Raw genomic sequence first — 41,400 nt, forward strand, 5'->3', positions numbered from 1 at the left:
CGTCTTCGACGACGCGCTTGATCAGATCCTCATCATCGAGGTTCATGACTGGTTATCCTTAACCCGCTTGCTGGTGATCGTGCTTCCAGTTGATGTAGCGGGCGACCCCAATAAAGAGAGGGATCAATCCGAGGCTACCCACACCGACGCCAGCAGAGGCAGACAGGAAGATAAACACTGCCGCACCCACCGCTATCAGGGTAATTCCTCGGTCTTTGTTGTTGGCACTGGCACCTTCACGGTCCAGCGCATCCAGCAGCTCTGGCGGAATGTCGCGACCTTCAGAGACCATCCGGTTGATGTTTTCCATCACCAGCTGCTTCTTGCGGTAGCTGTTGCGGGTAACCAGCCAGACAATCAGGATCGGCGTGCCGAAAACAGCCAGGATCGCGACTACCGGGATCAGCCACTCCATATCCGGGCCACTGGAGCGGTGCCCATGGCGCGACTCCTCATGCGCCTCATAGACGCGCTCATGAATACGCTCGGCACGCTCTCGCGCCCGCTCCGCCCGCTCGCGGATACGCTCTGCCTGCTCCAGGTCGGCCTTGATACCGATTTCGACATTGCGTGGCACCGAATCCAGCGCCTGCTCCACGACCAGGCCCTTCTCATCCAGAATGCCCTTTTCTTCCAGCTGGCGATAAATACGCTGGGTGACCTCGCCGCCGAAGGCTTCCCCGAGGTCTATTTCGACGCTGCCACTCTCACCGTTTTCGTCCCGGGTGTGAATGCGCAGGCTACCGTCTTCCTGGCGCAGGATGCGTACCTGCTTGGTGACCTTCTTCTCAACCGGCTCCACCGGTTCCACCGCGGGCGCCTCGGGCACCGGCGGCGCGGGGGGCGCAGCGCCCTCTTCCTGGGCCAGCAGGCTGCCGGAAATACTCATTCCCAGCGTGGCTGTCAGCGCCAGCAGCCAGGCATTCATTCGGCTGCGTTTCTTCATTTCATTCGCTCTCATTGGTGTTATCTCGCTCTTACTGATCTGAGGCAAAACAAGTCTTCCCTTACTCGACCCTCACTGGCGACGGTCCGGAAGTGACACGCTATCATCAACAACCGTCAATGGCGTGGGATTGTACCTTTTTTGGGCAACGGGTATCAGGGGCTCAACATCGCGCCGCTGGTATCACCTTGCCCCTAAAGGACGTGGGCACCGCCGGGTTTGGATGCAAGCTGTCAAAAAAATTTAACCGAGCAACGGGAGCAACGAATGCACCAGAGTGAGAACACCCCCTCAGACGTCCTGCAGTTCTGGTTTGGCAGCACCGATCTGGGTGCCATGCCGAGCAAAGAGGTCCGCAGCCGCTGGTTCCAGCGCAGTGACGACTTCGACCGCGAGATCGAGCTGCGCTTCTCGTCTGCCATCGGTCGTGCAATCGAGGGTAAATTGAGTAACTGGGAATCGTCCCTGGACGGGCAGCTGGGACTGATACTGCTTTGTGATCAATTTCCGCGCAATATCTACCGGGGCTCTGCACAAGCATTCGCTGGGGACCCGCGCGCGCTCAAGATCAGCCAGTCTATGGCCGATGTGGATTGGCAGGGACAGCTGGGCCTGCACCAGCGCGCAATCTTTGGTATGCCACTGGAGCACTCGGAGCGATCAGACATACAGCGGCAGTCGGTCGCCTACTTCCTGCGGCTGCGACAGGACTTTGCCAGAGATAAACCCGGTGTATCACCGGAGGATACGCAGGCAGCGGAGAGTTACTACCGCTTCGCCCGCGCACACCAGGACGTGATTGAGCAGTTTGGCCGCTACCCCCATCGTAACTTGGCGCTCGGCAGGGAAAGTACTCCCGCGGAGCAGCAGTGGTTAGAACAAGGTGGCGGATTCTAGCGGTTTGCTGGACGCGTCACTGCGCGTACACTTACGCGCCATGTAGGGATTTGCGGTTGACACTGAATATACATACAGATACTGTACATCCATACAGAAACAACACAGAATCATAATTCACGATACCGATACTCACGATATCAAGACCTTAGGAGGCCCAGTATGGCGGTAGTAGCCGTTTGGAAATGTGATAGAGACGGAGCCATGTTCGACAATAAAAAAGATGCCGAAGAACACGACAAGATGCTGGAGCTTGCCGCCAACATCACCGCTTTGATCGAGCGCAATGTAGAAGGTGTATCAGAAGAAGCCAGTGAAGAAATCGGCCTGATGCTGGCGAAGCGCCGTGAAGTACTGGCCAAAGCCTGTAAGGGCAAGCCGGAAGAGCTGCTGGCCGCAGAAGAAGTGAGCGAGCAGCAAGAAGCGGAAACTGCCGAAGAAAACGTTACCCCGCTGGCGGTAAACCAGTAATCCCCCCGGACACCAATATTCTGGTTTCCATCCCTGTACTATGCCCGGCTTGCCGGGCTTTTTTTCGCCCGGCAAAGCGCTACAGGAAAGTGGATTTTCAGAATACCGAGACGATGTTGACCAACGCGAGAATGGTGATCACCACCCAGGTCAACAGAGTGCCCCAAAAACGCCCCTTGTGATAGCCACCCTTACCGCCAACCAGGCCAATCGCATGAAGGATTCGCGCGAATACCAGCACACCGCCTAAACAATGCAGCCAGATTGCGGAGAGGCCGTTGATTTCGGCTATCAGCAACAGGATTAGCGCCAGCGGAATATATTCGATCGCGTTCGCATGAGTACGTATCAGTACCCTACCCAGCTTGTCGCCACCGGTACCAATACCGACCTTGTTGCCGCGGCGAAACTTCACCACATTGAACGCAAGCGCAAGCACTAGTAACGCACAAAGACCGCTATACAGTGCCGTGATTTCTACACTCATCATTTTTTGTACCCATGTTCTGTACCCGCTTTGGGGCTTAAATATCGATCCCGCAAACGGGTTGAACGATTGACCAGAGACTGCGGCTTGCCATCAATCATCACCAGCTCTGCAAACGAGGTAACCTCCAGCGGATCCCCGCTCCATAACACCAATTCCGCGGTGTTACCGGGTGCCAGCACGCCGGCATCCATCCCAAAGGTTTGCGCAACATTGGCGGTGATCGCGCGCACACCCTCCTCAAACGGCAATCCGTAAGCCACCGCATTTCCGGCTGCCTGCCGCGACAGGTAGCTATTGTGGGATCCGGCATAGCCCGGGCCGCTGATCGCAACCGTTACGCCCGCGTCATGCAGCAATGCCGCGTTGTCCATGCGTGCCCCCAATTTCTCGAAGGCATCCGGGGTGTTCCCCATTACATCGACCACAACCGGCACGCGCGCTTTGGACAATTGTTCTGCAACCATCCAGCCTTCCGCGGCACCCACGAGAATCAACTTGAGCTGGTATTGGTTTGCGAGTGCGAGCAAATGCAGGATATCGCTTGCGCGGTCGGCATTGATCATCAGCGGCTGCTCACCGCGCAGCAGTGGCTGCAGGGACTCGAGATCGGCAACCGAGTAATCCAGCTCGCGCCACTCGCCGCGACGCACCTGATCCCGGTTCTCTGCATACTCCTGCGCCTGCGCCAGCGCATTCGCGATTTGCGCATACGCCATGGCACGGCTACCGCCGGCTAGCTCCGCACCATATTCACCAAAGTAAGCGCGCTGTACCAAATTGGGCTTGGTCACGCTGTCGAAATCGCCGGTCAGCTTGATCGCAAAGCCCTGCCCTGCGAACACCTTTTCACTGCTGTAAGGCAGAACAACCGCGCGGGTCAGGCCACCAGCCCGGTTGAACGGAATCAGAGTGGAATGCGGGTTAAACGCCACCACCGGGTCAAACCCGGCACCGATAGACTGCTCTTCGATCGCCCCATCGTTGGTGGAGGCCGCAGCGCCGATTTCCGTCAGCCCGAGCTCGCTGCTCGGCGCAATCAGTCCTGGCGTGATTACCTTACCGCGACCGTCGATTACCAGGTCCGCGGGAATATCCCCCAAATCCTCGGCAATCTGAGCAATCTGCCCGTCACGCACCAACAGGTCACCACTATCCAGGGTCCCCTGCTCGCTGAGCGTTACGATCTGGGCATCTTTTATCAGAATGGTTTCAGCACTTGCTGTACCAACCAGGCATACCAGACCGAACAAAGAAGCTTTTAGCTTGGTTTTCACATTGATTGAGATACCCATTACTGCTGCCCTCCTTCCGGTAGGCGCTCACCTTCCGCATCCAGAATTCCCAGTTCAAAGTCCGTGTGCGGCTGGCGCGCGGGATCCGTGCGGTCGTACATCAGTACACCATCGATAAACACCTTGTCTGCCTTGGAGTAGACGCTAAACGGATTAGCAGACCAAACCACAACATCTGCCATCTTGCCCTCTTCCAGGGTGCCGGTGACGTCCTCAATACCCAGTGCTTTTGCCGGGTTGCTCGTCATCCACGCGACCGCATGGCGAGGTTCGATATGAAAACCCGCACGCTGGCCGGCAACCATGGCTTTAGCCGTTTCTTCGTTGAGATGCTGGATGCCAACAGCAGAATCCGAATGAATCATGGCGCAGGCCTTTGCCTGGTCAACGATTGCGATATTGGCCTCGGTCATATCGAAGGCTTCGTGCTTGAAGCCCCACCAATCGGCCCACATTGCGGCACACACATTGTTTTCAGCCAGTAGATCGGCCACCTTGTAGGCTTCTACCGCGTGATGGAACGTAGAAATCTGAAAATCGTAGTCGCGTGCGATATCCATCATGATGGCCATTTCTTCGCCGCGATAGCAGTGGTTGTGCACGAGAATGTCGCCATTCAGAACACCAGCAAGGGTTTCGAGCTGAAGGTCACGCTCGGGTTCATCGCCGCCATTCTTATGGAAGTTCTCCCACTTCTCCTTATACGCTGCAGCGTCAGTCCACGCTTTGCGATATCCCGCAACATTACCCATACGCGTGGAAGGCAAGGTGCCCTTGCCACCGTATACACGTTTCGGGTTTTCGCCACAGGCCATTTTCAGACCGTAGGGAGCACCCGGGAACTTCATGTCCTGTACGCTGCGGCCGGGGACATTTTTCAGGGTTACTGCACGGCCGCCAAACAGGTTCGCCGACCCAGGTAAAATCTGCAGGGTAGTTACGCCGCCCGCGAGCGCCAGAGGAAATTGGGGATCCTGCGTCCAAACGGAGTGCTCGGTCCATACCTGAGCGGTATTCGGTGCGGTCATTTCGTTGCCGTCTTGGGAAGACTCGATAGACGGCACCGGGTAATTGCCCAGATGGGAATGCACGTCGATGATGCCCGGTGTCACCCATTTGCCCGCACCTTCAACAACCAGGCCCTTTTTCGGCACCTTCAGGTCTTTGCCAACCTCCGCGATCTTGCCATCCTCAAGCAACACGTCGGAGTTGAGCAGTTTTTCGCCGGTTCCAGTCAACACCGTGGCGCCGCGAATCAATACGGGCGTACTCTCTTGTGGGGTATACGTGCTGGGAAAGTCACCCTGACGGGCGAAATCCGGTCCATCCGTGGCCTTTTTGTCTTCACCGCCACAGGCAGCCAGTGTGGAAACAAGCAGCCCTCCACACACGGCCACGCACAATCGCTCCAAGCCTTTCATCGATTCTGAAAATAATCGCATTCCGCTTCCTATCCCCCCAATGTCTATTAGGAAACCTTTCTCAATACCCGCCTCAATACCCACGGATTCAACACCAATACTATGCTATCGGCAATACGGGATTACACAGCTACCCGAAATTGCCGGTTTACTAGACAATTTCAACAGGCCGTGTTGGAATTTACTTCACTGATATAAGGGGGTGCCCCTCATCGCAGGAAGGGCCAATGACAAATAAAAAAACAACAGAAAGCGGGCCGGACGGCCCCAGTAGTAACGGTGGAGAATTACCGCAGTCTTCCCAGGCGATGTATGAGGCCTTGCGCAAGAGTGAAGAGCGCTACCGGGAACTGGTCGAACACGCCAACTCCATTATCCTCCGCCTCGATCGCAACGGTCTGATTACCTTCTTTAACGAGTTTGCCCAAAAGTTTTTCGGCTACACGGAAGAGGAAATCCTCGGCCAGCATGCCGTCGGCACCATCGTCCCGGAAAATGAAAGTACGGGCCGCGACCTCCGCCCCCTCCTCGATCACATCTGTCACCATCCCGACGAACATCGCTATAACGTCAACGAAAACATCACCAAAAACGGAACACGTGTCTGGGTTGCATGGACCAACAAGCTTCTGACCGATGAAGCCGGTGAACCCGTTGGGGTACTGAGTATCGGGAGTGACATTACCAGGCAGAGAAGGCTCGAAGAAGAGCTGCGCCAGGCACAGAAGATGCAGGCCATCGGGGAGTTAGCCGGTGGAATTGCCCATGACTTCAATAATATGGTGCATGGAATCGCCGGCTTTGCGGAAGTCATCCATCAGACAAGCTACGATGCCAAGGTTTCTGAATACGCCAACCAGATCTTAAACACCGCCCACCACGCGGCAGAGCTCACCGAACAACTGCTGACCTTTGCCCGCAAAGGCTCCTACCGCATCAATGAGTGCAACACGCACGACATCGTGCACGATGTCTGTGCGATGCTGAAGCGCACAATCGACCGCAGGATCGTCATCCGCCAGGACCTGCGTGCAAAGTTACCCCATATCAAAGGGGACTCCGCGCAGCTCAAAAGTGCCCTGCTCAACCTGGGTATCAACGCCAAGGATGCGATGGCCTCTGGTGGTGAATTGGTATTCTCCACCAGCGACATAACGGTGGACAACACCCTATCTATCTCCGATTTCCAGCTAGAGCCAGGCCGGTACTTACGCATTAACGTGAGTGACACCGGAACTGGTATGACGGAAGAGACCCGCCAACGGATCTTCGAACCCTTCTTCACTACCAAGGCTAGCGGCCGTGGTGCCGGGCTTGGCCTCGCCGCGGTATACGGGGCAATTCACCTGCACAAAGGCGCGATTCGCTGCCGCTCGACGCTGGGCGCAGGGACCTGTTTTGACCTCTACCTACCGGTTATTCCACACAAGACTGGCCATAAAGGCAAAAAGAAACCGGTACCCTGTGACACCGCGATTCATATTGTTTTGGTGGATGATGAAGCGATCGTGCGCAATTACTCGAAGACCCTGTTTGAAATGCATGGCCACCAAGTAACGACGTTCGCCTCCGCGCCGGAAGCTATCGAGTACTACCAGTGCAATTTCGCAGCCGTCGACCTGGTGCTGCTGGATATGATTATGCCGGATATGGACGGGCAACAACTGTTCGCTGAACTCAAGCAGATCAATCCGGCGATCAAGGCAATCCTTTCCACCGGTTACAGCGTGGAAAGCAAGGTACAGGAACTGCTGGCAGACGGCATTCTAGACTGCATCAAGAAGCCGTTTACCTACGAGCAGCTGGAACAACGCATTGCTGCCCTCTTCGGTGATGATGAGAAGGCACCGGTGCACGCTAATAGTGGACAATTTTTATGATTTTCTCGCCGTTATCGCATTCACCGATAATCTCCGGTTTGGAGATGAGTGACCCGGCCTGCACGACCACATTGGAAGGATAGGAAACAAAGCAGGCTAAATTGAAATTGACAGCCCAGTTACAGCGGATAATGCCATCATCTTCCTCATAGAAGCGTTCCTGACAGAAACTCAAATACGGGCTCTGCCCTCCTCCCGGCTGCCCCTGGCCAACCGCTTCCTTGTCATCGTCTGCACTCGCCGGAAGTGAGGGCAGCCCTATAAACAACGCACACGATACTGCCAAACTACTCGCGGACAACTTATAGCGGTGACCCATAGGCAAACCTCTCGGCCGTGCACCAAAACGACAACAGAATCGATAGACTCACCCACGCTTTCGCGGGTAACTGCTCTTAAGCGTAGCAGCTCTGGCGGGGTTTTCATTGCGATGCCACGCGCATACACTCCGCATCGCCCAATTCGCGCACGACTGACTGAAGGGTCGGCGCAACGCCTGCTATGATGCGCATTCACCCGGATATCAATACACCATGAACACACCTACTCACCAGACAGAGCCAGCGTGCCCCTGTGGTTCCGGCAAGTCCTTCACCCAGTGTTGCGACCTGTACCTATCCGGGAAAACCTACCCAAACACCGCTGAGTCCCTGATGCGCAGCCGTTACTGCGCTTATGTGACCGGTAACCTGCCGTATCTGAAAAAAAGCTGGCACCCAGACACCTGCCCGGAACTCAGCGAGCAGGATTTACACACCAAGTGGCTCAGGTTGGACGTTATTAAGGCGAAAAAGGGACTGAAACGATCGATCGTCGAATTTAAGGCCTGGTATCAAGACGGCGACAAGGAATGTGCCCTGCACGAAATATCGCTGTTTAAGCTACACAAGAAGCGCTGGGTGTACGTGGAACCGCTGGAATCCTGGTGATGACCCCCGAACTGATATTTGAGGACGACCACCTGATCGCCGCCTACAAACCCGAGGGATGGCTGGTGCATCGTTCGTCTATCGACAAGCACGAAGATCGCATCCTGCTGCAATACCTTCGCGATCTGGTAGGACAACACCTCTACCCGGTGCACCGGCTGGACAAACCTACCTCCGGGGTCATCGTATTCGGCAAAAGCGGGGATAGCGCGGCAAGGCTGCAAGCGCAGCTAGACTGTGACTCATCTGTGAAGCAATACATTGCGGTGTGCCGGGGTTTTTGCCCCGAACAAGGGGTTATCGACCACCCGCTCCCTCCAGTTGCCGACTTTAAACATCAGCGCAAACGGCCGAAGAGCGAGTTGCCTCGACAGGAAGCCATCACCCACTTCCGGCGCCTGGACACGGTAGAGCTGCCGGTTGCGGTAGATCGCTACCCCAATAGTCGCTACTCTCTGGTGCAGATTGAATTGCAGACTGGGCGCCGCCATCAGATCCGTCGGCATTTCAAACACCTATCCCACCCATTGATTGGCTGCCCGAAATACGGCAAATCCACGCACAATCGGTTTTTTGCCGAGCAGCTGCATTGCGCACGGTTGTTGCTGCACGCTTATCGGCTATCGATACGACATCCGGTGACTGAGGAGAGACTAGAGTTGGTCGCCAAACCTCGGGGATGCTTTATGTCGCTCATCGATCAGTTTGGCTGGCAACTGCCAGCCAACTGATATACGCGCAATTTCTATTGCGCGCCCTGCAACCCCCTTACGTCTACCAGCTCGCCATCCAGAATGGCCGCCTTCACGCCATTGACGTCGGAAAGCAGAAAGGTCGCATTGCGCCGTCTAGCGGGCAGTTCACCCTGCAACCGCTGGGGGTTTAACACTACGGGCAGTTGGGTCTCTTTGACCAACAATGCCTCGTCCCCTTCGAAGTAGGCTACTCCGTCCTGGAGCAACGCCAGATAGCGCTCGTCCGTCAGCTCAAGAGGCGCATCCCCGTCCAGTAAAAATGCCTTGGGCATCTGGTACCGAGCACCGCCCGCATCGTAATCGAGGAATCCGGCCAAATTTGAGAGATCACCCACATCCGCAACCGAAGTTTGTCCGTAACGCTTACGGATTGCCAGATCCGTGCGATACGCCAGATCACCTTGCCCAGCACCTACATTGCGAATTTTAAGATCGACCAGTGCATCATCCTCATTCAGTGGAATAGCCTCATAGGTCGCGCGCGAGGTGGACAAATAAGATCCCGACGCAATGCTGTCGATCGCAGTCACCAGCATCTCAAAATTCATGTGCCGGGCAACCTGTCGATTGGGATCATTCGGATGCGCACCGGATTCAATCAAGATAGTGCTAATGCCCATTTCGGAAAAGGTGTCGCCAAAGGCTCGCCAGGCATAGGTGTCGTCATAGCGGCCGATATTGGCACCAATCACTGGCTGGATTTTTTCAACCATGACGCTGATCAGCTGCATGGCGTTTCCACGACTGGTATTGATGTCGCGCTCTACATTAAAGGCAGGCGCCAATACCGAAATCGTCGCCGCCTCACCGCTATCGCCCACCCCGTAGTAACTGCCTTGGTCGTGCAGGTTAAAGCCAAACTGTGGCTTAAACTCTTTTGCCAGCTGCATCAGAACCCGCCCCTCTGGCGACTGCAGCGCCTTGGCATCGCGGTTGATATCAAAGCTCTGCGCATTGTGCCGCGTATTTCGCTCGGCACCATCAGGGTTAAGCATAGGCACAATCAGCAGACTAAGTTCACCCATCCACTGATCCCGCCATGCAGCCTGCTCTGGCGCGGTGATGTAATTCAGCAGATCAAACAGCGCGGGCGTTGCTGTTGGTTCGTCACCATGCATCTGCGACCACAACATCACCCGCGTCTCGCCCTCGCCGAGGGCAATACTGTACAACGGACGTTTCTCGTAGGATTCGCCGATCTGCTTTACGGTCAGTAGCGGATGCTCACGAAGCCCTTCTATCAGCGGCAGTATGTCAGACTGGCGGATCACAGGCTGATCCAACCCAGGGGTTTTATACTCTTGGTAGATTTCCATTTCGACCACACGCTCACTCCCTGCAACATCCGTTACTTGCTCTTCCTTGCCACAACCGCCAAGAAGAACTCCCGCCAACGCCATTGACATAAGCGCGAATCGCCCGGTGCGCGTATATGCAGTTTTTACTGTCCTCAATGAAATACTCACTTTTTGCCCCTAGTGCCATCGATTAATCGTTTTGCAAACGCCATCAACGCCGTTAACGCCCATCAGTCGCCGCCGGCCACCAACCAGTATTCACCGGTCGGTCTCTGGTAAAGTCGGTATAATCACGTCGTAAATCAAATGTGTGCGTGTTGTATGGCCGCTGAATGATCAGCGCATCGTGCAGGCACCAACCGGCGCCCTCGGCACAGCCAGAATCCACGTCTAACGCAACATATTGAATCCTCTCAGGGTATCGCGCCTCCGTTGCCAACATATCAGCATGATTAGACGAGCGACTCCCGGTGACCCTGTCGTGGGCCGCCACCGCCCGGCCACGGGCGATAAGCTCCAATGCGGACTGACCCAGCGCCAAATCGTCTCCCTCCAACCCTTCGCCAGAGCCGCCATCGAGGTTTATGTAGGTAACGGCATTCGATAGCCGTGCACGCAGGCGCTTATCGTCCGCCACCAGGTTTAGCCACTGATGAGCCGGAAAACTGCCGCTAGAGTGCGCAACCAGTACAACACGCCGAATAGACTGATCTTTCCGCAGCCGATCGATACTGGCGACGATGGGCAACTCCCGTTGCTGATAGAAAACACTTCGTGGCCCAGCAAATATCCATGCCAGATCGACCGCGCTCGCCACCGGTTGTCGGAGCAACTCCGAGGCCCATTGCTCGGCCCACTCGCGCTTTACCGAGTAACCCGGAAACAGCACCAGCATCACACTTCCTTCCCCAGAGTTGCGCTGAGTTTCCGACCAGAGTGGATCCAGCGTTCGCCAAACCCAATGTTGGGTCGGCGAATTAACCTTGCGCTCGGTAATTGCCTCTACGCCCGGCGCGCACGCCCCCATCACGATCCAAAGCAGCACACCAGAAAAAGTTCGACACATGACGCCCTGCAATCCCTGTTTATTTTCTTTTATCACGCCTTCCGGAAAACCTATATGCTGCGGTAAGGTAATCACAATGTACACGGCATGGGAAATCGTCATCTATCACTACTACCGATAGATGGGGCCAGCGCACGAGAACGGACAGACAGCCTGACGGACTTCCGGGGCACCCGAATTGAGTGAAGAACCATGAGAAAAATACTGATTTTTGCTTTGCTATTCGTTACTGCCCCGGCATGGGCAGAGAAATATGGGCTGGTGCTCCATGGTGGCGCGGGCACGATCACCCGCGCCAAGCTCACGGACAAACAGGAATCCGAACTTCGCGCGAAGCTAGCGGAGGCCCGGGATGCCGGCTACAAGGTACTGGAGCAAGGTGGCTCCTCCCTGCAAGCGGTAACCACCGCCATCATTATTCTCGAAGATTCCCCGCTGTTTAACGCGGGCAAAGGCGCTGTGTACACTTTTGATGGGGCGCATGAGTTGGATGCCTCGATCATGGATGGCAGCAATCGCAAAGCGGGTGCCGTGGCCGGCGTAAAAACTGTCCGCAACCCGATCCTGGCGGCCCAAGCCGTCATGAATCAATCTGACCACGTCATGCTGGCAGGCACCGGCGCTGATGCCTTTGCCCGCCACGTCGGGTTGCCGCAGGTAGAAAACAGCTATTTCGATACCGAATTTCGCCTCAAGCAACTTGAGCAAGCGAAGCAGAAAATTGAAGACGAAGGCACATCCTTCAATATTACCGATAGCGACTACAAATACGGCACGGTCGGCGTTGCCGCGCTCGACAAGCAAGGTAACCTCGCGGCCGGCACCTCCACCGGCGGCATGACCGCCAAGCGCTGGGGCCGTGTGGGCGACTCTCCCATCATTGGTGCAGGGACCTGGGCAGACAACAACAGCTGTGCCGTTTCCGCTACCGGTCACGGGGAATACTTTATCCGCTATCACGTGGCCGCGGATATCTGTAGCAGAAAGCTATACCGCGACCTGCCACTGACAACCGCCGCGCGAGAAGTGATCCACGATGTTCTGCTGCCCGCCGGCGGTACCGGTGGCATTGTCGCCATGGATCGAGCCGGCAATATTGCAATGGAATTCAATACCGAGGGTATGTACCGGGCCTGGCGCCTGTCGGATAACTCTGCGGGTGTCGCAATTTATAGTGATCAGGAGGAAGCCCCCTGAACAGGGGGCGGTAAGCTCGGCGCAATTTCGGCTGCGTTCCCAGCCGCATCAACCGCTCATCCTCAATACGATTGCTCCTTCATACGGTTGCGCCTTAATACAGTTATGCCTCTAACCCGCGCTTCAACGACTCGCGATACACACCGATAGCGGGAATCAGTGTGACTACAAATGTCGCGGCAGCAATAATGCCAAACAGCTGCATAGACTGCTCAGAAACAATGGAGCCTTCGAGATAAACACCGTAGTGCGCCGCTAATAGCGGTTCTGCAATCCAAAGCCCAATAGACAATACGGACAGCGCGACGCAGGCGCCCAGCACCAGTACAAGCAGCGCTTCTATTTGTATCAGCAAAAACAGCTGTAATGGTCCCGCGCCAATGGTGCGCAACAAGGCAATTTCCCTGCGGCGCTCACGAATCGATGTAAGCAACATAATGCAGAGCCCCAGTAGCGACGCCAGCACCACCAAGGCGGCAACCAACAGCAGTATGTTTTCGACGACCCGCAACATCTGCCAGAGCTGGGAGAGTGCCACACCCGGCAATATCGCCAGCAACGGTTCGCCGCGCGCGGTATTGATCTGGCGTTGCAGCTGGAAGGTTTTTACTGGCGAGTTGAGTCCCAACATAAACGCGGTAATGGTTTGCGGCTCCAGCGCACTACCGTCCCAGTGGCGGTCATGCACCGCCTCCATACCCTGCAGGCTGATATACAAGGCCTGATCGGTCGGGGTTCCCGTCGGCTGTAAAATTCCAGTGACCTTAAATGGCCGATCATCATGATTATGGAAGCTGGTGCTGCCCAAGCCATGGGCGAGCACCACGGAGTCACCAAGGTCATAACCAAGCTTTCTCGCGACTTCCGCCCCCAGAACCACATCCAGGGTATCGTCAAAAGCAGTGCCTTGTGCGAGTTCCAATGGCCGCCCTTTGCCAAAGCGAAAATGCTCGAAGAAATCCTGCGACGTTCCGACTACGCGATACCCCTTGTGGGAGTCCCCCAGTGAAATCGGGATACTCCAGGCCACGGCCGGTTCATCCGCAACCCGCTGGTAGGTCTGCCAGGAAATATTGGCACTGGGGCTGCCCATGCGGAATACGCTATATAACAGCAGGTTTATCGGGCCAGTGCGGGCACCCACAATCAGATCCACACCCGATACGGTGCGGTTGAAGCTGTCTTTGGCATGGCTGCGTATTTGCTCCACACCAAACAAAACAAACAAACTGACACTCACCGAGAGAATTGCGAGCAACACGCTGCCCCGGCGATGCATCAGGCTCTGCCACGCCAGCTTAACCAGCATAACTGCCCTCCTCGCGCCAAGCGCGATTCAGCTCACGCATATCCGCGCGCTGAGAAAAATGCGCAGCAAGCGTTGTATCGTGACTTACAAAGATGAGGGTGTTGTCACTACTCGCGAAGTTTTGCAGCAGAAGCTCGGCGAATGCATCGCGCGCTTCCGGGTCCAACGCAGAAGTCGGCTCATCGACCAACAGCATATTTGGCCGATTGATCAGTGCGCGTGCAATGGCAACCCGCTGCTGCTGCCCCACACTGAGCTTTGCTGCTTTTCGCTGGAGCAGGTCCTGACCAAGCCGCAACTCAGCCAACAACTCGCTGGCGCGCCGCTCCAGATCTCTGGTGTTACCGGTGAAATGTGCCGCCAATCGCAGGTTGTCTAACACACTCAGATAGGGGATTAGATTGAACTGTTGGAACACCACGCCAATATGCTGCGCACGGAAACGGTCGCGGCGGCGGCTACCCAATGCCGACATCGACTGCCCCAAGACCTCCAGGCGAGCCTCAGGCGCGACCAGCATGCCCGCAAGCAGATTGAGCAGCGTGGTCTTGCCGGAACCGGATGGTCCGCGCAAGAACAGGTGGCTGCCCTTGGGTATGGACCACTGGGGGATATCCAGCACGCACGCCCCGCGTTCATAGGAATAACGCAGGCGCTCCAGTGCAACTGCCTCTTCCCCCAGTTCAACCGCCGGTGCATTCATCGATTACCTCAGCCAGTCATTCATCAGAAGATTCATCGAAACGAACATTGATGATATAACATAACTACCTTTGAAAACTCCACGATGTTGTGCCTATGCCTGTTCGCACCCTCTATCTCGCCACAATGCTTTGCCTTGCCGTTCTCAGCGGCTGTAGCAAAGCGGATCTCAGTGCCAGCCGACCGCCCGAGACTCCCGACCTTCACGGGAATACCGACAAGGGCCCGGACCCCGACACCGGGGACGCGCACTCAAGGACCACATCGCCAGCAACCAAGGGCGTATCAAAGGCCCAGCAAGACCGAGACGATCCCCCCTACCGCGACATCGAATACCGGGATGTGGCCTGGGAGGAACTGATCCCGCAAGAGGATCTGCAGGCACTGCTCAATCCCCCGGAATACCTGGACGCCATTGCCGAGGGCTCCGAAGGTGATATTTTCCCCGAGGGGCCGGAGGGAATTGAACAGGCAGTTGCCGATACCCCCTATCAACGTGCGCTGAAATCTGCACGCATCAAGCCCGAGTTTGATCAACAGAATGTGCGAATCCCGGGCTTCGTGGTGCCGCTCGAGTTTGATGATGATCAGACAATCACCAGCTTTTTGTTAGTGCCCTATTTCGGGGCCTGCATCCACCTGCCACCACCACCGCCCAACCAGGTGATTTATGGTGAGTTTTCAAAAGGGTTTCAGGTACAGTTCCTGTTTGACCCCTTCTATATCGAGGGCGAGCTGCGCACCCTTCCGACCAGCACAGAACAGGGCGAAGCGGCCTACCGCCTGAACGTGCACAACATCAGCCCCTACGAAGACTGATGACTGCGGGGGTTCGCCCCCGCTATTGCCCGCACCCCACCCTCCGCTAGGCACAAAGCCCCCCCAAGAGCCCGAATTCATTCGCCCCTGTTGCTCACGCCTTACAAGGAGCGTAAGATATGTTACATCGTAACATCTAAATATCGTGACATTCACGTTACGCCGTACGCTCGCACACACATCAGAGGAAGATCAAATGAGATATGTAGCCAGTACCGTGGCACTAATGACCCTTTCCGGGCTCGCACACGGTGTATCCGGGGTGGTAACTGATGGATCTGGAAATGCCATCAGCAACGCCACCGTATCCATCGTCGGCAGCCGACTGGAAACACGCACCGGTACCGATGGCAGCTTCACCCTGGATACCGACGGCAATGAAGGTCGAGAACTCCACATCAAGGCGCCGGGTCATACCCACCAGACCTTGCTGATCGACTCTGCGAGCGAAAAGCCGTTGGTGGTCGCGTTGCGTCGCACCATGATCGAGCAAATCGATGTCACCGCCACCCCACTCCACGCTTCGGCAATGGAGTCCGCGCAGCCGGTGACGGTACTGGCAGGCGAAGACTTACGACGCAAGCAAGCCTCTACTCTGGGCGAAACCCTGAAGAATGAAGTCGGTGTCCATTCCACCTACTTCGGACCCGTCGCCAGCAGCCCAATTGTGCGCGGACTCAATGGTCCACGTGTTCTGATTGCACAAAACGGCCTGGATGTGAGTGATGCATCGCGCGTCGGCCCGGACCACGTGGTTGCGACAGAGGCAATGACCGCAGAACAGATCGAGATCTTGCGTGGGCCCGCCACCCTGTTTTATGGCTCCGGCGCCATTGGTGGTGTGATCAATGTCGTCGACGACCGAGTACCCTCTTCCAGCGACACCAAGGGTGCCGTTTCCGTAGAAAGCAACTCAGTGAACGATGAAGAAGCCTTCTCCATGGCCTTCACCGGTGGCGGCGAGAATTTCGCCTATCACTTTGACGGTTTCACCCGCGATGGCGACAACTACAAAATCCCGGGTGAGGCAGAACTTCACTCTGACGAAGAGCACGAAGAGGAACACGAGGGTGAGCACAGTGAAGGCGTGCTGGAAAACAGCGCGTCCAGAAGCAAGGGCTTCAACCTTGGTGGTAGCTGGTTGTTGGAAAACGGCTACGTGGGTCTTTCCTATGGGCGCCTGGAGCGGGTTAACGGTATTCCCGGTCACAGCCACGACCATGGTGAGGAACACGTAGAGCATGAAATGGAAGTCGGCCTCGAGGAAGAACACGAGGAGCATGAAGAAGAATCCGTAATTTCCGATCTCAAACAAGACCGCTGGCAGCTGATCAGTGAGCTCTCCCTGGATGGTGCCTGGCTCAACGGACTCAACACCCGTATCGGCTACACCGATTACGAACATGTCGAGATTGAAAACGGCGCTTTCGGAACCGTATTCGCCAACGAAACGTTACAAGTACGCAGCGACTTTTTGCTGAAAGAAATCGCCGGCTGGCGCAGCGCCATTTCTGTAGAAGGGAAAACCACCGACTTTGCCGCGGTGGGCGAAGAAGCCTTCACACCACCGAGCCGCACCGACAGCATCGCTCTGGGATTCATGCAGGAAAAAAATAGCGGAGACTTGCTGTGGCAACTGGGTGCCCGCGTTGAGAAAGTCAATATCAGTGCAGATTCCATCCCCTGGGAAGAGGAAGAGCACGAGGAAATGGCGGGTGAGGAGCACGAGGAACACGTAGAGCTTCTCGACTTCGACAAGCTTTCCTTTACGCCTTACAGCGCTTCCGCCGGTGTCGTGTGGGATTTCGCCGCTGACTACAACGCTGGTGCGTCCTTCACCCACGCACAACGCGCACCAAGTGCCGCCGAGCTCTTCTCTTACGGCCCACATATCGGTACCGGAAGTTTCGAGGTAGGCGCACTGTTCCGTTTGCACGAATCAGATGATCCGCACTTCCACTACGTCAATGATGTAAATGAAGAGGTTTCTAATAATGTCGACCTGAGCCTGCGCAAGCACTCCGGTGATATCGGCTGGACCCTGAACGTCTTCTACAACCAGATTGACAACTTCTACTACGAGCGTGATACCGGGTTTGATAGTGAAGCGATCGCCGGACACGATCACGAAGAGCATGATCACGCGGAAGCAGAGGGCGAAGAACACGCGCACGACCACGGTGCCCTGCCCGTCTACGTATTCGAGCAGGCAGACACCATTCAGTACGGTATTGAGGCTCAAATGGCCTGGCAACTGTCAGAAGCCTTTGCGCTCAATCTCTGGGGTGACCGCATTCGCAGCAAGCTGAAAGACGGAGGCAACCTGCCGCGCACGCCGCCGGCACGCCTGGGAAGCCAACTGAGCTTCCAGCAAAATAGCTGGGAAGCCAACATCGGCGTCTCTCATTACTTTAGACAAAACCAGGTAGCAGAACGCGAAACCAGCACCGCTGGTTACACCCTGGTAGATGCGGAAGTGAGCTACTCCTTCGCTACCGACCTGGGTGACCTGATCGCTGTGCTTAAAGGCATGAACCTGACCGACGAGGAAGCTCGAGTGCACACCTCATTCCTTAAAGATCGGGCACCGCTGCCGGGCCGTGGCGTCAGCCTGGGCTTGCGCGGAACCTTTTAACGTTCGTTAGCAGTAGAGACCGAACAATCGATGCAACGGGACTATTTTGTTGCACTGGAAAATCACGACGCTCGGACACCACTTGCTCTGTCCGACGTCGTTGATCAGCTCGCCTTCAATGCGGACGGGCTGATCCCAGTGATCACACAGGATGTACACACGAAAGAAATTCTCATGTTCGCCTGGATGAACAGAGAATCCCTACTTAAGACTATCTCTTCCCAGCGCATGACATACTGGTCCCGCAGCCGCCAGCAGCTCTGGATAAAAGGCGAAACCAGTGGCCATGTGCAGACAGTAGTGGACATTTCATTTGACTGTGATGGCGATGCGATCCTCTGCCAGGTAGAGCAACAGGGCTCCGCTTGCCACACAGGCAGAAAGACTTGCTTCTACCTTCAAGTCGATGGAGCAAAACAGCAAGTATGGGTGACCGGGGACGACGTACACGCATGAAGTCTACGCTGATAAAAAATGCGCGTATTGTAAATGAAGGCAAAACCTTCGAAGCTGATCTGCGTATCGTAAACGATAGAATAGCCAAACTAGAGAGCGAAATTACCGCGCAACCCGGGGATCAAATCGTGGATGCCACGGGGCTGCACCTTATACCTGGCATGATCGATGACCAGGTACATTTTCGCGAGCCGGGCCTGACTCACAAAGGCACTATCGCCAGTGAATCACGTGCCGCGGTGGCTGGCGGCATTACCAGTTATATGGAAATGCCTAACGTCAATCCCGCAACCACCACCATCGAGGCACTGGAGAGCAAGTTCAACATCGCCGCGCAACACTCTGCGGCAAACTACTCTTTCTACCTCGGTGCCACAGAAGAAAACCTCGAGCAAATAAAACGCCTCGACCCGCGAAATCACTGCGGGGTGAAGGTGTTCATGGGGGCGTCAACCGGTAACCTACTGGTGGAAAACCCAACGGCGCTGGAGGGTATCTTCCGCGACTCTCCCACCCTCATCGTAACCCACTGTGAAAGTGGTCCGGTGATCAGCCGAAAGCGCGAAGCACTCCTAAGCGTAAAACCTGAACTCACCATCGAAGACCACCCGAAGCTTCGCGATGCCGAGTCTTGTTTTGTCTCCTCTTCCTACGCCGTGGGTCTGGCAAAACAATTCGGAAGCCAGCTGCATGTTCTGCATATCACTACCGAAAAGGAATTGGCCCTATTTGAGCCCGGCCCTATTCAGAAAAAGAACATTACCGCCGAAGTATGCGTGCACCATTTATGGTTTAGCGAGCAGGACTACCCTCGCCTTGGCAACCTGATCAAGTGCAACCCTTCCATCAAAAAGCAAAGCGACCGGGATGCGCTGCTCAATGCGCTGCACACCAACCAGATTGACATCGTTGCGACCGACCATGCACCGCATACCTGGGAAGAAAAGCAGGTCGCTTACGATGTTGCTCCCGCAGGGCTGCCGCTGGTGCAACACGCGCTGCTGACCTTGCTCGACCACGTGAATCACAATCGTCTTAGCCTCCCCCAGGTGGTCTACAAGACAGCGCATAACCCGGCAATCCGCTACCAGATAAGCGAGCGCGGGTTTATCCGCGAGGGGCATTACGCAGACCTGGTTCTGGTCGACACGCAGTCGCCGACACTGGTTACTAACGAAAACAGTCTGTACCACTGCGGCTGGAGTCCATTTGCCGGCCACCAGTTTAGTGCCAGCATCAAGGCAACCTGGGTGAATGGACAGAAGGTATTTGATGGCAGCAATGTCCTGCCTAGAACCCCTACCGCCAAGCGCCTGGCATTTTCCGCATAAGACTTTCTAACGGAAAGCCAACCATTCGAATCAATTTAGGCCCGATGTAGATGCAGTTACCCGAATCGCTTCCTGATATTGCCAAGACACAGATTGAGAACAGCAACAATGCGCTCCGTTGGGTTGGCATGGAAGATATCGCCATCCCGCTTCTCATGGAGACCGCGGACGCACGTCCACAGGCGGTATCCGCCAAAGCCAATGTGTACGTTAGCCTCGACGACCCTTCCGTTAAGGGAATCCATATGTCGCGGCTACACGCCCTACTCAACCGCCTCTCTACCGTTACCTGTGACAGAAAAGCTCTGAATACCGTGCTTAAGGAGATGGTCGAATCCCAGGCCGGCATCAGTAAAAGTGCGAAGATCAGCCTGTCGTTTGATTTGACGCTCCCAAAAGGCTCGCTGTTAAGCGACGAAAGCGGCTACCAGTCCTACCCAATCGAAATTTCGGGAGAGAGTCTAAACGGCGAGATTTCCTATGGACTGAAAATAGCGGTCCCATACTCCAGCACCTGCCCCTGCTCTGCCGCACTTGCGCGCCAGCTCTACGCCAACGCTCTTGATGCGGCATTCCCAACAGACACGGTCGACAAGCAGGCGCTGCTCCGCTGGGCACTGGCAAACACAGTTGCCACTCCACACAGCCAACGCTCGTATGCCTACCTTGCGCTCACCATCGGTGACAACCCGTGGCCACCTCTGGCCTCGCTGGTCCAGCAGACAGAAGAAACCATTGGCACACCGGTGCAGACCATGGTGAAGCGCCGCGACGAACAAGAGTTCGCCCGCTTGAATGGCGACAACCTGATGTTCTGTGAAGACGCAGCACGCAGAATAAAGGGCATGCTGGAAAATGCGGACTGGGTAAAGGACTACTGGTTCAAAGTCGAGCACCAGGAGAGCCTGCACGCTCATAATGCTGTGGTGATCGATCAGAAGTATCCTTCTTAAGCCACGCCACTTAAGCCACACCACTTAAGACACCCCCGTTGAACCGCTATACCTGAGGCGTCGCTAGACGCCTCCTCTTCTCTAACTGGCAACTATTGCCAGAGCCCCCACCGATCCAACCGGATAAACACTCCGTACTATCCTGAAGTGACAGTGCTTTTGGGAGGCAGCCATCATGTGGCACCTGGTACGTCTCGGTATTGCCCTGATCGGAATTTTGGGAGCAACCATGGCTTCGGCAATTGAAACCCCTCAACACACGGTGGTTGAGACACATACGGACTTTGAGCTGCGGCGCTACGCCCCGCAAATCGTCGCCGAGGTCGAAGTGGAGTCCACCTTCGAAAATGCCAGTGGCTTGGCGTTCCGCGTACTGGCGGACTACATCTTTGGTAACAATTTAAGCCAAAAGAAAATGTCGATGACTGCGCCAGTACAGCAGCAGGCCAGCGAAAAAATCGCAATGACTGCACCGGTGGCACAGCAGCCTTCTCCAGACCGCACTGCAGAACCGGATACAAACGGCAAGCAACGCTACCGGGTGAACTTTTTTATGCCCGCCGAGTACACCATGGAAACCCTGCCAAAACCAAACAATCAGGCAGTGACGCTGCGGCATATCCCGGAGCGGCTAGTGGCGGTTCGCCGTTATCGCGGTGGCTGGAGCCAGGAGCGCTATCGCGCGGAAGAGCGTAAGCTACTGGAAGCGCTGCAAGAGGCGGGGCTCACCGCACGAGGAACCCCCATCTTCAACCGCTACAACTCCCCCTTCTCGTTGCCATTGATGCGCGTCAACGAGGTTGCAATCGAAGTGATACCGAGAACCTAGCGAGTAGTCTGATGACAGCGTCCCGTTCCTCGCCCTTCCTACCAGTCCTGAGCGTGTAGCTGCGCACCATGCCAGCCACCGATCGCACGCTCTCCCAATCAGACAATCGGCGGGCCACCTGGCTCGAACTATTTTTTGACCTGGTGTTTGTCGCCGTTATCAGTGCGGTCTCAAACGACCTCGCGCACACGGTGCACGGACATCTCACTGCAGAGCAGCTACTCCGCTTTCCGCTGGTTTTCATCCCCGTGTGGTGGATATGGATGACCCACACCCTCTACGCCAACCGCTTCGACCAGGACGATATCAAGCATCGGATCGTCGCGCTGCTCATCATGGCACTCGTCGTGCTGCTCTCCACCTACTCGGAGCAGAGTTTATCCGGGAAATTTGACGCCTATGTGATGACCTACGTGGTGATTCGCTGGATCCTGGCGGGCATGTATCTCGCGGTATATAGCAAACAACGGAATGAGTTACGCTGCGCCCGGAAAATTGCCCAGTCAATCACCTTTGGCGCCCTGGTAAGCGGGTGCGCATTTTTCCTGGATGGCCCAGTACAGTACATCGTGTTCTATCTGGGCATTGTCATCGACATTTGCTGGCAGGGTTATTTGCGCCGCAACGCCTGCCAGCATCCAGTGCACCGCTCACACCTGGTTGAACGCATTGGACTGATGATCATCATTCTGCTCGGGGAATCCGTCATATCTATTGTCGGCAGCCTCTCCCAGGTCGACTGGACCCCACTGCGGGTGGGCGCCGCAATCAGCGGTTTTGCGATGGCCTGGGGTTTCTGGTGGATCTACTACGATGCTTTCCCATTGCTGGAGCGCGCCTCAAGACTATCATCGGGCAACCTGCTGACCCTCTCTCATCTTTTGCTGTGCATGGGACTTCTATTGCTGTCGGAGATGATCAAGTACACCATCGTCGACGACATGAACCGTACGACATTCAACCGACTGGCAATTTGCGGCATGACGGCGTTTTACATTGGCAAGCAGCTACCCTACTGGCAACTGTTCCCGCCGTGGCGTAAGGGAATTATTCTCAATTCAACGGTATGCCTGGCGATTATCGTGGGCAGTACTTTCCTGCCGAATATCCAGTACTCGCTTATGGGAATCAGCGCGGGCTCATTAATCTATGTAGTGATGTCGTTTCGCATGTTCCGACGCCATCCGGTAAAGGATTACCTCGTACCACGAAACCAGTGAAAAGAAAAAAGGCCGCGCATTTCTGCGCGGCCTTCTCGAATTACTCTTCGCCTTGCGGGTTCAGGCCGCGACGAATCAGTAACGCTTCGGTTGTCGGCTCCTGGCCACGGAACTTCTTGTAAGACTCCATCGGCGGACGAGAGTTACCCACCTCAAGAATGTTTTTACGGTACCAGTCGCCATTTTTACGGGTCAGGCCGCCACGCTCTTTCACGTACGCGAACGCATCCGCGGCGAGGATCTCACTCCACATGTAGGCGTAGTAGCCGGCAGAGTAACCACCACCGATGGAGTGGGCAAAGTACGTAGACTTGTAGCGCGGCGGTACCGCAGGCAGGTCTACACCATGCTTCTCGAGCGCCTTGGCTTCAAACTTCGCCACATCCTGCAGCTCGGAATCGGCAGGCAGGGAGTGCCATTCCATATCCAGCAGCGCGGCAGACATGTACTCCAAAGTATCGAAACCCATATTGAAGTTCTTCGCCTTCAATACTTTGGCCAACAGCTCGTCAGGAATTCGCTCACCGGTCTTGTAATGGAATGCGTAGTTTTCCAGAACTTCCGGTGTACTTGCCCAGTCTTCTTCAAAAGTAGAGGGGAACTCAACGAAGTCGCGAGATACGCTGGTACCGGCCAGAGTCGGGTAGCGCACATCGGAGAACATGCCGTGAATACCATGGCCCAGCTCGTGGAACATAGTCGTTACATGGTCAAAGCTCACCAGTGTCGGCTCACCTTCCGGGCCTTTCGGGATGTTCATTACGTTGACCACAACCGGCTTCTGCTCTAGCAGACCAGACTGACCAACAAATGCACTCATCCAGGCACCACCACGCTTACCGTCGCGCGCGAAGTAGTCAGCGTAGAAAATTGCCAGGCTCTTGCCATCGTGATCAAACAGTTCAAACGCCTGCACATCCGGGTGGTATACAGGAAGGTCCGGACGGGCTTCAAAACGAATGCCGTACAGACGATTCATGGTATAGAACAGGCCGTCGTGCAGCACACGGTTGAACTCAAAGTACTCACGCACTTCGTTTTCGTTCAGGTCGTATTTTTCCTGACGTACTTTTTCCGCGTAATAGGCCCAGTCCCACGGCTGCACGTCAAAATCGCCGCCTTCTTTTTCGATCATTGCCTGAATCGCAGCCTGCTCAGCCTTGGTGTTGCTCACCACTGCCGGCACCATGGAATTCAGCATGTTCATCACGCTCTCAGGCTTTTCCGCCATGGTGTTCACCAGCTGGTACTCGGCCCAGTTGTCGTAACCCAGCAGACCAGCTTTCTGCGCACGGATCTGTACCAGACGCTGTACGATCGGCTGGTTATCCAGCTCACCGGAAGTACCACGGTTGGCAGAAGCTTCCCAGATACGCTGACGCAGCTCACGGTTTTTCAGTGAAGTCAGCACCGGCTGGCGAGTGGTATTGGTAATGCTAATCAGATATTTATCTTCGTGTCCGGCCGCCTTGGCCGCTGCCGCAGCAGACTTGATCTGCGCATCGGAGAGGCCTTCCAGCTCGGCCTTGTCATCAACGACAACCGCGATCTCCTTGCTCAGTTTCAGCAGGTTCTGACTGAACTGGGTGGTGAGCGTAGAATGCTCTTCGTTCAGTGCACGCAGCGTGTCTTTCTGCTCAGCAGAAAGCTTGGCTCCGGCCTTCACAAAGTTATCGTAATAGACTTCCAGCAAGCGCTCGGACTCCGGGTCCATCTCCAGCGCCACACGCTGGTTGTACAGGGACTCCACACGGGCAAAGAGGTCCGCATTCAGGTAAATGCTGTCGGAGTGGGCCGCCAGGCGCGGAGCCATTTTGCTCTGCAGTGCGCGACGGGCTTCATTGCTGTCGGTACCGGTCAGGTTAAAGAACACACGGGAGACGCGCGTCAGCAGCGCACCAGCCTCTTCCATCGCCACAATGGTGTTGTTAAAGGTTACCGGCTCGGAGCTTTTCGCGATCGCTTCAATTTCTTGCAGGTGTTCGGCCATGCCCTGCTCAAACGCCGGCTCAAAGTGTTCGTCTTTGATGCGGCTGAAGTCCGGAGCTTGATATTGCAGCTCGCTGGCAGTCAACAGCGGATTGTCCTGGGTAGCCTGTGCAGTCACGTCACTCGCCGCCTGTGTTTTTTCTGCTTCTTGAGCATTGGCCGAGGTGGCGGAATCGTTGTTGGGCGATTCAGAACACGCTGTAATGGCCACGATGGCTACAGCTAGAAGAGATTTGCGCATGTCATTCTCCGATATACATCAAAACGAGTATGAAAACCTAAAAACTCGAAATCGAGGCCAAATAACAACCAGCAGTGCGGGCTTTTGGAGTTTTCGCCGTTGGCCTCAAAGACCCTAATTATCTGTTTTTGTTCAAATTTTTACAAAATTCACGAGTGTGCAGTCTGACACTCTTGGGGTAACAGCAATAGCACCATCAAAGTCGCCCCACCCCGTGGAACCTTCACTTGACCTCTCTGGCCCATCAAACAATGGAGCCGAAACGCTCTGTCACCAATACGTCCTAGGTTCCACAGCTATAATGTTACGTTATATCATAAATGCCTTGTCCGTCTACAACCTGAGTATCACCACGAGAAAGTACTAGGAGTATCTATGTCTCTGATCAGCGAGGAAGAATTGCTGCGGATGCCTGCGTCAGACTATATGAACGACAGCCAACTGGCGTTTTTTCGCCAGCGGTTGCTCGATCTAAAAGAAGAAACCCTGGCAGCAATCTCTGCAAGCCGCGCGGAAATTGCAACCACAGACCTTGCAGCCGCCGATGAGCTCGACCGAGCGGCAGCCGAGGAAGAGAGCCGTCAGCGCCTGCGCTTTACCGAGCGCAAGTATCTATTGCTCAGGAAAATTGAGAGCACTCTGGATAAGATCGAGGAAGGTGAATATGGCTACTGTGAGGTCAGTGGCGACCCAATCGGCCTGCAACGCCTGCTCTTACGCCCTACTGCTACCCTATCCTTTGAGGAAAAGGCCAGGCAAGAGGCGCAGGAGCGCAACTTTAGCAAGCGAAGATAGTCAGCCCTTTAGAGGCCGTGTTAATACGCCTCCGTATTCTGTATCATCGCCTCGCTTCGATTCCGTGACCGATCAGCCGCGGCTCGACAGACCCCAAAATCTGGACATATTTTGGCCACCAGATTGCCGTAGACCGCATGCTAGATACAGGTTACAGAATGAACGAAAACAAGATCCTCGCACTGTTTGATGAGTGGAACGATGCGCTGCAAACCGGAAACCCCAAAACTGTAGCGGCACTGTACGAAACTAATGCCATCCTGCTACCCACGATATCGAACAAGGTTCGCCACAATCACGCCGAGTTCGAAGATTACTTCGTACAATTCCTCGCCCTGGGTCCCCAGGGGAAACTCGACGAAGCCAACGTTCGCATTTTCGGCGAGCTGGCAATTAACTCGGGCGTATACACCTTTACCCTCGCTGATGGCGCCGTGGTGCAGGCCCGATACACGTTTGTTTACCGCTGGAATGGTCAGCGCTGGCTGATCGTGGAGCACCACTCTTCCGCAATGCCGGAGTAAACACGCTATTCGCGGGAAACGCGCCACCCGCCGTCCGCGCAGAAAGTTGAGCCCGCACTTTGCCAACAACGCATGTTGCGCGACAAGTTACGGGCTCAAAGCGTTGCCGGGTGCCCTGCTTAGCTCTCCAAATAGTCTTCAATGGACGGGCAGGAACAAATCAGGTTCTTGTCTCCGTATACATTGTCGACCCGCCCTACCGGCGGCCAGTATTTTTCCCGGCGCAAACGCGCCAGCGGGTACACGGCTTCGGCGCGACTGTAGACGTGGTTCCAGCTTTCCGCGACCAGTACTTCCGCGGTGTGCGGGGCATTGATCAGTGGGTTGCTTTCCAGCGGCCACTCGCCCGCCTCCACCTTGGCAATTTCCGCACGAATCTGAATCATTGCGTCACAGAAGCGGTCCAGCTCCTGTAGGGATTCGCTTTCCGTAGGCTCGATCATCAGGGTGCCGGCGACCGGGAACGACATGGTGGGCGCATGGAAACCGTAGTCCACCAGGCGTTTGGCCACGTCCTCCCCAGAAATACCACTGGTCTCCTTCAGCGGGCGCAGGTCCACAATACATTCGTGGGCCACACGACCATTACTGCCGCGGTACAGAATCGGATAGCTGCCTTCCAGGCGATGAGCGATATAGTTGGCGTTGAGAATGGCCAGCTCGGTAGCTGAGCGCAGCCCTTCCCGTCCCATCATGCGGATGTACATCCAGGTGATGGGCAGAATGCTCGCCGAGCCGACGCTAGCTGCGGATACCGGCAACCCGGCACGACCGGCCGCACCGCTGCCGCCGGCAATCGAACCGGGCAGGAATTCCGCCAGATGCTCGCGTACCGCGACCGGACCTACGCCGGGGCCACCCCCACCGTGAGGAATACAGAAGGTTTTATGCAGGTTCAGGTGCGATACGTCGCCACCGAATCTACCGGGTTTGCACAGGCCCACCATGGCATTGAGGTTGGCGCCATCTATATAAACCTGGCCGCCGTGGGTATGCACAATTTCGGCAATGTCATTGATGCCCTCTTCAAATACGCCGTGGGTTGAAGGGTAAGTCACCATGATTGCGGCGAGGCGCTCGCTGTGCTCTTCAGCACGCGCGCGCAGATCTTCCAGGCAAACGTTGCCGTTCTCATCGCACTTCACCACCACCACGCGCATGCCACACATCTGCGCGGACGCCGGGTTGGTGCCGTGAGCGGAGCTCGGGATCAAACAGATATTCCGTTTCTCTTCACCACGGCTGGCATGGTAGGCACGAATGGCCAACAGGCCCGCGTACTCTCCCTGAGAACCGGCGTTGGGCTGCAGGGAGATGGCGTCGTAACCTGTGATCTCACACAACATGGCTTCGAGGGATTCTACCAGCTGCAAATAACCAGTTACCTGCTCGGCCGGCACCAGCGGATGCACGTTGGCAAACTCAGGCCAGGTCACCGGGATCATTTCCGCGGTGGCATTCAGCTTCATGGTGCAGGAACCCAGCGGGATCATGGAGCGGTCCAGCGCAATGTCCTTGTCCGCGAGCTTGCGCAGGTAGCGCAGCATTTCGGTCTCGGAGTGATAGCGGTTGAACACTTCCTGGCTCAACGGCTTGTCACTGCGCAATAGCTCGCCCGGCAACACCGGTGCGACATCGGATTCCAGCGCGTCAAAATCCAGAACGTCCTCGCCCGCAAACAGGGACCAGATTGCTTGTACATCTTCGCGGGTAGAGGTTTCATCCAGTGTCACGCCGACATGAGAGTCATCGACCACACGCAAGTTAAACCCGCGCTCGCGGGCCTTCTGGTGCAGCGCTTGCGCTTTGCCGTCGACCGCAAGAGTCAAGGTATCGAACCAGGTCGTGTTTGCGATTGAAACACCAATTTTGCCCAGACCGAGCGCGGCAACACTAGTCAGGTGGTGTACCCGATTGGCAATATTTTTTAGTCCTGCCGGGCCGTGGTACACCGCATACATGGACGCCATGACCGCCAGCAGCACCTGCGCAGTACAGATGTTGGAGGTGGCTTTCTCACGGCGGATATGTTGCTCACGGGTTTGCAGGGCGAGACGGAATGCGGGATTACCATTGCTGTCGATAGACTGGCCGACGAGGCGACCGGGCAGTGAGCGTTTGTAAGCCTGGCGGGTTGCCATATATGCGGCGTGTGGGCCGCCAAAGCCCATGGGGACACCGAAGCGCTGGGTAGAACCTACGGCGACATCCGCACCCAGCGCACCAGGCGAAGTCAGCATCAACAGGCTCAGGATGTCTGCGGCCATTACCACCAGACCGCGCTGGGCGTGCACCGCATCGATCAGCGGGCGGTGATCCTGCACGGCACCGCTGGTGCCCGGGTATTGCAGCAGCGCGCCAAATACTTCTAGCTCCCCTAACCCTTCGTTCGCATCGCCCATTACCAGCTCAATACCCAGCGGTTCGGCGCGGGTGCGCAACACTTCGATGGTCTGCGGCAAACAATCGCTATCGACAAAAAATACGTTCGACTTGGACTTGCTCATGCGCTGACATAGGGTCATGGCCTCTGCAGCAGCGGTGGCTTCATCCAGCATGGAAGCGTTGGCCAGGTCCATCCCCGTCAGCTCACTGACCATGGTCTGGAAATTAAACAGCGCTTCGAGACGGCCCTGGGAAATCTCCGGCTGGTAAGGGGTATAGGCGGTATACCAGGCAGGGTTTTCCAGAATATTACGCAGAATCACATTCGGCGTACGGGTACCGAAATAGCCCTGGCCGATAAAGGATTTCAGGGGCTGATTCAGTTCTGCCAGTGCGCGGATTTCTGCCAGTGCTTCGTGCTCACGAACTCCATCTTGAATGGAAAGTGATTCCGTTTCGCGGATATGCGCGGGTACCACTTCACGAATGAACGCATCCAGGCTGGTGTGGCCTAGGGCGGCGAGCATGGTATTGGTGTCCGATGCAGCGGGACCGATATGTCGGCGGGAAAACTCGGCGTGGTCTTCCAGTTCGGTGAGAGTGTTTTTTACCTTAAGCATATTCAATTCCTGCTGCTGTTTTTCCTGTGCGCCTTGATCAAAGAATGTGGTTAACACTCAATCACACTGACAGGCACATCAATCACGTTAACCGCTAACCCGCCGCGGGCGGTTTCTTTGTATTTGTCCTGCATATCGCGCCCGGTATCGCGCATGGTGCGAATCACCTTGTCGAGGGAGACCAGGTGCTGGCCGTCGCCTCGCAACGCCATCCGCGCCGCACTGATGGCCTTGATGGAAGCCATGGCATTGCGTTCAATACACGGCACCTGTACCAGACCACCCACCGGATCGCAGGTCAGCCCAAGGTTGTGCTCCATGGCAATTTCCGCCGCATTTTCCACCTGCTCCGGGGTGCCGCCCAGCACCTCGGCCAGGCCCGCAGCCGCCATGGAGCATGCAGAGCCCACCTCACCCTGGCAGCCAACTTCCGCACCACTAATCGAGGCATTTTTCTTAAACAGAATCCCTACCGCCGCTGCAGTGAGCAGGAAGCGCTCGACATCGGCGGCACTGGGCTGCTTGGAGAAGCGCATGTAGTAGTGCAGCACTGCCGGCACGATACCGGCGGCACCATTGGTCGGCGCGGTAACAATGCGCCCACCCGCTGCGTTTTCTTCATTCACCGCGAGCGCATACAGAGTTACCCAGTCAAGCGCCGATAAAGGGTCGGAAAGACAGGCTTCCGGTTTGCTCAGCAGCTGCTGATTGAGTGCTGCCGCACGACGCTTCACATCGAGTCCGCCGGGCAACACCCCCTCATTGCGGATACCGTTGGCTACACACTCCTGCATAACCGCCCAGATCTGCTGCAGGCCCGCGGTGGTTTCTGCATCGCTGCGCCAGGCAGACTCGTTCGCGCGCATGACTTCACTGATGGAAAGCCCTTCGCGTTTACACAGCGCCATCAGCTCCTCCCCGCTGGAGAAGTCAAACGGCACTTCCACTTTACTCTGCTCTAGTGACTGGTCTGCAGCCGCCTCGGCTTCGGTGACAACGAAACCGCCACCCACCGAGTAGTAGGTTTCTTCCAGCAGCAACTGTCCATCGTCGGCAAATGCAGTAAAGCGCATGCCGTTGGCATGATGCGGGAGCTCTTCTTCCCCATGCAGCTGCATATCGGCAGCTCGGTCGAATGGGATGTTTCGCTGCCCGGCGAGTTTGAGCTGTCCCCCGGCTTCGATTTCTGTCACGCGCGCATCTACCCGCGCGGTATCGACGGTCTCTGGCTGCGCACCTTCCAGGCCAAGTAGTACGGCCTTGGTGGTACCGTGGCCAACGCCGGTCGCGCCCAGGGAGCCAAACAACAGGGATTGCACCCGACCGGTGCTGGCGAGTAGCCCCTGCGCCTCGAGCAACTGTAGGAACTGACCCGCGGCCTTCATCGGGCCCACGGTATGTGAACTGGATGGACCAATGCCGATCTTGAACAGATCAAAAACACTCAATGACATGGCGGTTCAACCTGCTATTCCAAGGGTAGTGGGAGTGAACGAGGCCCCGGCGTATGTCCGAACGGTCAAAGGGGTCCCGAATTTGCATTTATTGAGCGATGCTAGACCGCCTGATAGACTTTTTAAAATTTATAGTTCTGATTCCTATATAAGATTTTCTTATGCATCTACCCCACAAGAATATCCCCATGGAGTGGCTGAGGACGCTGGTCACGGTAGTGGATAGTGGCGGGTTCAGTCAGGCAGGCGAGCTGCTCTCCCGGACTCAGCCGGCCATCAGCCGACAGATCAAGGAACTGGAGGAGCGCCTGGGAAGACAGCTGTTACTGCGTTCCGGGCGCACGCTTAATGTCACGGAAAGCGGCTTGCGGGTCTATGAGCAGGCCAAGCAGATCCTCGCCCTGAACGACGAGCTGTTGCTAGAGTTCTCCGGCAGTTCGGTGACCGGCAAGCTGCACCTGGGTATTCCCAGTGAGTTTGCATCGGTACTACTGCCGCGCATTATTGGTAGCTTTTCCCAGAACTACCCGGATGTGTCACTGGAAGTCACCAGCGACCTAAGCCGCAACCTGCTGGCCAAGGGTAAACGAGATCAGTTCGACCTGATTTTGGCGCTGCAGGAAACCCCGGCATCTTCTGATGAAAACATCGTCCTCAAAGACGACCTGGTGTGGGTGGCGAGCCCTAAATTCTCGGCACATCTGCTCAAGCCCCTACCCCTGGTGCTCGCACCCGAGGGCTGTATGTACCGCAAGCGGGCGGAGACCGTCCTGCAGGCTGCCAATATTCCATGGCGCAATGTGTTTACCATTCCGGACCTCAACGGGATCCAGTCCGCACTGGAGGCAGGCCTCGGCATTACTGCTCTCACCCGCAGCACGGTACCTGAGTCGCTGCGCATCCTGCGGCCATCAAAAAAGCTGCCCAAACTCGGCGAGATCGGTATCGGGTTGCACTTCAAAAGTCGCCGTCCCAGCCATGCGGCCGCGCGCCTCGCGGAGCATTTGCAGAGTGGCTTGATGGCTAACTAATGAATAATGAAGGGAAGGCGCTAATTAGATCGCTATGGCGTGGCATGTTACGCTGCTACAACAGATGCACGTGTAGGTGGCTGGGACGCTGTCCGGTGTAAATAACCAATAACAACCGGACCCGACTATGAGTGACGCCGAAAAACCCAACGCCAACGACCATAACCGCGCCTCTCAAAACCTCGATACCGATAAGCTCGACATCAACAACCCCGACACTCGCAACCTAAGCGCTTTGGACGCATCCCTGCTGGGCGCGGTCCTGCTGCTGGTACTCGGCGGCGCCATCGGGCTGTTCGGCAGTGACTCCCTGTCCGGTGCCACGCAGGTGGCGATGATGACCACAGGCTTCCTCGCCGCCTTGGTGGGCCTCAAGAATGGCATTCGCTGGTCCGAGATTGAAGCCTCCATCATCCAGGCCACTGCCCGCACCGCCGTTCCCAACCTTATATTCCTCTCTGTTGGCGCACTCATCGGCGCAATGATGCTGTCCGGCGCGGTGCCCACTTTGCTGTTCGTGGGTATGAAGCTGCTATCCCCCGAATGGTTCTACCCCAGCTGCTGCCTGATCTGTGCATTGGTCTCCATCTGCATCGGCAGTTCCTGGACCACTGCGGCGACCATTGGTGTGGCCATGATCGGTGTGGCCTACGGGTTCTCGCTGTCACCTGCCATTACCGCCGGCGCTGTGGTGAGCGGTGCCTACTTCGGCGACAAGATGTCGCCTCTGTCAGAGACCACTAACCTGGCACCGGCAATTGCTGGCAGCAACCTGTTTACCCATATCCGTCATATGAGCTGGGTGTCTGTTCCGAGTATTGTGCTGGCACTGCTGTTTTTCTTTATGGTCAGCGTGTTTACCAGCGCGGACAATGCGCAAGACAGCCAGATCACGGCCTTCCTAAGCGCACTCGAATCCGCCTACACCATCGCCTGGTACAACCTGATTCCGGTGGTGCTGCTACTGGTGCTGGCGGTAAAGAAGGTGCCCGCCTACCTGGCCATTACCGGTGTCACCCTGATCGCCATGACGCTCGCGCTGCTCACGCAAATGCCGGTGGTTAACCAGTTTATCGCGCTGCTCGGGCTGGAAGGTTCCAGCGCGCTGGGCCGCGCGCTCTGGGTCGCCCTCTACGATGGGTTTATGATCAATACCGGCAATGAACAGGTAAACAGCCTGCTTTCCCGCGGCGGCATGCTGTCGATGGTGAATATGGTGTGGTTGGTGCTGGCATCAATGATGATGACCGGAGTGCTCGAGCGCATCGGCTTTGTTACTTATTTGATGCGCGCCCTGTCGAAACTGATTTCTTCCACCGGCTCATTGATCGCGACCACCATGGGGACCTGCCTCGGGGTGAACGTGCTCACCGGCGACCAGTACCTGTCCATCGTACTGCCGGGACAAATGTGGAAAGCGGAATACAAGAAGCGCGGGCTGGCCAGCGAAAACTTGTCCCGCAGCCTGGAAGATGGCGGCACCATTACCTCACCACTGATTCCGTGGAATGCCTGCGGGGTTTATATGGCCGGTACACTGCAAGTGGCAACGCTCGCCTACCTGCCCTTTTGTTTCTTTAACCTGATCAACCCGTTGCTGGCGCTGCTCTACGGTTTCCTGAACATTCGTATCGTGCGCATCAGCGATGAGGAAATCGGTGAGGAAGAAAAGTCGCCACGGGAGCTACCCGCTGATGCACAGGAGAAGCCGGCGATTGCCGGCTGATTCGGGCGCTCCGGATAGGGCCTGAAATAAGGATGAAGATCAGCGCTCCGCCAAAATCGCTCCAGCGCAGGCGGCAATGCGCTCGCAGGCCTTGTCCAGATCCGACTCGCTCACGCAGAAGCTGGCACGCACATGCCCACTGGCACTGGGGCCAAACGCTTCCCCCACCAATACGGATACACCAAACTCATCCAGCAGCCGCTCGGCAAAGGCTTCCGAGCTGACACCGAGTTCGCGTACATCCAGCATCATAAACATACCGCCGGCCGGCGTATGGCAACGAATACCCGGCATGGACTGCACCCGCTCCACCATCAAGTCGCGGCGACGCCGGTAGGCCTGGCGCATCTCTTCAAGCTCCGGCAAATCCGCGGTCAGAGCGGTGACTGCAGCGCTTTGCACGAATGCGGGGCTGCCGTACAGCATGCACAGGGTCAGGTTGCCCGCGTGCTCGGCAAACTCCTGCGGGCCAATTACCCAACCCAGGCGCCAGCCTGTCATGGCGTGGGACTTGGACAGGCTGGAAATGGTTACCGTGCGCTCAGCCATACCCGGCAATTGCCCCGGGTGAAAGTGCTCGCCCTCAAACATCAGGTCTGCGTAGACCTCATCCAGCATCAACCACAGGTCGTGCCCGATACAGATTTCTGCCAGCTTTTTCCAGGTGGCACCATCAACGGCAGCACCGGTGGGATTGTTCGGGGTATTGACCAGAATCGCGCGGGTACGCGGGGTAATTTTTGCCGCGATCGCCGCCGGATCGAGATTGAAATGCTGCTCGGGCTGCAGCGGGACATTCACCACTTTGGCACCGGTGGCCTGCAGGAATGCCTCGTACGTCACGTACATGGGCTCCGGCACAATCACTTCATCGCCCCGGTTCAGCAAGCACTGTGCGGCCACGTACAGACCACACTGGGCACCGGCCACCACAACCACCTGCTCCGGGCTGGTATCAACACCCGTTTGTGCAAAATGCCGCTTGGCCAGAACCTGTTGCAGCTCCGGTTCGCCACGGTGATCCGCGTAATGGGTGGAACCTGAGCGCAGCTCGTTACAGGCGGTATCGACGATTGCCGTTGGCGTATCGAAGTCCGGATCGCCCACCGACAAGATCACCACATCCTCGCCTGCGGCGCGGCGCTGCTGCGCGCAAAAATGAATATCCCATGCGCTGGAGCCTTTCCCGGCAATACGCTGCGTCAAGTCTGAGTACTTCATTACCACTCTCTGGTTTGCTTCGTTCTTATTACTTGCGAACGCCGTCGCAACCGTTAACGCGTTACCTGCGCCGCATCGACTTCAATAAAGCTGACGCCCGCAAACCCAAATGCCTCGGTTAAATCGTTGCGCAACTCCGCCAGGGACTGCGGCTGATACACGACGCAACCGAAGGCTTGCGCCAAACCGGTAAAGTCCGGATTGCGTGGCGATACACCAACCAATTCGATATCGCGGGCCAGCATGTCGTCACGAATCTGTCCGAGGCTCGCGTTGTTGTATACCAGCACAACGAGCGCGCTCTGAATTTCCTCAACCGCGGTAGCCAGTTCCTGCACCGTATACAGAAAGCCACCATCGCCAGCGATCACCAGTGCCGGCTGCTCGGGTGCCGCAACCTTCGCGCCGATACCCGCAGGCAGGCCATAACCCAGGGTGCCATAGCCGGTGGGGTGCAGCCATTTGCGCGGTGCGCGGCTATCGAACACGTAATTGCCGGTATAAGCGATCTGCGTCATATCCGTGGCAACAACCGTATGTTCCGGCAGTCCTTCGGCAATGCTTTCCAGCACGCGCTGATGCAGTTGCTGTAACGGTTCGTGCCCGGCCCTGACCTGCCCCGGCAGCTGCTGCAGGCGCTCTAGCCACGCAGGCTCAACATTTGACGTGCGCTCACCCCATTCCTCCAGCAGCGCCAGTGCGGCCTGATAGCTGTCCGCCACCATCGGCAATGCCGCTGGGTACAGGTCATTCATCTTGGTGCTGTCGATATCGATTCGGATCAACTGACCGTTGATGGGCAGGCTATCGCGCCAGAAATCGGTTTCCGCAAGCTCGGTACCAATTGCCAGCACGACGTCAGCGTCGACCACGTAATCCCATGCCGGCGACACACACAGCGTTGCGCCGCCCGACAGGGGGTGCCCCGGTGGCAAGATGCCCTTGCCTGCAATAGAGGTGAACAGTGGTGCATTGACCGCTTCCGCCAGGGTGCGGATCTCCGCCGCCGCTTCGAGCGCACCACCACCGGCGATCATCATCGGCCGTTTTGCCGCGGCCAATAGACGCACAGCCTGCTCAATATCTGCCGCGCAGGCCGGCGGGCGCTTGGCACTGACTGCCACACTATTGGTCCAGTCATAAGCAACCGGCGCCGCCAGCACGTCCATCGGTACCTCAATGTGTACCGGACGTGGACGTTCACTATTGAACACAGCGAATGCACGGGCTATCAGTCCCGGCAGTTCTTCCGGTGACATCGCCGTGGCACTGAATGCCGTCAGCGGTGCACTAATCGCGCGCTGGTCCTTGGTCTCATGCAGACGCCCCAGGCCCTTACCAAGGGTGGGGGTTTCATTGACACTGGTAATCACCAGCATGGGAATGGAATCGGAATAGGCCTGACCAATGGCTGTGGCCGCATTGGTGAGCCCCGGCCCGGTAATCAAGAAACACACGCCGGGTTTGCCGCTCACACGGGCATAGCCATCGGCCATAAAGCCCGCACCCTGTTCGTGCCGGGTGAGAATATGACGTATCTCGGTATGCGGCAGGCCGCGGTACAGCTCCAGGGTATGCACCCCCGGAATACCGAACACTGTGTCGACTCCATAGTTCTCTAACAGCTTAACTAAAGCTTCTCCCCCAGTATTCGCCATACCGCAATCACTCATTTTATTCTGGTTGGGCGGCCATGCTACGGGGAGTGACTGAAAACCTCAATGTAGGTTTAGGACAGGCATACAGCACGCCATATAAGCGATATGGACAAGCCTATCGGGCTGTTTGATACTTATTCGGCAGCGGATAAAGGTGCAAGAATGACGACCTCCATAGTGTGGCCAAGCGCGAGATAACCAATGACCTACGTACCCTCCAAAAGCCCGATCCTGAAACTTTGGAAAAGCTTCGGCGGCAATGGCGTTGGCCGCTGGCTGGTGAGCAAAATCGTCTGCTTTAATGCGCCCTATTTCAACTCCATCAAACCGCGCTTCACGGAGATAAAGCCGGGCCTGGTCGAGGTTAAACTGAAAAAGCGTCGCGCGGTGCAAAACCACATTAAAACCGTGCACGCCATTGCCATGTGTAATGCAGCGGAGCTCGCCGGCGGTGTTTGTCTGGACGTATCGCTTAACGGCAACTTCCGCTGGATACCGGTAGGTATGACCGTGCAATACCTGAAGATGGCCAAAACCGATTTGCGCGCCGTGTGTAAGGTCGATGATTTTCACTGGGGTTCTGCGCAGGACGTGGTGATGCCCGTCAGTGTATTTGATACCAATGGTGAGGAAGTCTTCCACGCGGACATAACGATGCGAATTTCGCCGAAGAAAAAATAATCTGCCCCAACGAACAGCTGCTTACCACCGATACAATGGCGCCATGACCAAACCAATCCCACCGCATCATTTCCGCTGGCTCTCATTCGAGCAGCTTACGGCGGACGAGCTCTACGAAATCCTGCGCGTGCGCCAGCAGGTCTTCGCCGTAGAACAGGAAAGTATTTACCTGGACGTGGATGGCAAAGACCAGCATGCAAAGCACCTGGTGTGCTGGGACGCTGAATCCACCAAGCCCACCCTACTCGCCTACCTGCGTGTGGTTTCGCCCGGAAAGAAATATGCCGAGCCATCTATCGGCCGCGTGCTAACCCGTGAAAGCGCACGTGGTACAGGCATTGGCAAAGAGTTAATGCGGCTGGGCGTCGAGGACACCCTGAGGGAACACCCGCAGGCCGCCATCCGTATTTCAGCGCAACTGTACTTGAAGCGCTTCTATGAAGAGTTTGGTTTTGCCCAGATCTCCGACGTCTACGACGAAGATGGCATTCCGCATATTGAGATGTTGCGCCAGCCAGGGCCCTGATAAACAACCGCAAAGCCCGCCCAAAAAACGCTTACCCCACAAGCTTGACTAAAGTCAAAAAACGCAATCTATATCAAAACTTATTGATATAAAACGCCCGCTTTCTGCGTTAAGGTTTCTCCAAACAGAGTAACAATAAAGCGAGAGCCCTCATGAGCAAAGCCTATAACGAGATGTCTTATGTTGAAGTTGCTGCGATTTACAACGACATCAACAATATCCCGCTCGATGCGGCCGCCGACCTCGGTAAAGCAGCCGCAGACCTTGTAGGTGAAGGAGCCAAGATCATGGACTTCGGCGGTGGTGCCGGACGCATCTCCGTGCCTATCGCAGCGCACACTGACATGATTGCCATGGATATCGAGCACCACATGCTAAAGGCATCCAAAAAACTAGCCGAAGACCGCAACATTCGCGCGCGCCAGTCTGTAGGTACCGTCCTGCAAACCCCCTTCGCATCCAACACCTTCGACGCGGTGATCACCACCAACGTCCTGCATCAGGTCGAATTTTGGCGTGACGCGCTGAAAGAAGCTGCCCGCGTGCTGAAACCCGAAGGCACATTCATTATTGGTCGGGATGTACTGGACGAGGAGTCCAATGCAAGTGCCCTGCGCAACCAGTCACGCATGTTTACCGTGGATATCGCCCCCGAAATGCGCCCCACCGACGCCGCCGGCCCCACACTGTTTCAGGAAATTCAAAAGCTCGGCGGTCAGATGACCCGCCCGGTAGTTGGATGCAAGTGGATTGAGAAGGTTTCTATTGCGGAAATTTTGGACCGCATGGAGAACGGTGTACACAACGAAACCTGGAGCCTGAGCCGCGCGCAAATTGATGCACTCATGGCCAAGGTTCGTCCGTGGGCGGAGTCGCACTTCGATGATATTCACGCAGTTGACGATGTTCAGTGGGAGTTCCACCTCTACCCCATCAACGGTATGGGCAAGTAAGGTCCCTGGGGCCGTTACCGGGAGATGTTGCCGGGCGCCCCGGCTCCCCGCACTTTCAGAACTCGAATAATGATAACGACTGCAAGAGTACCTTATGGACAAGCGCCTTCTGATACTTAAAGCATTTCAGCTGACCCTACCACGCGCTGCGGCTGGTTGGCTATTCGCGCTGCTCACAAGTAATTTCAATCGTATTGCTATTTACGACCTCGGGATCACCGCTGTTGTAATTACCAGCCTGCTGGGGCTTTACCATTTCCTCTCCCCATTTCAGGTTATTTACGGTCGTATCGCTGATAGGATTCCGATCTTTGGTCTCCATCGCACCCCCTATGTAATGATTGGCATGACGGTCTCAGCGATCGCGGTCGCCACACTGCCCTACATCGTGGTTCCCATGTCGCAAACGCCGAACGAGTTGCTCGGGGTGACTTTTCCATACATTACTTATATTGCTGCGTTTATCGTTCTAGTTATTTTCGGTATCGGCTTTGCCGGGGCCGGTGCCAACCACCTGGCTCTGGTTGCCGAGGTCATTCCCGAGCGCAGTCGCGGGCTCGTGACCGCGCTGATCTGGACCATGCTCATCGTCGGTATGATCGTGTCGCTGCAGTTCATTCGCCACTATATGCCGGTCTACGATGAGCAGACTATGCGTGAGCTGTATCTGCTTTCAATTCCGGTAGTAGCAATCACCACGTTGCTCGGTTTGATCGGTGTCGACAAGCCGCGCACAGCCGAATCCACTGCTGCATCGGATAGCAAATTGGATGCGGAAGAACACGCAAGCCTGAAAGACTTCGCGGTTGATGTCGCCAGTAACTCGACCGTAAGAAACTTCTTCGCTTTCATCTTTCTGTTTATGTTTGGCTACAGCCTGCAAGACAACATTCTGGAAGTCTTTGGCGCTGAAGTACTACAAATGACGGTTGGCGAAACGGGCCGCTTCCAACAGATTTGGGGCACTGGTGCAATCATCGGCATGTTCCTGATGGGATCCCTGGTGTTCCGCGGCGGCATCTCCAAGATCAACGCCATCACCTTTGGTATTACCGGCATCGGATTCTCGATGTTCGCACTGGCCATAGGCGCCTACCTCCCTTCGGAAACCCTCGTTAACTATTCGCTTGCGAGCATGGGGTTCTTCAACGGATTTGCCCTGGTAGGCACGCTCACCAGCATGATGGAGTTTACGACGGACAAAGCGCGCGGTGCGTATATCGGCCTATGGGGGCTGGCCATCGCATTTGCCAACGGCCTCGCCTCCATGGCTGGCGGCCAGCTGGTGACCTCGCTGATCGAAAGCGGCATGTTCAGCGCCTCGGACGGCTTCGCCATCATCTTCTTCGTTGAGGGACTTATCAGCCTGTACAGCCTGCACTTCCTGTGGCGAGTGAATGTCGAGAGCTTCCACAAGCGCATCAGCAAAGATGGTCTCAGTAATGCCATGGCATCTGACCTTGGTTAACCCGGCAAATAATTCAAATAAAGGTGCATCGAAATGAAAGTAAGTGAGGGTCAGGCAAAATTGCAGTTTACCCTGCAGAAAATCGCCATCGCCTGGAGCTTTTGCATGGTAGTGACGAGCTTCAACCGCATCGCCATTATTGAAATGGGGTTACCGGCAGCAATCATCTCTCTGCTGATCGGGGTCTACACGCTGTTCGGTCCCATCCAGCCAATCATCGGCCGCATGTGCGAGCGCTGGCCGATCCTCGGCTATCGCCGTACCCCATACATGCTACTGGGCACCCTGCTCGGCAGCTTTGCATTCCCGCTGATGCCCGACGTACTTGTTGACATGCAGGCGGGCAGCACCCTGGCGTATTTCTACTGCCTGCTGCTGTTCTGTGCCTTTGGTATCTGTATTGCCATGCAGGCAAATGTGTTCCTCGACCTGCTCAACGATGTTACCACCAAGGAAAGTCGCTCCCGCGTGGTCACCCTCACCTGGACCGTACAGGCCCTGGCCATGGCGGGGTGGGCGTGGGTGTTTGGTGCACTGATGCCGGTATACAGCCTGGAGGCCATGCAGGATCTCTATAACCTGACCCCGATCGTGATGATCAGCATTACGATTCTTGGCCTGATCAAACTGGAAACCCGACTGACGCCGGAACAGCTTCAGGAAATTAAGACCAACCCGCCCAAGCCGGTAAAGCTGCTTGAGCCGATGAAGGAGTCCATGGCGGTACTCGCCTACAACCGCCAGGCACTGCTCTTCTTTGTCTTTATTATCTTTTCCCTGCTGTCGGTATTCCTGCAAGACATGCTGCAGGAACTGTGGGCGGCGGATTTGTTCGGCCTTGCTGCGGGTGAGTCCACCATTTATCAGCGCTTCTACAACGGTATTCAGACCGTCGGTATGGCGGCCTGCGGTATCTTTGTAGGTGTAACAGCGAAGAAACGCTTACAGGCAAAGAAAGCTGCTGGTCTTTCCGTTGAAGACGAAAAAACCCTGCCACTAGATTTCGGCAAAAAGCTGATGCTGATTGGTGCATCACTGTCCATTATCGGATTCTGTCTTTTGGCCTGGGCCGCCTGGCTGCAGAACCTGACCCTGTTCAACGTGTTTTACTGCTACAGCGCCTTTGCACTGGGACTGCTGGTGTTCCCATCCATTAGCTTTATGGCTGACATGACCGTCGAAGGTCAGGAAAGCCGCTACCTCGGATTGTGGAGCCTCGGACAAGTAATTGG

37 protein-coding genes (1 of these 37 running past the window's edge) are annotated in these 41,400 nt (G+C 56.1%); 22 read left to right on the forward strand and 15 right to left on the reverse strand.

Annotated features, from left to right (window positions below):
• On the reverse strand, positions 1-46 hold the beginning of the coding sequence (locus tag AS89_RS0103285) for a sigma-70 family RNA polymerase sigma factor (RefSeq protein ID WP_010130905.1). The gene continues 509 nt to the left of window position 1, outside the view; the window shows 46 of its 555 coding nt (coding positions 1-46); the start codon lies at positions 44-46; the stop codon falls past the left edge of the window.
• A gap of 12 nt (positions 47-58) precedes the next feature.
• The gene (locus AS89_RS0103290; RefSeq protein WP_138976359.1) at positions 59-946 is read right to left on the reverse strand and encodes a DUF6249 domain-containing protein; all 888 of its coding nucleotides are present in this window, start codon (positions 944-946) and stop codon (positions 59-61) included.
• Positions 947-1,213: 267 nt separating this feature from the next.
• Between AS89_RS0103290 and AS89_RS0103295 the strand changes: the two genes are divergently transcribed.
• Both AS89_RS0103295 and AS89_RS0103300 read left to right on the forward strand, forming a co-directional pair.
• A complete protein-coding gene (locus tag AS89_RS0103295) occupies positions 1,214-1,843 on the forward strand; it encodes a DUF924 family protein (protein WP_010130907.1) in 630 nt (209 codons plus the stop codon).
• A 162-nt stretch (positions 1,844-2,005) separates the two neighbouring features.
• Entirely contained in the window at positions 2,006-2,314 is a 309-nt protein-coding gene (locus AS89_RS0103300) for a YebG family protein (RefSeq protein ID WP_029249748.1), read from the forward strand.
• A gap of 97 nt (positions 2,315-2,411) precedes the next feature.
• Here the strand turns inward: AS89_RS0103300 and AS89_RS0103305 are convergent, their stop codons facing one another.
• The 3 genes from AS89_RS0103305 to AS89_RS0103315 are packed head-to-tail and all read right to left on the reverse strand — an operon-like array spanning position 2,412 to position 5,538.
• Positions 2,412-2,804, reverse strand: coding sequence for an MAPEG family protein (locus tag AS89_RS0103305; protein WP_237709620.1), 393 nt, complete (start codon positions 2,802-2,804; stop codon positions 2,412-2,414).
• Positions 2,801-4,096 (reverse strand): amidohydrolase family protein, encoded by a 1,296-nt coding sequence (locus AS89_RS0103310; RefSeq protein ID WP_010130910.1) that lies wholly within the window; start codon positions 4,094-4,096, stop codon positions 2,801-2,803. Before AS89_RS0103310 ends, AS89_RS0103305 begins: the two co-directional genes overlap by 4 nt.
• On the reverse strand, positions 4,096-5,538 hold the full coding sequence (locus tag AS89_RS0103315) for an amidohydrolase (RefSeq protein WP_237709621.1): 1,443 nt from the start codon (positions 5,536-5,538) through the stop codon (positions 4,096-4,098). The genes AS89_RS0103310 and AS89_RS0103315 overlap by 1 nt, the downstream gene beginning before the upstream one ends.
• A 206-nt stretch (positions 5,539-5,744) precedes the next feature.
• Between AS89_RS0103315 and AS89_RS0103320 the strand changes: the two genes are divergently transcribed.
• Positions 5,745-7,397, forward strand: a complete 1,653-nt coding sequence (locus AS89_RS0103320; protein WP_010130912.1) for a hybrid sensor histidine kinase/response regulator — start codon at positions 5,745-5,747, stop codon at positions 7,395-7,397.
• On the opposite strand, the gene AS89_RS18590 is transcribed toward AS89_RS0103320, so the two are convergent.
• Positions 7,375-7,716 carry a hypothetical protein gene (locus AS89_RS18590; RefSeq protein ID WP_138976360.1) on the reverse strand — a complete coding sequence of 114 codons (342 nt, stop codon included), beginning with the start codon at positions 7,714-7,716 and terminating at the stop codon, positions 7,375-7,377. The two genes, AS89_RS0103320 and AS89_RS18590, sit on opposite strands and share 23 nt — an antisense overlap.
• Positions 7,717-7,930: 214 nt before the next feature.
• Here AS89_RS18590 and AS89_RS0103330 point away from each other — a divergent pair, with 214 nt between their 5' ends.
• Both AS89_RS0103330 and AS89_RS0103335 read left to right on the forward strand, forming a co-directional pair.
• Positions 7,931-8,326 (forward strand): YchJ family protein, encoded by a 396-nt coding sequence (locus tag AS89_RS0103330; protein ID WP_010130914.1) that lies wholly within the window; start codon positions 7,931-7,933, stop codon positions 8,324-8,326.
• Positions 8,326-9,057: a pseudouridine synthase gene (locus AS89_RS0103335; RefSeq protein WP_010130915.1), complete on the forward strand. Its 732-nt coding sequence runs from the start codon at positions 8,326-8,328 to the stop codon at positions 9,055-9,057. Before AS89_RS0103330 ends, AS89_RS0103335 begins: the two co-directional genes overlap by 1 nt.
• Positions 9,058-9,071: 14 nt before the next feature.
• Here AS89_RS0103335 and AS89_RS16790 read toward each other — a convergent pair whose 3' ends face one another.
• Together AS89_RS16790 and AS89_RS0103345 are read right to left on the reverse strand one after the other, a co-directional pair.
• Positions 9,072-10,487, reverse strand: coding sequence for a M14 family metallopeptidase (locus AS89_RS16790; RefSeq protein ID WP_081475660.1), 1,416 nt, complete (start codon positions 10,485-10,487; stop codon positions 9,072-9,074).
• Positions 10,488-10,599: 112 nt separating this feature from the next.
• On the reverse strand, positions 10,600-11,547 hold the full coding sequence (locus AS89_RS0103345) for a hypothetical protein (RefSeq protein WP_010130918.1): 948 nt from the start codon (positions 11,545-11,547) through the stop codon (positions 10,600-10,602).
• Positions 11,548-11,637: 90 nt separating this feature from the next.
• On the opposite strand from AS89_RS0103345, the gene AS89_RS0103350 reads away from it, so the two are divergent.
• Complete coding sequence (locus AS89_RS0103350; protein WP_010130919.1) at positions 11,638-12,642, forward strand: isoaspartyl peptidase/L-asparaginase family protein; 1,005 nt, start codon at positions 11,638-11,640, stop codon at positions 12,640-12,642.
• 103 nt (positions 12,643-12,745) lie between these two features.
• Here the strand turns inward: AS89_RS0103350 and AS89_RS0103355 are convergent, their stop codons facing one another.
• Entirely contained in the window at positions 12,746-13,951 is a 1,206-nt protein-coding gene (locus AS89_RS0103355) for an ABC transporter permease (RefSeq protein ID WP_010130920.1), read from the reverse strand.
• The gene (locus tag AS89_RS0103360) at positions 13,941-14,654 is read right to left on the reverse strand and encodes an ABC transporter ATP-binding protein (RefSeq protein WP_010130921.1); all 714 of its coding nucleotides are present in this window, start codon (positions 14,652-14,654) and stop codon (positions 13,941-13,943) included. The genes AS89_RS0103355 and AS89_RS0103360 overlap by 11 nt, the downstream gene beginning before the upstream one ends.
• Positions 14,655-14,749: 95 nt before the next feature.
• Between AS89_RS0103360 and AS89_RS16795 the strand changes: the two genes are divergently transcribed.
• The 7 genes from AS89_RS16795 to AS89_RS16800 all read left to right on the forward strand — a co-directional run bounded on the left by AS89_RS16795 (position 14,750) and on the right by AS89_RS16800 (position 22,896).
• The gene (locus tag AS89_RS16795; protein ID WP_010130922.1) at positions 14,750-15,472 is read left to right on the forward strand and encodes a DUF3299 domain-containing protein; all 723 of its coding nucleotides are present in this window, start codon (positions 14,750-14,752) and stop codon (positions 15,470-15,472) included.
• Positions 15,473-15,668: 196 nt separating this feature from the next.
• On the forward strand, positions 15,669-18,107 hold the full coding sequence (locus AS89_RS0103370; protein WP_010130923.1) for a TonB-dependent receptor: 2,439 nt from the start codon (positions 15,669-15,671) through the stop codon (positions 18,105-18,107).
• Positions 18,108-18,137: 30 nt separating this feature from the next.
• The gene (hisI, locus tag AS89_RS0103375; RefSeq protein WP_010130924.1) at positions 18,138-18,563 is read left to right on the forward strand and encodes a phosphoribosyl-AMP cyclohydrolase; all 426 of its coding nucleotides are present in this window, start codon (positions 18,138-18,140) and stop codon (positions 18,561-18,563) included.
• Positions 18,560-19,894 carry a dihydroorotase gene (locus AS89_RS0103380; protein WP_010130925.1) on the forward strand — a complete coding sequence of 445 codons (1,335 nt, stop codon included), beginning with the start codon at positions 18,560-18,562 and terminating at the stop codon, positions 19,892-19,894. Before hisI ends, AS89_RS0103380 begins: the two co-directional genes overlap by 4 nt.
• 50 nt (positions 19,895-19,944) lie before the next feature.
• Positions 19,945-20,847, forward strand: a complete 903-nt coding sequence (gene folE2 / locus AS89_RS0103385; protein WP_010130926.1) for a GTP cyclohydrolase FolE2 — start codon at positions 19,945-19,947, stop codon at positions 20,845-20,847.
• 175 nt (positions 20,848-21,022) lie between these two features.
• Entirely contained in the window at positions 21,023-21,676 is a 654-nt protein-coding gene (locus AS89_RS0103390; RefSeq protein WP_010130927.1) for an SOUL family heme-binding protein, read from the forward strand.
• Between the two features lie 68 nt (positions 21,677-21,744).
• Complete coding sequence (locus AS89_RS16800) at positions 21,745-22,896, forward strand: low temperature requirement protein A (RefSeq protein ID WP_010130928.1); 1,152 nt, start codon at positions 21,745-21,747, stop codon at positions 22,894-22,896.
• A gap of 40 nt (positions 22,897-22,936) precedes the next feature.
• On the opposite strand, the gene AS89_RS0103400 is transcribed toward AS89_RS16800, so the two are convergent.
• A complete protein-coding gene (locus AS89_RS0103400) occupies positions 22,937-25,126 on the reverse strand; it encodes a M3 family metallopeptidase (RefSeq protein ID WP_010130929.1) in 2,190 nt (729 codons plus the stop codon).
• Between the two features lie 375 nt (positions 25,127-25,501).
• On the opposite strand from AS89_RS0103400, the gene AS89_RS0103405 reads away from it, so the two are divergent.
• Together AS89_RS0103405 and AS89_RS0103410 are read left to right on the forward strand one after the other, a co-directional pair.
• Positions 25,502-25,921 (forward strand): TraR/DksA family transcriptional regulator, encoded by a 420-nt coding sequence (locus AS89_RS0103405; protein WP_010130930.1) that lies wholly within the window; start codon positions 25,502-25,504, stop codon positions 25,919-25,921.
• 158 nt (positions 25,922-26,079) lie between these two features.
• Positions 26,080-26,445, forward strand: coding sequence for an SgcJ/EcaC family oxidoreductase (locus tag AS89_RS0103410; RefSeq protein ID WP_010130931.1), 366 nt, complete (start codon positions 26,080-26,082; stop codon positions 26,443-26,445).
• Positions 26,446-26,564: 119 nt separating this feature from the next.
• Here the strand turns inward: AS89_RS0103410 and gcvP are convergent, their stop codons facing one another.
• Both gcvP and AS89_RS0103420 read right to left on the reverse strand, forming a co-directional pair.
• Positions 26,565-29,450: an aminomethyl-transferring glycine dehydrogenase gene (gene gcvP, locus AS89_RS0103415; RefSeq protein ID WP_050901635.1), complete on the reverse strand. Its 2,886-nt coding sequence runs from the start codon at positions 29,448-29,450 to the stop codon at positions 26,565-26,567.
• A gap of 50 nt (positions 29,451-29,500) precedes the next feature.
• Positions 29,501-30,904, reverse strand: a complete 1,404-nt coding sequence (locus tag AS89_RS0103420) for an L-serine ammonia-lyase (RefSeq protein ID WP_010130933.1) — start codon at positions 30,902-30,904, stop codon at positions 29,501-29,503.
• Between the two features lie 161 nt (positions 30,905-31,065).
• Here AS89_RS0103420 and AS89_RS0103425 point away from each other — a divergent pair, with 161 nt between their 5' ends.
• Positions 31,066-31,935 carry a LysR family transcriptional regulator gene (locus tag AS89_RS0103425; protein ID WP_029249753.1) on the forward strand — a complete coding sequence of 290 codons (870 nt, stop codon included), beginning with the start codon at positions 31,066-31,068 and terminating at the stop codon, positions 31,933-31,935.
• 127 nt (positions 31,936-32,062) lie between these two features.
• Positions 32,063-33,661, forward strand: coding sequence for a Na+/H+ antiporter NhaC (gene nhaC, locus AS89_RS0103430; protein ID WP_010130935.1), 1,599 nt, complete (start codon positions 32,063-32,065; stop codon positions 33,659-33,661).
• Between the two features lie 39 nt (positions 33,662-33,700).
• On the opposite strand, the gene AS89_RS0103435 is transcribed toward nhaC, so the two are convergent.
• Both AS89_RS0103435 and AS89_RS0103440 read right to left on the reverse strand, forming a co-directional pair.
• Positions 33,701-34,882 (reverse strand): pyridoxal phosphate-dependent aminotransferase, encoded by a 1,182-nt coding sequence (locus tag AS89_RS0103435; RefSeq protein WP_010130936.1) that lies wholly within the window; start codon positions 34,880-34,882, stop codon positions 33,701-33,703.
• Between the two features lie 53 nt (positions 34,883-34,935).
• Complete coding sequence (locus AS89_RS0103440) at positions 34,936-36,555, reverse strand: 5-guanidino-2-oxopentanoate decarboxylase (protein ID WP_308736790.1); 1,620 nt, start codon at positions 36,553-36,555, stop codon at positions 34,936-34,938.
• Between the two features lie 186 nt (positions 36,556-36,741).
• Here AS89_RS0103440 and AS89_RS0103445 point away from each other — a divergent pair, with 186 nt between their 5' ends.
• The 5 genes from AS89_RS0103445 to AS89_RS0103465 form a co-directional block, all read left to right on the forward strand.
• A complete protein-coding gene (locus AS89_RS0103445) occupies positions 36,742-37,221 on the forward strand; it encodes a hotdog fold domain-containing protein (protein ID WP_010130938.1) in 480 nt (159 codons plus the stop codon).
• A 43-nt stretch (positions 37,222-37,264) separates the two neighbouring features.
• Positions 37,265-37,747: a GNAT family N-acetyltransferase gene (locus AS89_RS0103450; RefSeq protein ID WP_010130940.1), complete on the forward strand. Its 483-nt coding sequence runs from the start codon at positions 37,265-37,267 to the stop codon at positions 37,745-37,747.
• Between the two features lie 152 nt (positions 37,748-37,899).
• Entirely contained in the window at positions 37,900-38,700 is an 801-nt protein-coding gene (locus tag AS89_RS0103455; RefSeq protein ID WP_010130942.1) for a class I SAM-dependent methyltransferase, read from the forward strand.
• A gap of 94 nt (positions 38,701-38,794) precedes the next feature.
• Entirely contained in the window at positions 38,795-40,168 is a 1,374-nt protein-coding gene (locus tag AS89_RS0103460; protein ID WP_010130945.1) for a BCD family MFS transporter, read from the forward strand.
• Positions 40,169-40,201: 33 nt separating this feature from the next.
• The coding region (locus tag AS89_RS0103465) for a BCD family MFS transporter (protein ID WP_010130946.1) at positions 40,202-41,400 on the forward strand (1,199 nt) is incomplete at its 3' end.

The organism is Microbulbifer agarilyticus S89 (genome assembly GCF_000220505.1).
GTDB lineage: Bacteria > Pseudomonadota > Gammaproteobacteria > Pseudomonadales > Cellvibrionaceae > Microbulbifer > Microbulbifer agarilyticus_B.

What these genes read in the sequence shown, in the direction of transcription:
- AS89_RS0103355 (WP_010130920.1), bottom strand. Translation starts at nt 13,951, where the DNA reads ATGCTGGTTAAGCTGGCGTGGCAGAGCCTGATGCATCGCCGGGGCAGC.
- AS89_RS0103300 (WP_029249748.1), top strand. Translation starts at nt 2,006, where the DNA reads ATGGCGGTAGTAGCCGTTTGGAAATGTGATAGAGACGGAGCCATGTTC.
- AS89_RS16795 (WP_010130922.1), top strand. Translation starts at nt 14,750, where the DNA reads ATGCCTGTTCGCACCCTCTATCTCGCCACAATGCTTTGCCTTGCCGTT.
- AS89_RS0103400 (WP_010130929.1), bottom strand. Translation starts at nt 25,126, where the DNA reads ATGCGCAAATCTCTTCTAGCTGTAGCCATCGTGGCCATTACAGCGTGT.
- AS89_RS0103440 (WP_308736790.1), bottom strand. Translation starts at nt 36,555, where the DNA reads ATGAGTGATTGCGGTATGGCGAATACTGGGGGAGAAGCTTTAGTTAAG.
- AS89_RS0103425 (WP_029249753.1), top strand. Translation starts at nt 31,066, where the DNA reads ATGCATCTACCCCACAAGAATATCCCCATGGAGTGGCTGAGGACGCTG.
- AS89_RS0103420 (WP_010130933.1), bottom strand. Translation starts at nt 30,904, where the DNA reads ATGTCATTGAGTGTTTTTGATCTGTTCAAGATCGGCATTGGTCCATCC.
- gcvP (WP_050901635.1), bottom strand. Translation starts at nt 29,450, where the DNA reads ATGCTTAAGGTAAAAAACACTCTCACCGAACTGGAAGACCACGCCGAG.
- AS89_RS0103360 (WP_010130921.1), bottom strand. Translation starts at nt 14,654, where the DNA reads ATGAATGCACCGGCGGTTGAACTGGGGGAAGAGGCAGTTGCACTGGAG.
- AS89_RS0103390 (WP_010130927.1), top strand. Translation starts at nt 21,023, where the DNA reads ATGTGGCACCTGGTACGTCTCGGTATTGCCCTGATCGGAATTTTGGGA.
- AS89_RS16800 (WP_010130928.1), top strand. Translation starts at nt 21,745, where the DNA reads ATGCCAGCCACCGATCGCACGCTCTCCCAATCAGACAATCGGCGGGCC.
- AS89_RS0103455 (WP_010130942.1), top strand. Translation starts at nt 37,900, where the DNA reads ATGAGCAAAGCCTATAACGAGATGTCTTATGTTGAAGTTGCTGCGATT.
- AS89_RS0103295 (WP_010130907.1), top strand. Translation starts at nt 1,214, where the DNA reads ATGCACCAGAGTGAGAACACCCCCTCAGACGTCCTGCAGTTCTGGTTT.
- AS89_RS16790 (WP_081475660.1), bottom strand. Translation starts at nt 10,487, where the DNA reads ATGTCAATGGCGTTGGCGGGAGTTCTTCTTGGCGGTTGTGGCAAGGAA.
- AS89_RS0103460 (WP_010130945.1), top strand. Translation starts at nt 38,795, where the DNA reads ATGGACAAGCGCCTTCTGATACTTAAAGCATTTCAGCTGACCCTACCA.
- AS89_RS0103305 (WP_237709620.1), bottom strand. Translation starts at nt 2,804, where the DNA reads ATGATGAGTGTAGAAATCACGGCACTGTATAGCGGTCTTTGTGCGTTA.
- folE2 (WP_010130926.1), top strand. Translation starts at nt 19,945, where the DNA reads ATGCAGTTACCCGAATCGCTTCCTGATATTGCCAAGACACAGATTGAG.
- hisI (WP_010130924.1), top strand. Translation starts at nt 18,138, where the DNA reads ATGCAACGGGACTATTTTGTTGCACTGGAAAATCACGACGCTCGGACA.
- AS89_RS0103445 (WP_010130938.1), top strand. Translation starts at nt 36,742, where the DNA reads ATGACCTACGTACCCTCCAAAAGCCCGATCCTGAAACTTTGGAAAAGC.
- AS89_RS0103380 (WP_010130925.1), top strand. Translation starts at nt 18,560, where the DNA reads ATGAAGTCTACGCTGATAAAAAATGCGCGTATTGTAAATGAAGGCAAA.
- AS89_RS0103310 (WP_010130910.1), bottom strand. Translation starts at nt 4,096, where the DNA reads ATGGGTATCTCAATCAATGTGAAAACCAAGCTAAAAGCTTCTTTGTTC.
- AS89_RS18590 (WP_138976360.1), bottom strand. Translation starts at nt 7,716, where the DNA reads ATGGGTCACCGCTATAAGTTGTCCGCGAGTAGTTTGGCAGTATCGTGT.
- AS89_RS0103435 (WP_010130936.1), bottom strand. Translation starts at nt 34,882, where the DNA reads ATGAAGTACTCAGACTTGACGCAGCGTATTGCCGGGAAAGGCTCCAGC.
- AS89_RS0103320 (WP_010130912.1), top strand. Translation starts at nt 5,745, where the DNA reads ATGACAAATAAAAAAACAACAGAAAGCGGGCCGGACGGCCCCAGTAGT.
- AS89_RS0103350 (WP_010130919.1), top strand. Translation starts at nt 11,638, where the DNA reads ATGAGAAAAATACTGATTTTTGCTTTGCTATTCGTTACTGCCCCGGCA.
- AS89_RS0103405 (WP_010130930.1), top strand. Translation starts at nt 25,502, where the DNA reads ATGTCTCTGATCAGCGAGGAAGAATTGCTGCGGATGCCTGCGTCAGAC.
- AS89_RS0103315 (WP_237709621.1), bottom strand. Translation starts at nt 5,538, where the DNA reads ATGCGATTATTTTCAGAATCGATGAAAGGCTTGGAGCGATTGTGCGTG.
- AS89_RS0103335 (WP_010130915.1), top strand. Translation starts at nt 8,326, where the DNA reads ATGACCCCCGAACTGATATTTGAGGACGACCACCTGATCGCCGCCTAC.
- AS89_RS0103290 (WP_138976359.1), bottom strand. Translation starts at nt 946, where the DNA reads ATGAAGAAACGCAGCCGAATGAATGCCTGGCTGCTGGCGCTGACAGCC.
- AS89_RS0103345 (WP_010130918.1), bottom strand. Translation starts at nt 11,547, where the DNA reads ATGACGATTTCCCATGCCGTGTACATTGTGATTACCTTACCGCAGCAT.
- AS89_RS0103450 (WP_010130940.1), top strand. Translation starts at nt 37,265, where the DNA reads ATGACCAAACCAATCCCACCGCATCATTTCCGCTGGCTCTCATTCGAG.
- nhaC (WP_010130935.1), top strand. Translation starts at nt 32,063, where the DNA reads ATGAGTGACGCCGAAAAACCCAACGCCAACGACCATAACCGCGCCTCT.
- AS89_RS0103410 (WP_010130931.1), top strand. Translation starts at nt 26,080, where the DNA reads ATGAACGAAAACAAGATCCTCGCACTGTTTGATGAGTGGAACGATGCG.
- AS89_RS0103330 (WP_010130914.1), top strand. Translation starts at nt 7,931, where the DNA reads ATGAACACACCTACTCACCAGACAGAGCCAGCGTGCCCCTGTGGTTCC.
- AS89_RS0103370 (WP_010130923.1), top strand. Translation starts at nt 15,669, where the DNA reads ATGAGATATGTAGCCAGTACCGTGGCACTAATGACCCTTTCCGGGCTC.